The following is a 56536-nucleotide window of genomic DNA, read 5'->3' as shown; positions in this document are numbered from 1 at the left end:
GCTCGCGGTCCTGGAGCAGCGCGGCCGGATCAGCGCCCTCGGCAAGCGGGACATCTACTCGGCGACGGTCGGCGGCGTGAAGCTCTCGGAGCCCGCCGCGGACCTCGCGATCGCCCTCGCCCTGGCCTCCGCGGCGACCGACACCCCCCTGCCCAAGAACCTGGTGGCGATCGGCGAAGTGGGCCTCGCGGGCGAGGTCAGACGGGTCACCGGCGTCCAGCGCCGCCTCTCCGAAGCGCACCGTCTCGGCTTCACGCACGCCCTCGTTCCGTCCGATCCGGGCAAGGTGCCGCCCGGCATGAAGGTGCTGGAAGTGGCCGACATGGGAGACGCGCTCCGGGTACTGCCCCGGTCGCGTCGGCGAGAGGCCCCACGGGACGACGAGGACCGCCGGTAGACTTTGCCCAGGTCTCGCCCGTCCGTACGAACCATGGGTGCGAAACGGGAGCGTCCCAGAACCTGCGACCGGAGGAGTGCAGTGGCAGCCAACGACCGGGCAGCAGCTCCCGGAAAGTCCGGTGGGAGCTCCGGTGCCGATGGCCTGATGCGCGCCTCACTGAGCGCCGTGGCCCCAGGCACGGCCCTGCGCGACGGGCTTGAACGGATTCTCCGCGGCAACACCGGCGGACTCATCGTGCTGGGCTCCGACAAGACCGTCGAAGCCATGTGCACGGGCGGTTTCGTCCTGGATGTCGAGTTCACGGACACGCGCCTGCGTGAACTGTGCAAGCTGGACGGCGGCATCGTGCTGTCCTCGGACCTGTCCAAGATCCTCCGGGCGGGCGTCCAGCTGGTCCCCGACCCGACGATCCCCACCGAGGAGACGGGCACCCGGCACCGTACGGCCGACCGCGTCAGTAAACAGGTCGGCTTCCCGGTCGTCTCCGTCTCCCAGTCGATGCGCCTGATCGCGCTGTACGTCGACGGACAGCGCCGTGTCCTGGAGGACTCGGCGGCGATCCTGTCCCGCGCGAACCAGGCCCTGGCGACCCTGGAGCGGTACAAGCTCCGTCTGGACGAGGTGGCGGGCACGCTCTCCGCGCTGGAGATCGAGGACCTGGTGACGGTCCGCGATGTCTCGGCGGTCGCCCAGCGCCTCGAAATGGTCCGCCGTATCGCCACCGAAATCGCCGAATACGTGGTCGAACTGGGCACGGACGGCCGTCTGCTGGCCCTCCAGCTCGACGAGCTGATCGCGGGCGTCGAACCGGAACGCGAACTGGTCGTGCGGGACTACGTCCCCGAACCGACCGCCAAGCGCTCCCGCACGGTCGACGAGGCCCTGCACGAACTCGACGCCCTCACCCACGCCGAGCTCCTCGAACTCCCCACGGTCGCCCGCGCCCTCGGCTACACCGGCTCCCCCGAGGGCATGGACTCCGCGGTCTCCCCCCGAGGCTTCCGCCTCCTCGCCAAGGTCCCCCGCCTCCCGGGCGCCATCATCGACCGCCTCGTCGAACACTTCGGCGGCCTCCAGAAACTCCTCGCCGCCAGCGTCGACGACCTCCAGACAGTCGACGGAGTAGGCGAGGCCCGAGCCCGCAGCGTCCGAGAGGGCCTGTCCCGACTGGCGGAGTCGTCAATCCTGGAGAGGTACGTCTAGCCGGGAAGCGACCCCGCAGCCCCGAGGAAAGGGCCGCAGGCCTCTTTCAGGGGCGCGGGGAACTGCGCGAGAACCCCCACGAACCCGCACCCGACAACGAACCCCCCGCGCGAAGCGCGAAAGGGGGGTCGAAGGGGCGCAGCCCCTGGAGGATGGGACGGGTAGGGGCGGCGGGGGCGAGAAACACCCCGCCGCGCCCCCACCCCGTCAGTCCTTCTCCAGCACGAACGACGTCCGAGCCGTAGCCAGCCCCGGCGCCTCCGCCTCCACCAGATACGTCCCGGCGACAGCCGAACCCGCCGCCGGAGTAGCACAGTTGGGCGCACTCGGATCCCGGTTCCACTCCACGGTGTACGTGACCCGATCCCCGGCAGGCACCCGGAACAACAGACTCCCCGCCGTCTCATGGCAGTCGTCCGACGCCCAGAACGCATCGTCCCCATCCGCCGCCGTGATCGTCACCACCGTGTTGTCCGGCCCGAGATCAAGCTTGCAGTCCCCACCGGAGGAGTTGCGCGCGATGAGCTCGAACGTGGGGTTCACCCCGGGCTCATAGGCGTTACGCACACTGCGCACGGTCAACTTCACGGCCCCGGCGGTGCAGTTGGGCAGACTGGACCCGGCCGGCACCTGCTCCCCGGAACTGCTCCCGTTCTTGCCACCGTCGTCCGACGTACCACCCGCGGCACCGGCCCCACCATCGGCACCCTCGGAGCCGGAACCCGCCCCCGAACCGGAACCAGACGTGGACCCGGAGGACCCGGAGGACCCGGACCCGTCGCCCCCCGCACCCGCACTCGACTCGTCGCCCGACTCGTCCCGCCCGCCCGGCGCTTCACTGATCGCGGGCCCGGACCCGGACGGCCCGGGAGTGATCGAGGGCGCGGGATTCTTGCCGTCGGACCCGCCCGCGTTGTCGTCCCCGTTCCCACCACCGCCGGCGACGACCCACACGACCAGGATCGCGAGCAGACCGAGAACGGTCAGCAGAACGGCCCTCCGTCGCCAGTAGATGGTGGAGGGAAGCGGCCCGATCGGATTGCGCAGAGATCCCACGGCGCAAACTGTACGAGAGATCCGGCACTTCGCTGGCCCCACCCGCCGCCCGAAAGCGCAACTTTTCCGGATCATCATTCCGGTCGCTCCGGCCACCGTCCCGACCGGGCGCCCCATGATCGCCGTACGTGATCACAGAGGCCACAAGAGCACGTTCCGTGACCGAATCAAGGCAACACGGCCACCACCAACTCCCCACCCTCACGCATCCCTTCAGAGAACACGTGCACGAAACCCCCACCCCGGCCGACCACACTCGCCGTCGCACCGACCCCACCTGCCACAATCGACCTCGATCAACCTCGACCGACCTCGATCGACCTCACCACCGCGGTGCGCCGGAGGACTTGGAGAACACGATGGACGGATCCGTGGAGCCCGGCACCACCACACCCGTGTCGAGGCCCTTGCGGAGGCTGGGGTTTCTGACCATCGGACTGTTCGACGAGGCCGACCCGCGCCGGGGCCATGAGTCGACGCTGGAGATCATCGAACTCGGCGAGCGCCTCGGCTTCGACAGCGCCTGGCTGCGCCACCGTCATCTGCAGTACGGCATCTCCTCCCCCGTCGCGGTCCTGGCGGCGGCCTCGCAGCGCACGAGCCGTATCGAACTGGGCACCGCCGTCATCCCGTTGGGCTGGGAGAACCCGCTGCGGCTCGCCGAGGACCTGGCCACGGTCGACCTCCTCTCTGGCGGCCGGCTCAACCCGGGGGTCAGCGTCGGACCGCCGATGCACTACGACACCGTCAAGGGGGCGCTCTACCCGGACACCGCCGACGCGGAGGACTTCAGCTTCGAACGGGTCCGGCGGCTCCTCGGCTTCGTCCGGGGCGAGGCGGCGACCGACTTCAGCGGCACGGAGGGGTTCGAGGTGTTCTCCGACCGGGTGCAGCCGTACTCACCCGGGCTGGGCGGCCGTATGTGGTACGGCGGCGGCAGTCTGCGTTCGGCGCGCTGGGCCGGCGAGAACGGTATGAACTTCCTGACCAGCAGCGTGGTGAAGGCGGAGGGGCCCGCCGCCGCGGTGGACTTCGCCGGGGTGCAGCTCTCCCACGTCCGGGAGTTCCGGGCGCACCACCCCGACGGGGAGCGGGCCCGGGTCTCCCAGGGGCTGGTCGTCATCCCGACCGACTCGGCGACGGCGGAGCAGCGGGCCAAGTACGAGGCGTACGTGGCTCAGCGGTTGCCGCGGACGGCTGCGCCGCAGGGGCCGGGGCGGTTGCTCTTCGCGCCCGATCTGGTGGGTACGGCCGCGGAGATCGCCGAACAGTTGCACGCGCACGTCGCGTTCCGCGAGATCGACGAGGTCGCGTTCGCGTTGCCCTTCACCTTCGACCACGAGGACTACGTCCAGATCCTGACGGACATCGCGACGAGGCTGGGACCGGCACTGGGCTGGCGCCCGGCCGACTGAGCAGCGCCGCCTAATAGCTCGGGGGTGCGGGTCGCTTGCGCGGCTGCGGGTGAGTGGGGCTTCTCGCGCAGTTCCCCGCGCCCCCAAAAGAAACAGGCCCCCACAGCCCTGAAAGGCAACCGGCGGCGGCCCTGAAAGGCAACCAGGCTGCGGGCCTGAAAGACGACCGCGCCGCGGGCCTGAAAGGCGACCGGGCCGCGGGCCTGAAAGGCGACCGGGCCGCGGGCCTGAAAGGCGACCGGGCCGCGGGCCTGAAAGGCGACCGGGCCGCGGGCCTGAAAAGCCCGGGGCGGAGCCCCGGCTTTTCAGGGGCGCGGGGAACTGCGCGAGAAGCCCCACGCACCCGCACCCGGCAACGCACCCCAGACACCCCCCACCAGAAGCCGCCCCCACCAGAACCCGCATGGCAGGATCGACCGTGCCATGACTGCACCCACGAAGCCCCAGAGCAGCCCAGCCACCGCAACCCCCACCGCGACACCCGCACCCACACCCACCCCCGCCCCCACCACACTGCACACCCCGGTGATCGCCTGGTTCGAGACGCACGCCCGTGATCTGCCCTGGCGCCGCCCGGAGGCCGGACCATGGGGGGTGATGGTCAGCGAGTTCATGCTGCAGCAGACCCCGGTCAACCGCGTACTGCCCGTCTACGAACAGTGGTTGTCCCGCTGGCCCCGCCCCGCGGACCTCGCGAAGGAACCGCCGGGCGAGGCGGTCCGCGCCTGGGGCCGCCTCGGCTACCCAAGGCGCGCCCTACGGCTGCACGGCGCCGCGGTGGCCATAACGGAACGGCACGGCGGAGACGTACCCCGGGAGCACGCGCAGCTGCTCGCGCTGCCGGGGATCGGCGAGTACACGGCCGCGGCGGTGGCGTCGTTCGCGTACGGGCAGCGGCACGCCGTGCTCGACACCAACGTGCGGCGGGTCTTCGCCCGCGCGGTCAGCGGCACCCAGTACCCACCGAACGCGACCACGGCCGCCGAGCGCAAGCTCGCCCGCGCCCTGCTGCCCGAGGACGACGGGACGGCGTCCCGCTGGGCCGCCGCGTCCATGGAGCTGGGCGCCCTGGTGTGCACGGCGAAGAACGAGACGTGCGGGCGCTGCCCGATCGCCGGGCAGTGCGCGTGGCGGCTGGCCGGGAAGCCCGCGCACGAGGGCCCGGCGCGGCGCGGTCAGACGTACGCCGGTACCGACCGCCAGGTCCGCGGCAAGCTGCTCGCCGTCCTGCGGGAGGCGACCGTGCCCGTACCGCAGGCGGTGCTCGACCGGGTGTGGGACGAGCCGGTGCAGCGCGCCCGCGCCCTCGACGGCCTGGTCTCCGACGGCCTGGTGGAGCCCCTTCCGGGTGACCTCTACCGCCTCCCTCTCACCTGACCGCGCACAGCCCACGCATCGCCGAGCCCGCACCGCGACACAGACCCGACCCCCGCCCGGCGGGTTGAATCCCCCCATCTCCACCCCAAAGGGCGGCCCGCTTTACCCCGTTCCTCCTTCCGTTACACAACCGACGGACAGCCGAGCGTTCTCCGCAGGCTGCTTCGGACGTCCCCGTGACAACCCCTCCGTAGCTTCATTGGCGTACCGCAGGAACCCGCGAAACGAACCAGCGGATCCGGCGGGACGAGTGACACGAAGCGATACGAGACGGCGGACAACCGGCGGAGCGCGCGGGGAGCGCGGGCGTCGGACACGGGGAACGGAGGCGGTTGATCATGGCGCACGGCGAGGTGCTCGAATTCGAGGAGTACGTCCGTACCCGGCAGGACGCGCTGCTGCGCAGCGCCCGCCGGCTCGTGCCGGACCCGGTGGACGCCCAGGACCTGCTGCAGACGGCGCTGGCCCGGACGTACGGCCGCTGGGACGGCATCGCGGACAAGCGCCTGGCCGACGCCTATCTGCGCCGGGTCATGATCAACACGCGGACGGAGTGGTGGCGGGCCCGGAAGCTGGAGGAGGTCCCGACCGAGCAGCTGCCGGACGCCTGCATCGACGACTCCACCGAGCAGCACGCGGACCGCGCCCTCCTCATGGACATCATGAAGGTGCTCGCTCCCAAGCAGCGCAGTGTCGTGGTGCTGCGACACTGGGAGCAGATGTCCACGGAGGAGACGGCCGCCGCCCTCGGCATGTCGGCCGGCACGGTCAAGAGCACGCTGCACCGCGCGCTGGCCCGGCTCCGCGAGGAGCTGGAGTCGCGGGACATCGATGAGCGCGCCGCCCGTGCGCTCGAAGCGAGCGAGGAGCAGGAGCGTTGCGCGGCCTGAGCACAGCGGCCGGCCCGGGCCCGGAGGGCGGGCGAGCCACGAAGGCGGTGATCACGGCGGTGGCCGTGCTCGCCGCCCTCGGCCTTTCCGTCTCCGCCTGCGGTACGGGCGGCACCGGCGCCCGCGACGAGGGACCGGCCGACAGCGACTCCCTCGCGGCGGGCGCGGCATCACCCTCCGCCTCCGCGTCGGCCGACGCGGAGGGCGACGGCGACCACCCGAGCGTCGACGACATCGTCCGGATGGTCCGCGCGGACCCGGAGGTCAGCAAGGCCGTCAAGAGCGACCTGAAGCCGTGCGTGGCCGACGAGTACCCGGTGGACGTCACGTACGGGGATCTGACCGGGGGTACGTCCGACGACCTCGTGGTCAATGTGATGACCTGCGCGGACGCCGTCGGTGTGGCCTCGTACGTGTACCGCGCGGAGAAGGGCGGGTACCGGAGCGTGTTCCTCTCCGAACAGCCGCCCGTCTACGCGGAGATCGACCGGGGCGACCTGCTGGTCACCCGGCAGCTGTACGAGAATGGCGACCCGTCGTCGTATCCGTCCAGCGAGGAAGTGGCCACCTATCGCTGGATCAAGGACGACTTCGTCCAGCGGTCCAGTACGCGTACCGAGTACAGCACGGCGGTGGGCGGCGCGGAGTCGGCGACGCCCGAGCCGAGCTGACGACGCCCACCCGCGGCACCCCCGTACCGTCCCCGTACACGCCCCCGCACCAGCCCCGTACCGGCCCACCCCGATCGAGAGCGAGCGAGATCACCGGATGGCAGAGCAGACCCATGTCCTGTTCGTCGAGGACGACGACGTCATCCGCGAGGCCACCCAACTCGCCCTGGAGCGGGACGGTTTCGCGGTCACGGCCATGCCCGACGGACTGTCGGGGCTGGAGGCGTTCCGCGCGGACCGGCCCGACATCGCGCTCCTCGACGTCATGGTCCCCGGCCTGGACGGGGTGTCGCTGTGCCGTCGTATCCGTGACGAGTCGACCGTCCCGGTGATCATGCTCTCGGCGCGCGCCGACTCCATCGACGTGGTGCTGGGCCTGGAGGCGGGCGCCGACGACTACGTGACCAAGCCGTTCGACGGTGCCGTCCTGGTCGCCCGGATCCGCGCGGTGCTGCGCCGCTTCGGGCACGCGAGCGGCGGCGACACCAGGGCCGAGGACGACGGGGCCGCGAGCACCGGCGGAGTGCTCACCTTCGGTGAGTTCGGTGAACTGGTGATCGACACCGTGGGCATGGAGGTACGCAGGTCCGGGGAGCCGGTGGCCCTGACGCCGACCGAGATGCGGCTGCTGCTGGAGTTCTCCTCCGCCCCCGGCACGGTCCTCTCCCGCGACAAGCTGCTCGAACGCGTGTGGGACTACGGCTGGGGCGGCGACACCCGGGTCGTGGACGTCCATGTCCAGCGGCTGCGCGCGAAGATCGGCCAGGACCGGATCGAGACGGTCCGCGGCTTCGGCTACAAGCTCAAGGCCTGAGCGGGCGGAGCGACGACATGAACATGCGCATGCGGGGGATACGCGGGCGGCGGGAGCCGGAGCGGCCGGGCACCGCGGGCCTCGGTACGGCCGCAGCGGGGCCCGCCGCCGGCCTCGGCAGGGCGGGCACGGGAACCGCCGTCGGCCTCGGTACGGCCGGCCGGGGAACCGCGGCCGGCGGCCGGTCCGGCGCGGGGGTCGCCTCGGGCATCCGTACCGGTCTGCGCTGGCAGCTGAGCGCGGCGATCGCCCTGGTCGGCGCGCTGGTCGCGGTCGCGCTGAGCCTGGTCGTGCACAACGCGGCCCGGGTCTCCATGCTCGACAACTCGCGGGACCTCGCCGACGAGCGCATCCAGGTCGCCCAGCGCATGTACGAGTCGGGCCGCCCGCTGAAGTCCGGCGCCTTCGGGGTGACGCTCGACGACCCCGACATCCCCAAGGACCTTTTGGCCAAGGTCAAGGAGGGCCGCCGGGCCACGTACGTCTCGGAGGGTGAGAACGGGGTGCCCGACATCTGGGCGGCGGTCCCCCTGAAGGACAAGCGTGTCCTGTCCCTGCACACCGACTTCACCGACCACAGCTCGGCGGTGATGCGCGACCTCGACCAGGCCCTGCTGATCGGCTCGATCGCGGTCGTCTTCGGCGGCTCGGCCCTCGGGGTGCTCATCGGCGGCCAGATGTCCCGCCGGCTGCGCAAGGCGGCGGCCGCCGCGCACCAGGTGGCCAAGGGCGAGTCCGACGTACGGGTGCAGGACGCGATCGGCGGTGTCGTCCGCGACGAGACGGCCGAACTGGCCCGGGCCGTGGACGCCATGGCCGACACCCTGCGGCAGCGCATCGAGGCGGAGCGCCGGGTGACGGCGGACATCGCGCACGAGCTGCGTACCCCGGTGACGGGCCTGCTGACGGCGGCGGAGCTGCTGCCGCCGGGCCGCCCCTCCGAGCTGGTCCGCGACCGGGCCCAGGCGATGCGGACGCTCGTCGAGGACGTCCTGGAGGTGGCCCGGCTCGACGGGGCGTCCGAGCGGGCGGAGTTGCAGGACATCATGCTGGGCGAGTTCGTGGCCCGGCGGGTGGCGGCGAAGGACGCGGACGCGCGCGTCCGGATCGTGCACGAGTCGGCGGTCACCACGGACCCCCGGCGCCTCGAACGGGTCCTGCTGAACCTGCTGGCCAACGCGGCGAAGCACGGCCGGCCGCCGATCGAGGTGTCCGTCGAGGGCCGGGTCATCCGGGTCCGCGATCACGGCCCCGGCTTCCCCGAGGACCTGCTCGCGGACGGGCCCCGCCGGTTCCGCACCGGTGCGTCCGACCGGGCCGGTCAGGGCCACGGCCTCGGCCTCACCATCGCCGCCGGCCAGGCCCGCGTGCTCGGCGCCCGCCTCACCTTCCGCAACATCCGCCCGCCCGGCTCCCCCGACGCCGTCCCCGCCGAGGGCGCCGTAGCCGTCCTCTGGCTCCCGGAACACGCCCCCACGAACACGGGCAGCTACCCGATGCTCCCGATGACCGAGGCGGGGGCGTGAGGGGGGCCGGTCCTTCGCTGTCGGGTGCGTGGTCGGGTGCGTGGTCGGGTGCGTGGTCGGGTGCGTGGTCGGGTGCGTGGTCGGGTGCGTGGTCGGGTGCGTGGTCGGGTGCGTGGTCGGGTGCGGGTGAGTGGGGCTTCTCGCGCAGTTCCCCGCGCCCCTGAAAAGCCGGGGCTGCGCCCCAGGCTTTTCAGACCCGCCGCCGGTCACTTTTCACACCGCACAGGGCTGGTCTTCCAGGCCCGCAGGGGCCTGGGCTTTTAGGGGCGCGGGGAACTGCGCGAGAAGCCCCACGCACCCGCACCCGACCACGCACCCCAAACGCCCCGCCCCCTCAGGCCCGCACCACTTCCCCGGCCTCCACCTCAACCCCCTCCTTCGCCGCCCCACCGCCAGCCGCACCGCGCAACGGCACCTCCTTCACAAACACCGCCGCCACCAGGGCCACCACAGACACCACCGCCCCCAGCAGAAACGCCGAGTGCGTCCCGGAAGCCACCGCGTACTGATACGCCTCCCGCGCCGCCTCCGGCAACTTCGCCAGACTCGCCGCGTCCAGCTGCGCCGACTGCTCGGTCACCTTCGACCCCAGCGCCCCGGCCCGCTCGGCCATCACATCCTGCACCCGGCTGTTGAAGAGCGCCCCCATGATCGCGACCCCGAAGGACGACCCGAGCGTCCGGGCCAGCGTGGTGGTCGAGGAGGCGACCCCCATGTCCTTCATCGCGACACTGTTCTGCGCGACCAGCATGGTGATCTGCATCAGACACCCCATACCGGCACCCAGCACGGCCATGTACAGCCCGGACGTCACCCGGCTCGTCCCGGTGTCCATCTGCGACAGCAGGAACAGCCCCGCGATCATCAGGACGCTCCCGACGACCGGGAAGACCTTGTAACGGCCGCTCCCCGTGGTCACCCGCCCGGCCACCATCGACACCGCGAGCATCGCCCCCAGCATCGGCAGCAGCAACAGCCCGGAGTTGGTCGCGGACGCGCCCTGCACGGACTGCTGGAACAGCGGCAGGAACAGCACCGCGCCGAACATCACGAACCCGGTGAAGAACCCGATCACGGACATCAGCGTGAAGTTCCGGCTGCGGAAGATATGCAGCGGAATCACCGGCTCCGCCACCCGCCGCTGCACGAACAGGAACCCGACCAGAGAGGCCACCCCGAGCGCGATCAGCTCCATGATGACGGCCGAACCCCAGGCGTACTCGGTCCCGCCCCACGTCGTGACCAGCACGATCGCCGTGATACCGACGGTCAGCAGCGCCGCGCCGAGGTAGTCGATGTCCCGCGCCGACCGCCCGTCCCGCGCCGGCTTCGGCAGATGCAGTACGGCGCTGACGGCGATCAGCGCCACGACCCCGAGCGGCAGGTTGATGTAGAAGGACCAGCGCCAGCCCCAGTGGTCGGTGATGGACCCGCCCACCAGCGGCCCGGCGATCATCGCGAGGGCCATGACCCCGGCCATCATCCCCTGGTACTTGCCACGCTCCCGCGGCGGTATGAGGTCACCGATGATCGCCATGACGCCGACCATCAGCCCACCCGCGCCGAGGCCCTGCACCGCGCGGAACCCGATGAGCTGCCCCATGTCCTGGGCCATCCCGCTCAGCGCCGACCCGATCAGGAAGATCACGATCGAGGTCATGAAGACCCGCTTGCGGCCGTAGAGGTCGCCGAGCTTGCCCCAGATCGGGGTGGAGGCGGCGGTCGCGAGGGTGTACGCGGTGACGACCCACGACAGGTGTTCGAGCCCGCCCAGCTCACCCACGATCGTCGGCATCGCCGTACCGATGATCATGTTGTCGAGCATCGCCAGCAGCATGGCGATCATGAGCGCGAGCAGCACCACCCGCACACTGCGCGGCTGCGGCCCGTCCGTCCCGGCCCCACCGCTCACTTCGTTCTTCTTCTCCGCATCCATCGCGGTCCTCCACTCCCCCCGGAGCTTCCGAGTACTTACTTGCCGACCGGCTAGTTGTCTACACTTAGGGAAGCTAGGTCTCTAACTAGCCGGGCGTCAAGTAAGTTCAGCGGGCTTGGCCGAGCCTTGACCGATCCAGGCCATCCGTGACGGCGAGGAGTAAGAGGATGAGCGGCACGACAGAGGACGCGACGCACACGACGGGAGCGACGGACACGACGGGCGCGTCGGGCGCGGCTCCGAAGCGGCAGCGTCGCGGCGACACCCGTCAGCGCATCCAGGACGTCGCCCTCGAACTCTTCGCCGAACAGGGATACGAGAAGACCTCGCTGCGGGAGATCGCCGAACGCCTCGACGTGACGAAGGCCGCGCTCTACTACCACTTCAAGACCAAGGAAGACATCCTCATCGGCCTCTTCCAGGACCTGCGGCGCCCGATCGACGAGTTGATCGAATGGGCCGGCACCCAGCCGCGCACCCTCGACACCAAGCGGGAGATCCTGCGCCGCTACAGCGTGGCCCTGGCCGACGTGGCCCCCCTCTTCCGCTTCATGCAGGAGAACCAGGCGACGGTACGTGAGCTGAGCATCGGGGAGACGTTCAAGCAGCGCATGATCCGGCTGATCGACACGATCAAGGAACCGGACGCCGCCCTGACCGACCAGGTCCGCTGTATGAGCGCCCTGTTCACCATGCACGCCGGGATGTTCGTCCTCCAGGACGTCGAAGGCGACCCCGAGGAGAAGCGTGAGGCCGTCCTGGAGGTCGCGATCGATCTGGTGACACAGGCACACGGAGGCACCCAGAGCTCTTGAAAGCCGTCGTATCCGGGTAAAACCTCAGAGCCTTCGGGGACCTCCCGAGCATGCGCACGAGGAGGCCCGGACCGGATGAACGCCGACGACTACGCCCGGATGACCGACGAGGAACGCGCCGAGTTCCTCCGCAGACGCCACGTGGTCGCCCTCGCCGGAACCGCGGCGGTGGGGGTTTTGATGATCATCTTGATGATCGTCCTCAACGACTACTACGCCGACACCCCGATGTGCGGCACGGGCCAGGACTACGGCCCGTGCTGACCTCGAAGGACCCGGCTCAGATGGTGATGCCCTTGGTCCGCAGGAAGGCGACCGGGTCGATGGCGGAGCCGTAGTTGGCGCTCGTACGGATCTCGAAGTGCAGGTGCGGCCCGCTGGAGTTACCGGTGTTGCCGGAGAGGGCTATGCGCTGCCCGGTCTTCACGACCTGCCCGGCCTTCACGTTCACCTTGGACAGGTGGGCGTACTGCGAGAACGTGCCGTTGCCGTGCTTGATGACGACGGCGTTGCCGTACGCGGGACCGTCACCGGCGCCGTTGCCGCCGGCCTTCACGACGGTGCCGCCGTGCGCGGCGACGACGGCCGTACCGCTCTTGACGGCGAAGTCCTGCCCGCTGTGCTTGGCGGACCACATGTTGCCGGCCTGCGCGAAGCTGGCGCTCAGCTTGTAGCCCTTGACCGGGCTGATCCAGGAGGTCGCCTTCTTGGCCTTCTTGGCGGCGACGGTCTGAGCGGTGGCGGTGGCGGCACTCGAGGCCTGAGGACCACCGGCGGCGGCCGCGACCCCGGCACCCAGCACACCCGAGACCCCCACCCCGGCGGCCACCAGGGCGGCCCGGACGCGGAGCTGGGACGTACGGGTACGGGGAGTGCGAACACGCTGCGACATGGAGAACCTCACGGGGTACGGAGACAAGGACTGTGCCTCGACGGACACGAATCCCACCCGGCGCACATCAGCGGCCGCCGAATGGGACAACCCTTGGTACCCCCCGGCCCCGAATCCCCTCAAATGTGTGACCTACGAAGAAACCCCGTACTCCACCCGAAACGCACCCCCTCTTTGACACCCACCCCCAAACCCTCCCCCACCTGCACAGCACCCCCTGAATCCCCCACCCACAGACCTAAAAGTCCGTTTTGCCCAACCCCTGTCCTCCGCTATTCCTCCTAGTACCGGACAAATGACCTGTGCGGCACGTCACCGGCACCCCAGAGAGAACCCCTCCGAATGTGACGCCGACTACGAGGCCCGCATCACTCGAAACCCGGTGGAAACGCTCCCCTCTCGGCCGTCCCGGCGAGGGGCATGCGCCCGGCATCAAGAAACTCTCCGTGAGGGCCGTTTTTCACCGCCTCATCTCACGGACCTGTCGCCACTCACCGAACTCCCCCTCACCTGACCGGCATTGGACTCCCTGCCCGGTCTGGAAAAACCGGTCTCCCTGCATTCGCTGACGGAATCACCTGGAATTACGCGTCAACCGGAACGCCACCGGCTGAGAGGCGGCGCCGGTCCCTGCCGGGCATCACAAGCCTCCGGCCGACACCGTTCTCCGAACCCCGGAAAGGCAAAAGGGGCTGCCCCGGGACCGAAGTCCCGGGGCAGCCCCTTCGCGCGCTCGGGCCGAGCGCAGCGGTTACGCGTCCTTGCTCAGGTTCGGACCCGCACCGCCGGCCGCCTGCTCGATCGGCGGGACGTCCGGCAGCGCCGACTTCTCCTCACCCCGGAAGGTGAAGGTGGCCGCGTCGCCCTCGCCCTCGGTGTCCACGACCACGATGTGGCCGGGGCGCAGCTCGCCGAAGAGGATCTTCTCGGAGAGGGTGTCCTCGACCTCGCGCTGGATGGTCCGGCGCAGCGGCCGGGCGCCCAGCACGGGGTCGTATCCCTTCTTGGACAGCAGCTCCTTCGCGGCCTGGGAGAGCTCGATGCCCATGTCCCGGTCCTTGAGGCGCTCGTCGACCTTGCCGATCATCAGGTCGACGATCTTGAGGATGTCCTCCTGCGTCAGCTGCGGGAAGACGACCACGTCGTCGACGCGGTTGAGGAACTCGGGCCGGAAGTGCTGCTTGAGCTCGTCCGAGACCTTGTTCTTCATGCGCTCGTAGTTGGTCTTCTTGTCACCAGAGGCCGCGAAGCCCAGGTTGAAGCCCTTGGAGATGTCCCGGGTGCCGAGGTTGGTCGTCATGATGATGACCGTGTTCTTGAAGTCCACGACCCGGCCCTGGGAGTCGGTCAGACGACCGTCCTCCAGGATCTGCAGCAGCGAGTTGAAGATGTCCGGGTGGGCCTTCTCTACCTCGTCGAAGAGGACGACGGAGAACGGCTTGCGGCGGACCTTCTCGGTCAGCTGGCCGCCCTCTTCGTAGCCCACGTAGCCGGGAGGCGAACCGAAGAGCCGCGAGACCGTGTGCTTCTCGCTGAACTCCGACATGTCGAGGGAGATCAGCGCGTCCTCGTCACCGAAGAGGAACTCCGCCAGGGCCTTCGACAGCTCCGTCTTACCGACACCGGACGGGCCCGCGAAGATGAACGAACCACCGGGACGCTTCGGGTCCTTCAGACCGGCGCGCGTACGACGGATCGCCTTCGACAGCGCCTTGACGGCGTCGACCTGGCCGATGACCCGCTTGTGGAGCTCGTCCTCCATGCGCAGCAGACGCGAGGACTCCTCCTCGGTCAGCTTGAAGACCGGGATGCCGGTGGCGGTCGCGAGGACTTCGGCGATCAGCTCGCCGTCGACCTCGGCGACGACGTCCATGTCGCCGGCCTTCCACTCCTTCTCCCGCTTGGCCTTCGCCGCCAGCAGCTGCTTCTCCTTGTCGCGGAGAGAGGCCGCCTTCTCGAAGTCCTGGGAGTCGATCGCCGACTCCTTGTCGCGGCGCACGCCCGCGATCTTCTCGTCGAACTCGCGGAGGTCCGGCGGCGCGGTCATCCGGCGGATGCGCATCCGGGAACCGGCCTCGTCGATCAGGTCGATCGCCTTGTCCGGCAGGAACCGGTCCGAGATGTACCGGTCGGCGAGCGTCGCCGCCTGCACCAGGGCCTCGTCCGTGATGGAGACGCGGTGGTGCGCCTCGTACCGGTCACGGAGGCCCTTGAGGATCTCGATGGTGTGCGGGAGCGAGGGCTCGGCGACCTGGATGGGCTGGAAGCGGCGCTCCAGGGCCGCGTCCTTCTCCAGGTGCTTGCGGTACTCGTCCAGCGTGGTGGCACCGATGGTCTGCAGCTCACCGCGGGCCAGCATCGGCTTCAGGATCGAAGCGGCGTCGATGGCGCCCTCGGCGGCACCCGCACCGACCAGCGTGTGCAGCTCGTCGATGAACAGGATGATGTCGCCGCGGGTGCGGATCTCCTTGAGGACCTTCTTCAGGCGCTCCTCGAAGTCACCGCGGTAGCGGGAGCCGGCGACCAGCGCGCCGAGGTCGAGGGTGTAGAGGTGCTTGTCCTTGAGGGTCTCGGGCACCTCGCCCTTGACGATGGCCTGGGCGAGGCCTTCGACGACGGCGGTCTTGCCGACGCCGGGCTCACCGATCAGCACCGGGTTGTTCTTGGTACGGCGGGACAGCACCTGCATGACCCGCTCGATCTCCTTCTCGCGCCCGATGACCGGGTCGAGCTTGGACTCACGAGCGGCCTGGGTGAGGTTCCGGCCGAACTGGTCGAGGACCAGGGACGTCGAGGGGGTGCCCTCGGCGGGCCCGCCGGCGGTGGCGGTCTCCTTGCCCTGGTAACCGGAGAGCAGCTGGATGACCTGCTGCCGCACCCGGTTGAGATCTGCGCCCAGCTTGACCAGGACCTGGGCGGCGACGCCCTCGCCCTCACGGATCAGGCCGAGCAGGATGTGCTCCGTGCCGATGTAGTTGTGGCCCAGCTGAAGGGCCTCGCGGAGCGACAGCTCCAGGACCTTCTTGGCACGGGGGGTGAAGGGGATGTGCCCGGACGGGGCCTGCTGCCCCTGCCCGATGATCTCCTCCACCTGCTGGCGGACCGCCTCGAGCGAAATCCCGAGGCTCTCCAGGGCCTTAGCGGCGACACCCTCACCCTCGTGGATCAGGCCCAGGAGGATGTGCTCGGTGCCGATGTAGTTGTGGTTGAGCATCCGGGCTTCTTCCTGAGCCAGGACGACAACCCGCCGCGCGCGGTCGGTGAACCTCTCGAACATCGTTAATCGCTCCTCAGAGCGGTCAGGCAGTGAGGGGACGCTCCCCTCGCTGTCCTTCCGCAGCTTAGTCCCGCAAGCGGGGACCGCTCATTCCAACTGCCGACACCGTCCTTGGCCTCCTGACCCCGAACGCCGACATCTGCTCCAACCCGATGGTGCGAGACGATGTTCCCGCAGGCCAGGCAGTTACCCCCACCATCAGTACGCCGATGGCGAACGTGAGACGGCCTTTTCTGCGTGTCGCCCCCTCCCACTAGGGATGTCTTACCCGTAGGCACTGACACTCCATGCCGGATGCACCGGTTCCCTCCGCTAAGGGCGAACATCCTTGCGTCCTCACGCACCACGGAACACCCCCTTTCCCGGCACTCCTCGCATCCGAGCCGATACCCAGCGTAACTCCGGGCTCCTTCGCACGGTTGCTCCTGACATGGCCATCGTCCCCCTTCCCCGCCGACCGTTCGACCCGAGCGACGTCCAGGACGGCTCGTGCGACGCGGTGCGGCAGTGGTACGAGAACGATCTCGGCTGGGCGACCGTGCCCGGGACGCCCGTACATCTCCTTACGGGTCTGCGCTTCGATGTGCTCGACGTACCGGCGGAAGCGGGGGTCGCGGCGCTCCGGCATCTGGGCCCGGTGCCCGGTCCGGGCTCGCCGGTGGCGCTGCGCGACGGGCGGATGCTGCTGCTGGTCGCGGCGGGGAGCGCGGAGGAGCTGCCGGGACTGCTGGAGTGGCTGGACTGGGGCGGCCTCGACCTGGACCTCACTGCCGTCGGAACGGGCGGTCACCTGGTGGCGCCGACGCCTCCGGGCGGGGCCGGAAGGCTCGGGGTCGGGCGCGGGGAGGCCGGTTCACAGGGGGCCGCCGAGTGGCTGCGGCCCCCCGAGCCGGGGTGCGAGATGGAACCCTCGCTGCCGAGCATGTCGGCGTTGGGGGGCGGTGGGGGCGCCCCCGACCTCGTGCGAGTGGTGGACACGGTGGCGACGCACTGCCACCGCGTCCGGCTGCGGCGCGTGAGCACCGGGCCGTCGGAATCTCAGCCGTTGGCCTTCTCGTAGGCCTCGCGGATGGAGGCGGGGACGCGACCGCGGTCGTTGACCTCGTAGCCGTTCTCCTTCGCCCAGGCGCGGATGGCCGCGGTGTCCTGGCTGCCGCCGGAAGCGGCACGGGCCTTGCCGCGCCCACCGGCGGCACGGCCTCCGGTACGGCGGCCGCCCTTGACGTAAGGGTCGAGAAGGCCGCGAAGCTTGTCCGCGTTGGCGGTCGTGAGGTCGATCTCGTACGTCTTGCCGTCCAGCGCGAACGTCACGGTCTCGTCCGCCTCGCCGCCGTCGAGGTCGTCGACAAGAAGGACCTGAACCTTCTGTGCCACCGGATTTCCTTTCATCGATAACTTCAGGGCCGAGGGCCTGCGGCGAGCGCCGCTGTTTCACGTCCCCTGTTATATGCAGTACTGCAGTACGTCGGAAAGCAAACCGCTTTTCCAGGAAAAACACAAACCCCTGGGAGAGACCGGGGAGAGGCCATGGAGAGGGCGAGGAGCCCGGGGAAGACCGGAAACATCGCGTTTCGGACAAAGGGTCTCCGTCGGCGATCACAGATGCAGAAGCATCCGGCTGTTGCCCAAGGTGTTCGGTTTCACTCGTTCGAGACCGAGGAACTCCGCGACGCCCTCGTCATAGGAACGCAGCAGCTCCGCGTAGACATCGGTGTCGACCGGAGTCTCACCGATCTCCACGAAGCCGTGCTTCGCGAAGAACTCGACTTCGAAGGTCAGACAGAAAACGCGGCGAACACCCAGCCAGCGAGCGGTGTCGAGCAACTTCTCGAGCAACTGGTGGCCGACGCCGAGACCCTTGGCGTCCGGGTTCACCGCGAGAGTGCGGACTTCCGCGAGGTCTTCCCACATGACGTGCAGGGCACCGCAGCCCACGACCTGGGTGTCCGGACCGGTGCCCCGTTCCGCGACCCAGAACTCCTGGATGTCCTCGTAAAGCGTGACCGTCGCTTTGTCGAGCAGGATGCGACGCTGCACGTAAGAGTCGAGGAGGTCGCGCACGTGCGGGACATCGCTGGTCCGAGCCCGCCGGACGGTGATGGCTTTTGCGGTGACTTCGGGACTCGATGCTGGCATGAGCGGACGCTATCGCCCGGGAAGATCCGGTGATTCGCCGGGGGTCCCCTGTGTTTCGCCGGACGATTCGGCGGATTCGCCGGCGGTTTCGGCAGGGGTTTCACCGCGGGGGGCGGCGGGCGGTGCCGGTTCGGGTTTGACGGGGTCAGGGCCCTGCACGATGCGTACGGCGTCGGTGAGCGCCTGTCGCTGTTCCTCGCTCATCATCCCGAAGAAGGCGACGAGTGCGGCGGCGGGGTTGTCGCTCTGCGACCAGGCCTCGTTCATCAGTGCGGCCGAGTAGGCGGCGCGGGTGGAGACCGCCTCATATCGATAGGCCCGCCCTTCCGCCTCCCGGCGGACCCAGCCCTTCTGATGGAGATTGTCCAGAACGGTCATCACCGTGGTGTAGGCGATGGACCGTTCCCGCTGAAGGTCTTCCAGGACTTCCCGAACGGTCACCGGGCGGTTCCACTTCCACACCCGCGTCATGACCGCGTCTTCGAGTTCTCCCAAGGGGCGAGGCACAGTTCCGCACGATATCCGAAGAAACCCAAAGAAACAGAACAAAAAGGGCGCACGACTCGAAGAACATACGAGTCGTACGCCGATGGGGCGGGGTGACGCGGGGCGGGGCGCGTCAGGCGCGGGTGCCCCGGGAGTCGGTGCCGTCGGCCTGGCGGGCGCTCTCCGCGCGGGCGAGGGCCGCGTCGACGACCGCGTCCTCCTTGGCCTTGTTGGGGCCGCCCTGGGTCTTCACGATCACCCTGATGACGCCGATGAACAGCACGGCCATCACGAAGGGGGGCAGCAGCGCGGAGACGTAGTCCATGCGTCCAGGGTAGCCAGGGCTAGACGGCGGCCAGCTGCTGGGGCGGCTTCGCGGGCGGGGCGGCCGGTTTCCGCTTGGGCGGGAAGACCTCGCCGGGCGTGGGGATGGGGCGGCGGACCGGGCTCGGGGCGTCGGGGCGGGGCACCGGGCCGGGTTTCTCGGCGGGCTGCGCGGGGCGGGCCGGCCGGGCCGGCTTCGGCTGGTCGGCGGCACCGCGCGCGTGGACGTCCCGCTCCGCGAGGCCGCCGGGGAGGGCGGTGAGGCGGAGCCGGGAGCGGCCGGAGCCGGAGCGAGAGGCGGGCACGACCACGGCCGAGACGGCCGCGCGCCCCGCGAAGCGGGCGCGCACGTCCTCTTCGACGACGGGGCGGCAGCGCTCCAGGAGGGCCGCGGCGGTGGGGTTGCCGCGCAGCGCGCGCAGGGCGGCGAGGTCGTCCGGGTGGGGGTGGTACCCGGCGTCCAGGGCCTGGGTGAGGAGCGCCGCGTAGCCCGTGACCGTGCCGGGGAGCGCGGCGCGGTAGCGGGCGAGGTCGGCCAGCAGGAAGGCCCTCAGACGGGCGTCCTCGCGGGTCGCCTCGTCGACGGACTCGGCGAGCCGGAGGCAGTCCTGCACCTCCTCCGCCGAGGCGGGGCTGGGGTTGAGGGCAAGGGCGAGGGCACGACGGAGCACACGCAGCTCCTCCGCACCGAACGCCATGCCACCGCGGGTTCCGTGGGGCGTGGGCATGCCGCGACGATACGCGCTAATCAGACAAAAGAGGGTCGATGGGGGGCGTGTGGCGCCGGGGACCACTCGCCTGGGTGGACGGGGGCGCGGGAGGGGGTTGGGGGCGTCGGGTGCGTGGGCGAGTGCGGGCCCGGTGGGGCTTCTCGCGCAGTTCCCCGCGCCCCTGAAAAGCAGGGGCTGCGCCCCATGCTTTTCAGGCCCGCAGCCGGTCGCCTTTCAGGGCCGCGGGGGCCTGTGTCTTTTAGGGGCGCGGGGAACTGCGCGACCAGCCCCCACCAGCCCCCACCGGCCCGCACCCGCCCACGCACCGAACCCCCCACCCCCTCCCGCGCCCTCAGAGCCGCGAGACGTTCCGCTCGTACACCAGCCGCAGCCCGATCAGTGTCAGCCACGGCTCGTGTTCGTCGATCACCGAGGACTCGCCCAGGACCATCGGCGCGAGCCCACCCGTCGCGATCACCGTCACCTCCTCGGGGTCGTCGGCCAGTTCGCGGACCATGCGGCTCACGACCCCGTCGACCTGCCCGGCGAACCCGTACACGATCCCGGACTGCATCGCCTCGACCGTGTTCTTGCCGATCACACTGCGCGGCCGGGCGACCTCGATCTTGCGGAGCTGGGCGCCCTTGACGCCGAGCGCCTCGACGGAGATCTCGATGCCGGGGGCGATGACACCACCGACGTACTCCCCGCGCGCGCTGACCGCGTCGAACGTGGTCGCCGTCCCGAAGTCCACGACGACCGCCGGCCCGCCGTACAGCTCGACGGCCGCGACCGCGTTGATGATGCGGTCGGCGCCGACCTCCTTGGGGTTGTCGGTGAGGATCGGGACGCCCGTCTTCACCCCCGGCTCGACGAGGACCGCGGGGACGTCGCCGTAGTAGCGGCGGGTCACCTCGCGCAGTTCGTGCAGGACGGACGGGACGGTCGCGCAGATCGCGATGCCGTCGATGCCGTCGCCCAGTTCCTCGCCGAGCAGCGGGTGCATGCCCATGAGGCCCTGGAGGAGGACCGCCAGTTCGTCGGCGGTGCGGCGCGCGTCCGTGGAGATGCGCCAGTGTTCGACGATGTCCTCGCCGTCGAACAGACCGAGGACGGTGTGGGTGTTGCCCACGTCGATGGTCAGCAGCATGGCCCGTCCCCGTCCCTACTCGGCCGCGCGCAGGTCGAGGCCGATGTCCAGGATGGGAGACGAGTGGGTCAGGGCTCCCACCGCCAGGAAGTCGACGCCCGTGTCCGCGTACGACTTGGCGTTGTCGAGGGTCAGCCGGCCCGAGGCCTCCAGGAGGGCCCGGCCGTCGACGATGGCCACGGCCTCCTCGCACTCGATCGGGGTGAAGTTGTCCAGCAGGATCAGGTCGGCGCCCGCGTCGATGACCTCGCGGAGCTGGTGGAGGGTGTCGACCTCGACCTCGATGGGCACCTCGGGGAACATCTCGCGCACGGCCTTGAAGGCCTGGGCGACGCCGCCCGCGGCGACCACGTGGTTGTCCTTGACGAGGGCCGCGTCGGACAGCGACATCCGGTGGTTCATGCCGCCGCCGCAGCGGACCGCGAACTTCTCCAGGGAGCGCAGCCCCGGCGTCGTCTTGCGGGTGTCGCGGACCTTCGCCTTCGTGCCCTCCAGGGCGTCCGCCCACGCGCGCGTGGCGGTCGCGATGCCGGAGAGGCGGCACAGCAGGTTCAGGGCGCTGCGCTCGGCGGTGAGCAGGTCGCGGGTGGCGCCGGTGACGCTGAGAAGCTTCTGCCCCTCCACCACCCGGTCGCCGTCGTCGACGTGCCGCTCGACCTCGAACTCGTCGGAGCAGGCCACCGAGAGGACGGCCTCGGCGATTCTCAGGCCCGCCACGACACCGGCCTCACGGGCGGTGAAGTCGGCGGTGGCACGGGCGTCCTCGGGGATCGTGGCGACCGTGGTGACGTCCACGCCGTGGTCCAGGTCCTCCTGGATGGCGACGTTGGCGATGTCCTCGACCTCCACGGGGTCGAGCCCGGCGTCGGCCAGGAGCTGGGCGAGCGCGGGGTCGAGCCCGCACTCCAGGTACTCCTCGGTCAGCCCGTCGTCGGCGCCGCAGGCGCAGCCGTCGCCGCAGCCGCCGGCGGAGGCGAGGGGAAGTTCGGGGGTGCTCACGTCTGTCACTGCTCCTGGTGATGCGGCCGGGTCGGGGGGAAGTCTGCGGTATCCGTGGTGTGTACGGCGAGCGTCCGGTCCGGATTCAGCCGTACGACGATGTGGCGGCGCCAGGCGGCGTCGTCGCGGTCGGCGCGGTCCTCGCGCCAGTGGCAGCCGCGGGTCTCCTCGCGCAGCCGGGCGGCGGCGACCAGGACGCGGGCCACGCACAGGAGGTTGGTGGTCTCCCAGGTGTCGACGCCGGGCTCGGCCGTCTTGCCGTTCTCGGCGAGCGCGTCGCGGGCCGCCGCGTGCAGCCGGTCCAGGGACGCGGCGGCGGTCGCCAGGGAGTCCGCGGAGCGCAGGACGCCGGCGCCCTCGGTCATGGTCCGCTGGATCGCGAACCGTATCTCCGGGGCGAGCAGCGGGTGCGCGGGCTTCCCGTCGTACGGGACGGGCTGGGGCACGCGCGCGTGGAGGCCGTTGCCGGCGTGCGTCGCGGCGATGTCGGCGGCGATGCGCTCGGCGTAGACCAGGCCCTCCAGGAGGGAGTTGGAGGCGAGCCGGTTGGCGCCGTGCACGCCGGTGCAGGCGACCTCGCCGCACGCGTAGAGGCCGGGGACGGTGGTCCGGCCGTGGGAGTCGGTGCGGACGCCGCCGGAGGCGTAGTGGGCGGCCGGGGCGACCGGGATGGGCTCGGTGACCGGGTCGAGGCCATGGGCGCGGCAGGCGGCGAGGATGGTCGGGAAGCGGTGCTCCCACATGGTCGCGCCGAAGTGCCGGGCGTCCAGGTACATGTGTTCGGTGCCCTGTTCCAGCATGCGGCGCGTGATGCCCTTGGCGACGATGTCGCGGGGCGCCAGCTCGGCCAGTTCGTGCTGTCCGAGCATGAAGCGGGTGCCGTCGGCGTCGACCAGGTGGGCGCCCTCGCCGCGTACGGCCTCGGAGACCAGGGGCTGCTGGCCCTCCGCGTCGGCGCCGAGGAACAGCACGGTCGGGTGGAACTGCACGAACTCCAGGTCGGAGACCTCGGCGCCCGCGCGCAGGGCGAGGGCCACGCCGTCGCCGGTGGACACCGACGGGTTGGTGGTCGCCGAGAACACCTGGCCCATGCCGCCCGTCGCGAGGACGACCGCGGGCGCGTGCACGGCCCCCACGCCGTCGTGCTGGCCCTCGCCCATGACGTGCAGGGTGACACCGGCGGTACGGCCGTCGGCGTCCGTCAGGAGGTCCAGGACGAGCGCGTTCTCGACCGTGCGCAGTCCCCGCGCGCGTACGGCCTCGACGAGGGCCCGGGAGATCTCGGCGCCGGTGGCGTCGCCGCCCGCGTGGGCGATGCGGCGGCGGTGGTGGCCGCCCTCGCGGGTCAGCTCCAGGACGCCCCCCTCCGACTCGTCGAAGTGGGCGCCGGTCTCGATCAGCCGGCGTACGGCGTCGGGCCCTTCGGTGACGAGGAGCCGTACGGCGTCCTCGTCGCACAGGCCCGCGCCGGCCACCAGGGTGTCGTCCTGGTGCTGTTCGGGGGTGTCGCCCTCGCCGAGGGCGGCGGCGATGCCGCCCTGGGCCCAGCGGGTGGAGCCGTCGTCGAGGCGGGCCTTGGTGACGACGACCGTGCGCAGGCCGGCGGCCTCGCAGCGCAGCGCGGCGGTGAGGCCGGCGACGCCCGAGCCGACGACCACGACATCGGCGTCGACGGACCAGCCGGGTGCGGGCGCGTGCAGTCGTATGCCTGTGGTGGTCACGAGGCGGCTCCGAAGGTTCCGAAGGTGAGGGGGATGTTGTCGATCAGCCGGGTCGTCCCCACCCGGGCGGCGACGGCGAGGACGGCTTCGCCGGTGAAGTCGTCGGGGATGTCGGTGAAGTCGGACGGGTCGACCAGGGCCAGGTAGTCCAGGGCGATCGGCGGCTTCATGCGCAGGGCCTCGTCGAGGACCAGCCGGGCGGCGGCGCGGACGGCGGCGGGGCCGCCGGGGGCCGCCTTGGCCATGGCGTGCGCGTCGGCGGCGGCACGGGACTCGCCGATCGCGCTGAGCGCCTCGGCACGCGCGCGGGTGGCGGGCACCTCGCGGGCCCGCGCGCGCAGCGCCTCCTGCGCGGCGTGCCGGTCGCGGCCCGCGAACAGCGCCTGGGAGAGCGCGAGGGCGGTGCGGCGCTCCTGGGCGGACAGATAGCGGTTGCGGCTGGACAGGGCCAGGCCGTCGTCCTCGCGGACGGTGGGGACGCCCACGATCTCCATGCCGAAGTTCAGGTCGCGGACCATGCGGCGGATCAGGGCGAGCTGCTGGGCGTCCTTCTGGCCGTAGAGGGCCACGTCGGGGCGGGTGAGGTGGAGCAGCTTGGCGACGACGGTGAGCATGCCGTCGAAGTGCCCGGGGCGGGCGGCGCCCTCCAGGCGCTCCCCCATGGGGCCCGCGGTGATCCGGACCTGGGGTTCGCCGCCCGGGTAGACCTCGTCCACGGACGGGGCGAACACCACGTCGGCGCCGGAGACCTCGGCGAGCTTGACGTCGGCGTCGAGGGTGCGCGGATAGCGGTCGAGGTCCTCGCCGGCGCCGAACTGGAGCGGGTTCACGAAGACGGTGACGACGACCTCGCCCGCGGGGCCGGCGATCTCTCGGGCGGCGCGGACCAGGGTGGCGTGGCCCTCGTGCAGGGCGCCCATGGTCATCACGACGGCCCGGCGTCCCGTACGCGCGCGTGCGTGCAGTTCGTCGGCGGTGCGCAGCACGGTGATCGTCATCGCGCGGTCCCTTCGGTGCCGTCGGTGCCGCCCGCTCCGGTGGTTCCGTTCGTCCCGCCCGCGAGTACCCCGAGGAGGTCCTCGGCCAGCTCCGGCTTGAGCAGACCGTGGGCGAGGGCGCGGTCGGCGGTCGCGCGGGCCATCGCCAGATACCCGGCGACGGTGGCCGGGGCGTGCGCGCGCAGCTCGGCCACGTGCGCGGCGACCGTGCCCGCGTCCCCGCGCGCGACGGGGCCGGTGAGGGCCGCGTCGCCCGACCTGAGGGCGTTGTCCAGGGCGGCGCCGAGCAGCGGGCCCAGCATGCGGTCGGGGGCGGTGACCCCGGCCGTGCGCAGCAGTTCCATGGACTGGGCGACCAGGGTCACCAGGTGGTTGGCGCCCAGGGCGAGGGCCGCGTGGTAGAGCGGGCGGCTCTCCTCGGCGATCCACTCGGGCTCGCCGCCCATCTCGATCACCAGCGCCTCGGCGGCCATCCGCAGCTCGTCCGGGGCGGTGACGCCGAAGGAGCAGCCGGCGAGCCGCTGCACGTCCACCGGGGTCCCGGTGAACGTCATCGCGGGGTGCAGCGCCAGCGGCAGCGCCCCGGCCCGGAGCGCGGGGTCCAGCACGCGTGCGCCGTACCGCCCGGAGGTGTGCACGAGGAGCTGGCCGGGGCGGACGGAGCCGGTCTCGGCGAGGCCCTCGACCAGGCCCGGCAGGGCGTCGTCCGGGACGGTCAGCAGGACCAGGTCCGCGTGGCGCAGCACGTCGGCGGGGGGCATCAGCGGTACGTCGGGCAGCAGTTCGGCGGCCCGCCGCCGAGAGGCGTCGGAGACGCCGGAGACGGCGACCGGGCGGTGACCCGCCAGCTGGAGCGACGCCGCCAGCGCGGGGCCGACCCGGCCGGCGCCGACGACACCGACGGTGAGCCGCGCGGGGCGGTCCTTCGGCTCTGGTTGCTGGAATGTACTCACTCGGTGGTGGCCTTCCCGTTCCAGTCCGCTCTGGGTACCGGACGATTTCTCGTCATGTTAACGCGATTGGTTCGAGGGGCGTTCGGTTGTCCACAGGCTGTGGGCGGCCGGTGGCCGTTTCCGCAGGTCGCGTCCGAGAGTCCGGAGGTGGCCGGGGTCCGGTGCGAAATCGGGGTGCCGGGCGGGACGGGCCGGGGGATGATCCCCGGATGAGCGAAACGACGGGGACGACCATGGACGAGAAGACGGCCGGGGAAGGGAAGCCGGCCGAGGAGGGACAGGTGGCCGAGGAGGGGAACACGGCCGGGGAGGAGAAGGCGGCCGAGGAGTCCCCGGTGGCTCTGCGGTACAAGCGGCGGCGGGCGGCCCATCGGGCGGCCGGGCGGGTGCTGGCGCGGACGAGCGCGCTGGCGACGGTCCGCGAGCGGCTGGCGCTGCTGGACACGGCCGGGGATGTCTACGACCTGGACCGGACGGCCGACATGTACGGCAACGGGGTCGTCGAGACCCTGGAGGAACGGACCGCCGCGCTGCTCGGCACGGAGGCCGCGGCGTTCTTCCCGACCGGGACCATGGCCCAGCAGGTGGCGCTGCGCTGCTGGGCGGCCCGTACCGGGAACCCGGCCGTCGCCCTGCACCCGCTCGCCCATCCCGAGATGTACGAGCGGCATGCGTTCAGCCAGGTCAGCGGGTTGCGGCCGATCCATCTGACGAGCGAGCCGCGGCTGCCGACCGCCGACGAGATACGCGGCCTGGACGAGCCCTTCGGGGCGCTGATGCTCGAACTGCCGCTCAGGGAGGCCGGTTTCGTGCTGCCCTCCTGGGAGGAGCTGACCGAGGTCACCGAGGCAGCCCGCGAGCGGGACGCGGTGGTCCACTTCGACGGGGCCCGCCTGTGGGAGTCCGCCACGCACTTCGGCCGTCCCGTGGACGAGATCGCGGCCCTCGCCGACAGCGTCTACGTGTCGTTCTACAAGTCCCTCGGCGCGTACGGCGGTGCCGCGCTCGCCGGTCCCCGGACGCTGATCGAGGAGGCGAAGGCCTGGCGGCACCGGTACGGCGGTCAGCTCTTCCAGCAGTTCCCCACCGTGCTGTCGGCCCTCGTCGGCCTGGAGCGCGAGCTGCCCCGGCTGCCGGAGTACGTCCGCCACGCGCGCGTGGTCGCCGCCGGGCTGCGCGAGGGGTTCGCGGCGGCGGGGCTGCCGTGGGCGCGCGTACACCCCGAGGAGCCCCACACCAACGAGTTCCAGGTCTGGCTGCCGTACGAGGTCGACGTCGCCGCCGAGGCCGCGGTCCGCCAGGGCGAACGGACGGGCACACTCCTCTTCGCCCGCCCCTGGGACCGCGGCGGACCGGGCCTGGCCGTCACGGAGATCGAGGTCCGCGCCGCCGCGCTGGAGTGGACGCCGGCGGACGTCCAGAAGGCGGCGGCGGACTTCGTGGCGCTGGTGGGGGAGGTCGCGAGCGAGTAGCCGCCGGGCGGAAGGGCGGACCGCCCGCCGCCACCACCGCGGCGCCCGGGGGGTTTGTTGTCGGGTGCGGCTGAGTGGGGCTTCTCGCGCAGTTCCCCGCGCCCCTGAAAAAGCAGGGCTGCGCCCTTAGCTTTTTCGGCGGGGAACTGCGCGACCAGCCCCCACCCACCCCCTCGGCCGTACCCCCGCGGAAGCCTCAGCCCCGTTGCTCGGGCGGGGTGTTGTCAGTGGGGCCGGGCACCATGGGGGCATGAGTGTGCGGATCGGGGTCGGTGGGCTGCGGCGGGAGAGGGTGGGTGTTGTGCCCTCGCCGTTGGCGGAGTTGGGCATGGCGTTGCATGTGCTGTCCGAGCCCGGCCATCATCCGGGGCTGCAGGGCTGGGTGGCCGGGGTGACCGCGCGGCTCGACCCGTATCTCGCCGACCGTATGTGCGAGGCGGACTTCCTGTGGCGTTCGACGTTCTCGGACCTGTTCATGCCGTACGCCGGGATCCCGGGCCGGGACACCCTGCCGGGCGCGACGCTCGCCGACGACCTGGACCTGCTGGACAAGCTGACCGACGAACAGTTCGCCGACGCCGGGCTGGAGTTCGTCTGTACTCCGGGGTACGACGCCCGCGAGCGCAACGCGCTGTCCGACCCGGAGACCCGACGCCTGGCCCTGGAGCTGGCCGCCGCGCGCGGGCCCCTGCAGGTGCGGTTCGCCCGGCGGCTGCTGGAGGACCCGCCCGCGGTGCGGGCCTGGCTGCGGCAGTTCCTGGAGGACTGCGGCGAGGCCTTCTTCGCCGAGACCTGGTCCCGGCTCAGCCACCCCCTCGCGGCGGACGCCCGCCACAAGACCGAGCTGCTGCGGCACAAGGGCCTGGCCGGGGCGCTGACCGCCATGTCCCCCTCGATGGCCCTGGACGAGCACACCGGGCACATCACCGTGGACAAGCTCATCGAGAGCCGCACCGACACCGGCGACGGCGGCCTGCTGTTCGTGCCGACCAGTCTCGGCCGGCCCCACCTCACGGTCCTGCACCGCTTCGGCTGGCAGCCGGTGATCCAGTACCCGGTGAGCGCGGCCGAGCCCGCCGCCCCGCCCTCCGTCGAGCAGCTCGCCCTGCGTATGACCGCCCTCTCCCACCCCGCCCGCATGCGCCTGTGCCGCAACCTCGCCCGCAGCGCGTACACCACGGGAGAGCTGGCCCAGATGCACGGGGTGACACCGCCGGAGATATCCCGCCACCTGGCCGTCCTCAAGAAGGCGGGCCTCCTGACGACACGCCGACGCGGGCGGTACGTACTGCACCAGCTGGACGTGACAGCGGTGACCCGCCTGGGCAGCGACTTCCTGGAGGGGCTGCTCAGATAGAACGGCGGAGCGGGCGACTCGACGGCGGGGCGGGCGACCCGTCCCCAGCCCGGCTCAGGGGCGGGCGGCCCGGACCTCGCTCAGCCTTGGCCGCCGGCCCGTACCAACCCCGTCTCGTACGCCAGGACGACGACCTGCACGCGGTCGCGGAGGCCCAGCTTGGTGAGGATGCGGCCGACGTGCGTCTTGACCGTGGCCTCGGAGAGGACGAGGCGGGCGGCGATCTCGCCGTTGGACAGCCCCTGGGCGACGAGGATCATGACCTCGCGCTCGCGCTCGGTGAGCCGCTCCAGCTCCTTGTGCCTGGGCTCCGTACCGGTGCTCGGCAGCATCGGCGCGAACCGGTCGAGCAGGCGCCGGGTGGTGGAGGGCGCGACGACGGCGTCGCCGCTGTGCACGGCACGGATCGCGGCCAGCAGTTCGCCGGGCGGCACGTCCTTGAGCATGAACCCGGAGGCACCCGCCTTCAGCCCGGAGAAGGCGTACTCGTCGAGGTCGAAGGTGGTCAGGATGAGCACCTTCGGCGGGTTCGGGTCCGCGCAGATGCGGCGGGTGGCCTCGACGCCGTCCAGCTTCGGCATCCGGACGTCCATGAGGACCACGTCCACCTCGGTGGCCCGGACGACCTGAAGGGCCTCGACGCCGTCGCCCGCCTCCGCCACGACCTCCATGTCCGGCTGGGCCGCCAGCACCATCCGGAACCCGGTGCGCAGCAGCACCTGGTCGTCGACGAGCATTACGCGGATCGCCATCGGGTCCTCTTCCGTCTTCCGTTCACAGCCACGGATGTCGCGTTCGTCAGATGTCGGCCGCCGACTGCCGGCGTCTACAGGAGTCAACGGGCGGCAGGGGTGGCATGACCTTGTCAGTGTGCGGGCTTCAGGGGAAGCAGGGCGCTGATCCGGAAGCCGCCGCCGGGGCGGGGGCCCGCGTCCAGCGTGCCGCCGACCATACCGACGCGCTCGCGCATCCCGATGAGCCCGTGCCCCTGACCGTCGACGCCGCCCTCCTCGTACAGCTCGTGGGGGGCGCCCTTGCCGTCGTCCTCGACGAGCAGACCGAGGCCGTCGTCGAAGTAGACCAGCCGCACGCTCGCCCCCGTGTTCGGACCGCCGTGCTTGCGGGTGTTGGTGAGGGCCTCCTGCACGATGCGGTACGCCGTCAGCTCCACACCGCTGGGCAGCGGACGCGGGGTCCCCTCGATCTTGAAGTCCACGGGCAGCCCGGCGACCCGGCACTGCTCGACGAGGTCGTCGATCTGTTCGACATCGGGCTGCGGGACGTACTCGCCGACCTCCTTGTGCTCACCGGTGCGCAGCACGCCGAGCAGCCGGCGCATCTCGGCGAGGGCCTGACGGCCGGTGGAGGAGATCGTCTCCAGGGCCTTCTTCGCCTGGTCGGGGGCGGCGTCGAGGACGTACGCGGCGCCGTCGGCCTGGACGACCATCACGGAGACGTTGTGGGCGACGACGTCGTGCAGTTCACGGGCGATCCGGGCGCGCTCGGCGGCGACCGCGACCTTGGCCTGCGCCTCGCGCTCCTTCTCCAGCCGGGCGGCGCGCTCCTCCAGCTGCGCGAAGTACGCGCGGCGGGTGCGCAGCGAGTCGCCGAGCACCCAGGCCAGCGCGAACGGCACGGTCAGGAACAGTGCGAGCACCGCGTTGCCCATCGTGCTCGTGTCCTCCTCGGTCCAGCGCAGCTGTCCCAGCGTCGCCGCGCAGAGGCCGCCGCCGAGGGCGAACCAGGAGGCCCAGCGTGCGCCGTTCGCCGCGACCGTGTAGATGACCACGAGCATCGCGAAGTCGGCCGGGATTCTCGGTACGTCGAGGATCAGCTGCGAGATGCCCGCCGCGGCGGCCAGCATCAGCATCTTCTCGGGCATGCGGCGCCGGAGGGCGATCGACAGGCAGAGGGCGAGCGTGATCACCACGAACGCGGACTCGTTCATGTCGGTCGCGTAGTCGGGGTCGATCGCTCCGCCGGCCAGGGTCACCACGAGCAGGACGACGGCCCAGAAGCTGTCGACCCATGTCGGATGCCGGCGGAGGAAGTCATAGAGGCGCTGCACGTAACCCAGCGTAGGGAAGGGGGCGGTGTGCCGGGGTCAACCGGAGGGTCGATCCGTGACGGGGGCATGTACTCCCCAAGGTGGAGGCGTTGTTGTTCGTTCCGCTTAGCCTGGCGCTGTGACGGATCGCCTACGACCTCGGGAGGACGCGTTGGTTTGCGGCTGCGGGTCGTGTGGGGTTGATCGCGCCCACGCGGCGGAGACGCATATGTCAGGGCCCCGCGCCCCTGGCGAGGCGCGGCCTTGGCGAGCGGCGGCCGAGGAGGCGCTGTACGGGCCCGCGGGGTTCTACCGGCGGCCGGAAGGGCCCGCCGGCCATTTCCGGACCTCCGTGCACGCCTCCCCGCTGTTCGCCGCCGCCGTGGCGCGGCTGCTCTGCCGGGTCGACGAGGCGTTGGGGCGGCCCGACAGGCTGGACTTCGTGGACATGGGTGCCGGGCACGGCGAGCTGGTGAGCGGGGTCGTGGCCGCGCTCCCCGCCGAGGTGTCGTCCCGCACGCGCGCGTACGCCGTCGAACTCGCCGAGCGGCCCCCCGGTCTCGATCACCGCATCGAGTGGCTCGCCGAACCGCCTAAAGGGATCACCGGGCTGCTGTTCGCCAACGAGTGGCTGGACAACGTGCCCGTGGACGTCGTCGAGGTGGACCCGGCGGGGGTGGCCCGGCTGGTGCTCGTACGGGAGGACGGGAGCGAGACGCTCGGGGGGCCCGTTGGCGGGGAGGAGGCCGCGTGGCTGGGCCGGTGGTGGCCGCTCGCCCCGGAGGAAGGGTCGCGGGCCGAGGTGGGACTGCCCAGGGACCGGGCGTGGGCCGCCGTCGTGGCGGGTGTGGAGCGGGGGCTCGCCGTGGCGGTCGACTACGCGCACCTCGCGGGCTCCCGGCCGCCCTTCGGGACGCTCACGGGGTTCCGGGAGGGGCGGGAGACCGCGCCGGTCCCGGACGGGTCGTGCGACATCACGGCCCATGTGGCACTGGACGCGTGCGCGCTGCCCGGGGCCCGGCTGCTCACCCAGCGGGAGGCCCTGCGCGCCCTGGGGGTCACCGCGGGCCGACCACCGCTCACCCTGGCGACCACCGACCCGGCGGCGTACGTACGGGCCCTCGCGGGCGCGGGCGAGGCCGCCGAGCTGACCGCGCCGGGCGGCCTGGGCGAGTTCGGCTGGCTGCTGCAGCCGGTGGGGATCCCGGACCCGCTCGGCCATGACGCGGTTTGAGTTCCGGACTCGCTCCCCCGCGACGCCCGGCCGGATCGCCTACTTGTCGATGTCGCCCACCACGAAGAACAGCGAGCCCAGGATGGCCACCATGTCGGCCACCAGGGTCCCTGGCAGCAGTTCGGTGATGGCCTGGATGTTGTTGTACGAGGCCGAGCGGAGCTTGAGGCGGTACGGGGTCTTCTCGCCCTTGCTGACCAGGTAGTAGCCGTTGATGCCGAGGGGGTTCTCGGTCCAGGCGTAGGTGTGGCCCTCGGGGGCCTTGAGGACCTTCGGCAGGCGCTGGTTGATCGGGCCGGGCGGCAGCTCGGCGAGCCGGTCGAGGCAGGCGTCGGCGAGGGCGAGGGCGTTGTGGGTCTGCTCCAGGAGGCACTCGAAACGGGCGAGGCAGTCGCCCTCCGCGCGCGTGACGACCTTCAGGACGTCCTGGAGTTCGCCGTAGGCCAGGTACGGCTCGTCGCGCCGCAGATCGAAGTCGACACCGGAGGCGCGGGCGATGGGGCCGCTGACGCCGTACGCGTGCACGGCCTGCGGGGAGAGGACGCCGACGTCCCGGGTGCGGCCCCGGAAGATCTCGTTGCCGAGGACCAGGTCGTCGAAGACGCCCATGCGGGAGCGGACGTCCGCGACGGCGCCGCGCGCGCGTGCGGTCCAGCCCGCCGGGAGGTCCTCCTTGAGGCCGCCGACCCGGTTGAACATGTAGTGCATCCGCCCGCCGGAGATCTCCTCCATGACGTTCTGGAGCTCCTCGCGCTCCCGGAAGGCGTAGAAGACCGGGGTGATGCCGCCCAGCTCCAGCGGGTACGAGCCGAGGAACATCAGATGGTTCAGGACGCGGTTCAGCTCGGCGAGGAGCGTACGCATCCAGACCGCGCGCTCCGGCACCTCCATGCCGAGCATGCGTTCGACGCCGAGGACGACGCCGAGTTCGTTGGAGAAGGCGGAGAGCCAGTCGTGACGGTTGGCGAGCATGATGATCTGGCGGTAGTCGCGCGCCTCGAAGAGCTTCTCCGCGCCCCGGTGCATATAGCCGATGACCGGTTCGGCGTGCTGGATCCGCTCGCCGTCGAGGACGAGCCGCAGCCGCAGCACACCGTGCGTGGACGGGTGCTGCGGGCCGATGTTGAGCACCATGTCCGTGCTCTCGGCGGCACCGCCGATACCGACCGTCGTCTCTCGGGTCTCCGTGGTCTGCGGGGTCTCCGTCGGGGGAGTCATGAACACAGTCTGTCGTACGTACGCTGGCGGAATGGAGACGGGGAGCTTGGGGCGCCGGGAAGGCTGGGGAGCCGTGGACGACGACGGTGGCGGACGGACGGAGGGCGAGCCGGTCTGGACCGGACTGCCGCCCGGGTTGTTGCGGATGAGGCGGCTGTTGCTGGTGGTGTGGCTGGGGCCGATCACCGTCGGTACGGCCGTCCTGCTCGGCTGGCTGGCGGGGCCGCCCTGGGCGGCGTTCGCCCTGCTGCCGCTGGCCCTGCTGCTGTGGGGCTGGCCGATGCTGGGCCGCAACTGGCGGTCGTGGCGGTACGCCGAACGGGCCGACGACCTGCTGATCAGCCGGGGGGTGCTCTGGCGTGAGGAGACCGTGGTGCCGTACGGGCGCATGCAGCTGGTCGAGGTGACCTCCGGGCCCGTCGAGCGGCACTTCGAGCTGGCGAGCGTGCAGCTCCACACGGCCGCGGCGGCCACGGACGCCTGTATCCCGGGCCTCGACCCGGCCGAGGCCGAACGTCTGCGCGACCGCCTCACCCAGCTGGGCGAGGCCCGATCGGCGGGGCTGTGACGGTGCCGGCACGGGACGCGGACGCGGACGCGGAAGCCGGCGACGGGGTACGGGCGGAGACGCCGGGCGGCGGGGCCGAGGAGTCGGGGGGCGGCGGGGCCGTGGAGTCGGGGGCCGTCGGGGCCGAGGAGCCAGGGGCCGTCGGGGCCGAGGAGTCGGGGGCGGAGGACGTCGGCGGGGCGGGGGCGAAGCCGGTCGTCGAGCATCGGCTGCATCCGGTGACGCCGCTGCGGCGGGCCTGGGCGCCGGTGGCGGTGCTGATCGGGTGGGGTGTGCACGATCCGGACGGGGCGCAGCGGCAGCTGCTGCGGCTCGACACCTCGACCCTGCTGATCGCGCTCGCGGTGTTCGTCCCGGCCGCCGCCCTGTACGGGTTCCTGACCTGGTGGTTCACCCATTTCGCGGTGACCGACAGCGAACTGCGCATCCGTACCGGCCTGTTGTTCCGCCGTACCGCGCACATCCGGCTGGAGCGCATTCAGGCCATCGACGTCACCCGCCCGCTGCTGGCCCGGATCGCGGGCGTCGCCAAGCTCAAACTCGACGTCGTCGGCACCGACAAGAAGGACGAGCTGGCCTACCTCGGCGAGGCGCACGCCGGCGCACTACGGGCCGAACTCCTCGCCCGTGCGGCCGGTTTCGCGCCGGACACCGCGCACGAGGTCGGTGAGGCGCCCGTACGGCAGCTGCTGAAGGTCCCGGCGGGCGTGCTGGCCATGTCCCTGGTCCTGACCGGCGCCACCTGGGGGACGCTGGTGGCCGCGGTCGTCGTGCCGTCCGTGCTGTGGTTCGCCACGGAGAGCGTGTGGACCGTCCTCGCGACCGCGCTGCCGCTGCTGGGCGCGGCGGGGGCGAGCAGTGTGGGGCGGTTCGTCGGCGAGTACGACTGGACGGTCGGCGACTCCCCCGACGGGCTGCGCATCGATCACGGGCTCCTCGACCGGGCCCACGAGACGGTCCCGCCCGGCCGGGTGCAGACCGTACGCATCGTCGAACCGCTGCTCTGGCGGCGCCGCGGGTGGGTCCGGGTCGAGCTGGACGTGGCCGGCTCCTCGAACTCCGTCCTCGTGCCGGTCGCTCCGCGTGAGGTGGCCGAGTCGGTGATCGCCCGGGTGCTGCCGGGGGTGTCCGTCCCGGGCGCGGGGGCGCTCGTACGGCCGCCGGGGCGTGCGCGGTGGTGCGTGCCGGTGTGGTGGCGGGGGTACGGGTTCGCCGTCGACGACGCGGTGTTCGCGGCGCGGCACGGGCTGCTGCGGCGCCGGCTGGACCTCGTGCCGCACGCGAAGGTGCAGAGCGTACGGCTGTCCCAGGGGCCCTGGCAGCGCTACAAGGGGCTCGCCGACGTACGCGTCGACACCGGCGCCAACAAGACGGTGACCGCGCGGCTGCGGGATGCCGGGGAGGCGGCCGGGCTGCTGCGCGCGCAGGCGGAACGGTCGCGGACGGGGCGGCGGGAGGCGTTGCCTGATCGGTGGATGGTGTAGCGCGGCGCGGCTTGGCGGGTGGGTGCCGGGGCCCTTGGCGGTGCGTGGCCTGGGTCCCTGTGGCGGTGGGTGGGCGCCCGGCGGCTTGGGAGGGGCGGCACCCCTCGCCTGTGCCCGGCACCCGGCGGCTTCGGCTGAACCGGGGTGGGTCCCGCTGCTCGGCGGTTACGAGGCGCCGCCTGCGCCCACCCGTGCCGCCCCAGCGGCACGATTGCCCGCAGGGGGCGGGGGGCAGGGGGCGGGCCCGGCGGCGCGGCCGCACTCGTGCCTGGCGGCTCCGCCCGGGGCGGTCACACCGACGGCCCGGCGGCATCAGCCGGGGCGGCATCGGCCGGGGCGGTCTCGCCGGGGGGCCCGGCCGGGCTTGCCGGCGGGCCGTTAAGAGCGTTCGGTGGCTAGGACGCCGCCGTGCGCAGGCCCTGTACGTCGATCTGTTCTGTCTCGTCGTGGGCGGTGAGGTCGATGACCTGGCCGATGCCCCGGGAGGCTTCGTCGGCGGGCTTGAACCGGGACTCGGACTCGGCCTTGTGGAGCGCGAGGGCCTCCTGGCCGACCACGTCGGCGAGGTCCTCGTTCTGCACGGCCTCCAGGGCGTCCGCCCCCTTCTGCGTACCGAAGAAGTCGAACCCGCCCTCGACGGCCGCCCGCCGCTGCGGCGCGGCCGGCACGACGGCCACGGCGGTCGGCACCGTGAAGTGCCCGGCCGACGGCAGCGCGGGCAACACCGGCAGCGCCGCCGGAGCGTCCTGCTCGGCCTGCCGCACCTGCCCCACCCGCCCGGACGGCTCCACGCGCGTCAGCTCACCCACCCCGGTCGACCGTGCCGGAGCGGCGACCGCGGGTGCGGACTCGGCGGTCGCGCGCTCATGCCCGCGGACCGCCACGGACTTCCCCGTCGCGTCGTCCTCCTCGGCGGTGAGCACCGGAGCCGGCTCCTCCGCCGCCTCGGCGGAACGTCCCTGCCGAGTCCCCCCATCGGTCGGCCCGTCCGGATCACCCTTGGGAGAGGGACCGCCGCCCCCCTTGGGCGAACCCGAACCCGAACCCGAACCCCCCTTCGGCGCCTGCTCCTTGACGTCCGTACCGTCAGCGCCGTCCGATGCGGTCGGCTCGTCATCCGGTACGTCAACGGCGTCGGCGGCGGGCTCTTCGGACTCGTCCTCGTCAGCCCCGCCGACGTTGTCCCCCTCGACAACCGCCTCCTCGGCAACCGCCTCTCCGGCAACCGTCTCTTCGGATTCGGCGGCGGCCTCAACCAGCTCCTCGGACTCTGACTCGAACTCGGGCTCACCCTCACCCTCGCCCTCGTCCTGCACCACCCCCCGCTGCGTGATGATCCGGTCCAACGCCGAGTTCGCGCGCAGGAACAGCGAGGAACCGGCCGGCGAGAACACGGAGATCGGCTCCGCCGCGTCGGCCGGGGCAGCCACAGCCCCGGTCTTCGCGGACTCCGCGGCCTTGGCCGCCGCCTTGGAAGCCGTCTCCCAAGAAGCCCAGGGCGCCCCCGCCGCGGGAACCCCCTGCGGCGGCACCGGCGAGGCCTTGGCCTTGGCCCCGTCGCCGTCCGAAGCCGCGTCCGCGTCCACGTCCGCCGCCGGAAGCGCCCGCGCGTCCTCCGGGGCCGTCGCCTCGATCTCCAGCAGCCGGCGCCCCTCAAGGGCGCTGGCCCGCTCGGTCTCGGCGGTGGCATAGCGGCGCAGCAGCGCGGCGTGCTCGTTGCGGAGGTTCGCCAGTTCGGTGCGCTTGGCGCGGAGCTTGTGCTCCAGCTTGGTGCGCAGCTCGCGCGACTCGTCGAGGTCGGTCTCCAGTTCGGCGACCCGCTCCTCGTGACGCCATTCGTCGCTCGCCCGCGCGCGCGTGAGGTCGGCGACCCGTTTGCCCGCCTCGACGTCCCAGCGGCGCATGACCGCCGCGCCCACGGCCGCGGTCGCCGCCGCGACGGCGGCGGTGACCCGCAGCACCGACGGTTCGGAGAACACCCAGGGCCCGAGGGCGCAGACGAGCGAGACGCCTGCGATCGCCGTGGGGGGCAGCAGCCTGTGCAGAGGAGGTGAATGGCGGTGACGTCCACGTGGCATGGCCAGAAACTTACCGCGCGTAGGCGAATGATGGTGCCCCGGGCCGTAAAAACTCAGCCGCCCCGCAAGCTCTCACAAGCCCTCACTAGCTCCCTCACCGCCGGTGCACCGACACGCCCACCGGCGACTCCTCTACTGGATCAACGCCAGTGAATCCAGATAGACCTTGGCCACATCTGCCGCCTCCCCCACCCGGGATTCCGACGCGTCACCGATTCACCGATTGACCGATTCACCGATGCACCGGTTCACCGATCGCTCAACCGCCCGCTGATCCACTGCAGCGTCGCCGGGATCTCCCGCCGCCACGTGTTGAAGTTGTGCCCACCGCTGTCCAGGATGATCGACGAGATCCGGGTCGGCCGCTTCTCCTTCACCTGCTCGATGAACGCGAGCGTGGCCTTGTAATTGGTCTCCCCCTGTCTGCTGCTGGTGACCAGCAGAGAAGTGTCGGGCGCCGGACGGTGTTTCAGATACCAGAACAGGTCCGCCTCGTTCCGCAGCGTCTTGTTCCCCTGGAAGAGATCACCGGTCGTCGCGTCGATCGGCGCCTTGTAGTACGGCGAGAGGCCCGCGCCGGCGGCGTACACCCCGGGGTGGTGCATGGCGAGTTTCAGCGCGCAGTAACCGCCGGTCGAGTCGCCGATGATCCCCCAACTCCCGGGCTTCTTCCCGACCCTGTAGTGGTGGCCCACGGCGTCCGGCAGGTCCCTGGCGAAGAACGTCTCGGTCCGCGGCCCGCCCGGGACGTCCACGCACTCGGTGTCGCGCGGCGGCGCCACGGTCGGCCGCAGCATGACCAGGATCATCGGCTGCGCCTTGCCGTCGCGGGCCAGCTTGTGGGCCGTCTGCGGAAAATGGAGGCCCTTGACGAGCGCCTCGGCGGTCCCCGGGTAGCCGGTGAGGACGACGGCGGCCGGGAAGGTGCGGGTGCGGTACCGGGGCTGGAAGTACTCCGGCGGCAGATACACGTACGCCGGGCTCGCGATCCGGCTCGTACGGCCGACGATCTCGACCTTCTGGATCTGGCCGCCGACCGTGGGGCGGGCGCCACCGGCCACGTTCACCGGTTCGGTGTCGACGACCCGCAACGGCCCGCCGGTGTCGGCCCCGTCATGGTCGACCACCACCCCCTGTCCGGTCTCCCGGCCCAGGAGGTCGGCCCAGCTGGCGTAGAAGCCGAAGGCCTGGTTGGCGGCGAGGCCCACCGACGCGAAGACGGCGACCTGGGTGGCCAGCAGGACGACGATCCGGCCGCCGACCGACCGCCAGCCGCGCCGGGCCAGCCGCGGCCACAGCCACACCGTCCCGATGAACAGGAGCACGGCGGACAGCACCGCCAGCACCAGCACCTTGTTGCTCGTGAGACCCATCGGGTTGTCCCCCGCCGCCCTTCCATTCCTTGTCTTTCCTTGCCCTTTGGTTCAGCTTTCCGGTGGAGAGTGAACCTCCCTCGCCAAGGCACCGTCCTAGAGGGCGCAATGTCGCCGGATGCCGGAAAAGGCACCGGATCCAAGCTCACTCGCGGAACTACGGGATGCGATGTCTGTCAGGACAGATGGGGAAATGTCGGGTGGGGTTCCGGACCGATCAGACCGATCGGACCGATCGAGCCGCCTCCCGTCGAGCGCCGTCCGGCGCGGCTACGGCGCCGTGCGCGGCGCGCTGAACGGCCCGCGCCCCGAGGCCGTGCCCGCCCTGGTCGCCAGGGCCTGCACGCTCGTCGGGCTCGTGGACATCGCCGCGGGTGTGTTCCCCCGCTTCAGGAACAGCCGTATGCACACGCTGGCCGAGGTGCTCCCGGGCGCGCTCGGCCCGTTCGCGGCGGCCCTCTCGCTGAGCGTCGGTGTGCTGCTGCTCCTGCTGGCGCACGGTCTGCGCCGGCGCAAGCGGCGGGCCTGGCGCGCGGCGGTGTTCCTGCTGCCGGCCGGGGCGATCGCCCAGTTCACCTACCGGCACTCGCTCGTCGGGGTCCTCGTCTCGCTGGCGCTGCTGATCCCGCTGGTGCGCCACCGCGACGAGTTCCGCGCCCTGCCCGACCCGACCAGCCGCTGGCGGGCGCTGGCCAACTTCGTGCTGATGGGCGCCGGTTCGATCGTCCTCGGTCTGCTCGTCGTCAGCGCCCACCCCGGCCGTATGGTCGGCGACCCGAGCCTCGCGGACCGGCTCGAACACGTCATCTACGGCCTGTTCGGCTTCGAGGGCCCGGTCGACTACGCGGGCACCACGTCCTGGACGGTGGCCTTCTCCCTCGGCGCCCTCGGACTGCTGACCGCCATCACCACCGTCTACCTGGCCTTCCGCCCCGAGCACCCGGCGGCCCGGCTCACCGACGACGACGAGGCCCGGCTGCGCGCCCTGCTGGAGCGGCACGGCGGCCGCGACTCGCTCGGCCACTTCGCGCTCCGCCGCGACAAGGCGGTCGTCTTCTCCCCCAGCGGCAAGGCGGCGGTGACCTACCGCGTCGTCTCCGGGGTGATGCTCGCCAGCGGCGACCCGATCGGCGACGTCGAGGCCTGGCCCGGCGCGATCGAACGCTTCATGGACGAGGCGAAGGCCCACTCCTGGACCCCGGCCGTGATGGGCTGTTCGGAGACCGGCGCGGAGGTCTGGACCCGGGAGACCGGCCTGGACGCCCTCGAACTGGGGGACGAGGCGGTGGTGGACGTCGCGGATTTCTCCCTCGCCGGACGCGCGATGCGCAACGTGCGTCAAATGGTGAAGCGCATCGAGCGGCTCGGTTACGAAACCCGGGTACGGCGCGTCCGTGACCTCGGCGAGGCGGAGCTGGACCGGATCCGCCGCGCCGCCGAGGACTGGCGCGGCACCGACACCGAACGCGGTTTCTCCATGGCGCTCGGCCGCGTCGGCGACCCGGCCGACGGTGACTGCCTCATCGCCACCGCGCACAAGACCGACGAGGTCCCGGGGGCGTACGGCGACCTCAAGGCCGTACTGCACTTCGTGCCCTGGGGCCCGGACGGCGCCTCCCTGGACCTGATGCGCCGCGACCGCTCCGCCGACCCCGGGATGAACGAACTCCTCATCGTCGCGGCCCTCCAGGCGGCCCCCCGCCTGGGTGTGAAGCAGGTCTCCCTGAACTTCGCCATGTTCCGCTCGGCCCTGGCCCGCGGCGAGAAGATCGGCGCCGGACCGGTCCTGCGCGCCTGGCGCGGCCTGCTGGTCTTCCTGTCCCGCTGGTTCCAGATCGAGTCGCTGTACAAGTTCAACGCGAAGTTCCGCCCGCGGTGGGAGCCCCGCTTCGTCGTCTACGCCACCTCACGCGACCTCCCGCGCATCGGCCTCGCCGCGATGCAGGCGGAGGGCTTCGTCAACCTCGCCCTGCCCCGGTTCCTGCGGCGCCGCGCCAAGGCCCCGGCTCCGTGTACGCATGCCGTGCGCTCCGCGAGCAACGCCGTCTGAGTGAGGAAGCCGCAGGGACAGCGGGCGCCCGGCGTCAGGTCGCCCGCGCCGCGCCGCCGCCCGTGTCGTCGTCCTCCGGGAGCTTGCAGACCCGCTCCAGGAAGAAGGCGGCCACTATGACGCCGATGCCCGCGAGGACGGAGAACCCGGCGTAGATGGCCTGGTCACGGCGGGCCGGGACGTCCAGGGACTCCAGGAGGAAGACACCGACACCGCCGTACATCCCGGCGACGAGCGAGGCGACCAGAGCGCTGGCCTGGCCGAAGACGACCGCGCGGGCGGCCATCAGGGGCTCCACGCCCTTGGCGTCGGGCCGGCGCTCCCGCTGGGCCTTGAGCCGGCTGCGCAGGGACAGCGCGGTGGCCGTCAGCACGACGGCGATCAGGGCGAGCACGATCGGGGCGGCCAGCGGGACGCTCGGCAGCGTGCCCACCGAGTTCCACAGCCGGGCCCCGGCCCAGGACAGCACCCCCGCCACCACGAACACCGCGGCCAGCGTCCTGATGCGCAGCTCTTTCACGATGCCCCTTCGACGAGCCCGATGGTCCACGGAAGCCGGGTCCCACGGGCGCCGGGTGGTCGGCCCGGCCGGTGGTCCCGACGGCGTCGGGGATGATCCCGACCCGGTAGACCTTAACGACTACTCGGGCAGGTGGAGTTCCAGGTCGGCGCGGGGCGACACGCCTTCGCCGGTGACCTCGTCCAGCAGCAGCGCGACCGGGCCCCGGCCGGCGAGCCGGGCCTCCGGCTCCACGTCGTACCAGGGGGCGAGGACGAAGGCCCGCTCGTGCGCGCGCGGATGCGGCAGCGTCAGCGCCGGGTCGTCGGAGACGACGTCCGCGTACGCCACGATGTCGACGTCCAGCGTGCGCGGCCCCCAGCGCTCGTCCCGCACCCGGTGGAAGGCCTCCTCGACGGCCTGGACCCGCTCCAGCAGCGAGGACGGCGGCAGGGTGGTCTTCAGCACGACCACCGCGTTGAAGTACGAGGGCTGGCTGCCCGGCGCCACCCCCCACGGCTCGGTCTCGTACACCGGGGAAACGGCCTTGATCCGGACGCCGGGCGTGTCCTCCAGCGCGTCGATGGCGCCCTGGAGGTTCTCCAGCCGGTTGCCCAGGTTCGAGCCGAGGGAGAGCACGGCCCGGCGGGGGTTGTGCAGCGTGGTGTCGGCCTCGTCCACCTTCTGCACGACGGAGGCGGGCACCGGCTGGACGGTCGGGTCGCTCTGACCCTCGGTGAAGAACGCGGTCATACTCGGCTCCGGGTGATGGTGACGGTCACGTCGTCGAAGGGGACCGTGATCGGCGCGTTCGGTTTGTGCACGGCGACCTCGACCTCCTGGACCCCCTCGTGCTTCAGGCACACCTGGGCGACGCGCTCGGCGAGCGTCTCGATGAGGTTCACCGGCTCGCCCTCGACGACGGCGACGACCTCCTCCGCCACGACCCCGTAGTGCACGGTCTTCGCCAGGTCGTCGTCGGCCGCGGCCGGCCGGGTGTCCAGGCCTAGCGTGAGGTCCACGACGAAGATCTGGCCCTCCTCCCGCTCGTGCGGGAACACCCCGTGGTACCCACGGGCCCTGAGGCCGCGCAGCGCGACACGATCCACGCGAATCACTCCTGCAATCGTCGACGACGGCCGATGTCCACCGGTCTCTTCCGTATGCGCGGATGTGCGGTCGGCACACCGGCCCCTTCGAATCTACCTGCGAGCACCGACAGCGCTCACCCACGGCGACCCGCGTCCTCCCCTGTACGGGCAGGGTTCACCGGGCGTTTCCCCCGCCTACCCACTCAGGAGGGTGACTCGTCCCCCTCGTCGTCATCGGATTCGGTCAGTACCGGGGAGCCGTGGTGCGACCAGAGCTTCCAGCCGTCGGATGTGCGGCGGAACACGTTCGTGGCGACCACCAGCTGCCCCACGAGCGGCCCCAGCTCGTCACTGCCGTCCGGCGCGGGCCCCCCGCTGAGGATGTTCTCGGTGCAGGTGACGAGCGCGGTGTCCCCGGTCACCGACACATGCACATCGGTGAGGAAGAACTGGATGTACTCCGTGTTCGCCATGATCAGCGCGTACGACCGCAGCACCTCGCCGCGCCCGGTGAGGACCGGCCAGCCGGGGTGGACGCAGGAGATCACCCCGGTATCGGCGGGGTCGTGGTACTCCTCGTCGACGCCCACGTCGGCCGGGGTCAGCCAGAGCGAGGAGAGCGTCTCGAAGTCGCCCTGCTCCATCGCTTCGTAGAAGGCGCGGTTGGCGAGTTCGACGTGTTCGACGTCGGTGTGGGGAGCGCTCACCTCTCCCGGGCCCCTTCGAGGGCACGGGCCACCCGGACCGCGTCGGCGGTGGCGCGGACCTCGTGCACCCGGACCGCCCAGGCGCCCTGCTGGGCGGCCAGCGCCGACACGGCGGCCGTGGCGGCGTCCCGTTCACGGGCGGGCGGCGGGGCGCCCTCCGGGCCCGCCAGCACCCGGCCGAGGAACCGCTTCCGGGAGGCGGCGACCAGCAGGGGCCGGCCGAGGCCGTGCAGCCGGTCGAGATGGGCGAGGAGGGCGAGGTCGTGCTCGGCGTTCTTGGAGAAGCCCAGACCGGGGTCGACGACGATACGGTCCGCCGCGACACCGCCCTCCAGAACGGCCTCCACGCGCGCGTGCAGCTCCTCCAGCACCTCGGCGACGACGTCCTCGTAGACGCCCTTGACGTTGGCGCCGCCCTGCATGAAGCCCCGCCAGTGCATCACCACGAAGGGGGCGCCCGCGTCGGCGACCACCGGGATCATCGCGGGGTCGGCGAGGCCGCCGCTGACGTCGTTGACGAGCGCGGCACCGGCCGCGAGGGCCTGCTCGGCGACGGCGGCGCGCACGGTGTCCACGGAGACGACGACACCCTCGGAGGCCAGTCCCCGCACGACGGGCACGACCCGCCTGAGCTCCTCGGCCTCGTCGACACGGGTGGCACCGGGACGGGTCGACTCACCGCCCACGTCCACCAGGTCCGCGCCCTCCGCGACCATGTCCAGGCCGTGCTTGACCGCGGCCGTGGTGTCGAACCAGCGGCCGCCGTCGGAGAACGAGTCCGGGGTGACATTGACGACACCCATGACCGCACAACGGTCCCACCCGGGCATTCCGGCCACCTGACCACGCCGGTTCTGCTTGCTCATGCGCCAAGCCTAGGCCCCCGGCGGCGGGTGAGGTCAGTGGGCCATGATCAGGCTCATCGCCTCGTTGCGGGTCGCCGCGTCCCTGAGCTGGCCGCGCACCGCCGACGTTATGGTCTTGGCGCCGGGCTTGCGGATGCCCCGCATCGACATGCACATGTGCTCGCACTCCACGACCACGATCACGCCGCGCGGCTCCAGGATCTCCATCAGCGAGTCGGCGATCTGCGTCGTCATCCGCTCCTGCACCTGCGGGCGCCGGGCGTAGACGTCCACGAGCCGCGCCAGCTTCGACAGACCGGTGATCTTCCCGCTGGTGGACGGGATGTACCCGACATGGGCGACGCCCCGGAACGGCACCAGATGGTGTTCGCAGGTGCTGTACACCTCGATGTCCTTCACGAGCACCATCTCGTCGTGTCCGAGGTCGAACGTCGTGGTCAGCACATCCTCCGGCTGCTGCCACAGTCCCGCGAAGATCTCCTTGTACGCCCGCGCCACCCGCGCCGGCGTCTCCCTGAGCCCCTCCCGGTCGGGGTCCTCACCGACCGCGATCAGCAGCTCCCGCACGGCGTTCTCGGCTCGCTTCTCGTCGAACTCGCCGATGGTGCCGTCGCCGTCCAGCGTCACGGGATCGGTCATGTCGTGCCTCGCTCCTGAGCCTGCGACGCGTACGGACCACGCGTCTCATCTTTCGGCCATGCCACGGCCATGTCGTGGCCATACGAAAATGCCGCGCCCCCCAGGCTAATTCCAGGGGGGCGCGGCATCCATTCCGGGTTTGGTGAGACGGCCGGGGCCGGGAGCCGAGGCTCCCGGTGGCCGGTTCTCACCGGTCGGGCGTCAGCTCTCCGGGCTTTCCTCCGGGGTCACGGTCGCGTCGACGGGCGCCTTGGTGGTGATGGCCGGCGTCGCGCCGTTGGCGCCGTTCGTCAGTGCCAGCTCCCGGGGGGAGAGCACCGGCGGACGGGTGGAGGGGGTGCGGCGGGAGGAGCCGGTCCAGGCGGGCCGGGGCGGGCGCTTGACGATGGGGGCGAAGATCTCGGCGATCTGCTCCTTGCCCAGCGTCTCCTTCTCCAGCAGCTGCAGCACCAGGTTGTCGAGGACGTCGCGGTTCTCGACCAGGATCTCCCAGGCCTCGTTGTGCGCGTTCTCGATGAGCTTCTTGACTTCCTCGTCCACGAGCGCGGCGACCTCTTCCGAGTAGTCGCGCTGGTGAGCCATCTCACGTCCGAGGAACGGCTCGGTGTTGTCGCCGCCGAACTTGATGGCGCCGAGACGCTCGGTCATGCCGTACTGCGTGACCATCGCGCGGGCCAGTCCGGTGGCCTTCTCGATGTCGTTCGCGGCACCCGTGGTCGGGTCGTGGAAGACCAGTTCCTCGGCGGCGCGGCCACCCATCATGTAGCCGAGCTGGTCGAGCATCTCGTTCCGGGTGGTCGAGTACTTGTCCTCGTCCGGCAGGACCATCGTGTACCCGAGGGCGCGCCCTCTCGACAGGATGGTGATCTTGTGGACCGGGTCGGAGTTCGGCGAGGCCGCCGCGACCAGGGCGTGACCGCCCTCGTGGTACGCGGTGATCTTCTTCTCCTTGTCCGACATGATCCGGGTCCGCTTCTGCGGGCCCGCGATCACGCGGTCGATCGCCTCGTCCAGCATGTGGTTGTCGATCAGCTTCTTGTCGCTGCGGGCCGTCAGGAGCGCGGCCTCGTTCAGGACGTTGGAGAGATCGGCACCCGTCATACCGGGGGTGCGGCGGGCGACGGCGCCGAGGTCGACGTCGGGCGCGACCGGCTTGCCCTTCTGGTGGACCTTGAGGATCTCCAGACGGCCCTGCATGTCCGGGCGGTCGACGGCGATCTGCCGGTCGAAGCGGCCCGGGCGCAGCAGCGCCGGGTCGAGGATGTCCGGGCGGTTCGTCGCGGCGATGAGGATCACACCGCCCTTGACGTCGAAGCCGTCCATCTCGACGAGCAGCTGGTTCAGCGTCTGCTCGCGCTCGTCGTGACCACCGCCGAGGCCGGCGCCGCGGTGGCGGCCGACCGCGTCGATCTCGTCGACGAAGACGATCGCCGGGGCGTTCGCCTTGGCCTGCTCGAACAGGTCACGGACCCGGGAGGCACCGACACCGACGAACATCTCGACGAAGTCGGAACCGGAGATCGAGTAGAAGGGGACGCCCGCCTCGCCGGCGACGGCGCGCGCCAGCAGCGTCTTGCCCGTACCGGGCGGGCCGTAGAGCAGCACACCCTTGGGGATCTTGGCGCCGACGGCCTGGAACTTGGCGGGCTCCTGGAGGAACTCCTTGATCTCGTGGAGTTCCTCGACGGCCTCGTCCGCGCCCGCGACGTCGGAGAACGTCGTCTTCGGGGTGTCCTTGGTGATGAGCTTGGCCTTGGACTTCCCGAAGTTCATGACCCGGGAGCCGCCGCCCTGCATCTGGTTCATCAGGAACAGGAAGACGACCACGATGAGGACGAAGGGGAGCAGAGACAGCAGGATGCCGACGAAAGCGTTCTGCTTGGTCGGGGAGACCGTGTAGCCGTCGGGGATCTGCTTGTTCTGGAACTTGTCCTGCAGGGTGTTGGCGAGGGTGACGCCCTGGTCGCCGATGTAGCTCGCCTGGATCTTCGAGCTGCCCTCGATCTTCTGGCCGTCCTTGAGCTGAACCTTGATGGTCGACTCTTCGCCGGTGGTCAGCTTGGCTTCTTTGACCTTGTTGTCATTGATCGCCTGGACCACCTGGCCGGTGTCCACCGTCTTGTAGCCGCCGGACGAGCCGACGACCTGCATCAACACGACCACGGCAAGGACGGCCAGCACGATCCACATGACTGGCCCACGGAAGTATCGCTTCACGTCCATCCATACGGAGCGGTGCCGCCCCGTCCCTCCTGCCATAGTGAGTTTGATAAAGACTTTTACAGATTGCTCTTCGGACGGTACCCCAGCATTGTCACCCGAAGCCGCAGGGGACTGTCGGCGATCCCGTCCTCGCATGCTCCAACGGCGCGAAACCCGCTGGGGTTCCCGAGCGTCTTACGGCGAAGGGCCGCAGCCGGTTCAACCGCCGTAGACGTGGGGCGCGAGCGTACCGACGAACGGGAGGTTGCGGTACTTCTCGGCGAAGTCGAGGCCGTAGCCGACGACGAACTCGTTGGGGATGTCGAAGCCGACCCACTCCACGTCGATGGCGACCTTGGCGGCGTCGGGCTTGCGCAGCAGGGTGCAGATCTTCAGGGACTCGGGCTCGCGGGAGCCGAGGTTGGAGATCAGCCAGGACAGGGTCAGACCCGAGTCGATGATGTCCTCGACGATCAGGACGTGCTTGCCCTTGATGTCGGTGTCGAGGTCCTTGAGGATCCGCACCACACCCGAGGACTGGGTGCCCGCCCCGTAGGAGGACACGGCCATCCAGTCCATGGTGACCGGGGTGGACAGCGCCCGGGCGAGGTCCGCCATGACCATCACCGCGCCCTTGAGGACTCCGACGATCAGCAGGTCCTTGCCCGCGTACTCCGCGTCGATCTTCGCGGCCAGCTCCACGAGCTTCGCGTCGATCTCTTCCTTGGTGATGAGCACCTCTTTGAGGTCGGTGCCCATGTCTTTCGCGTCCACCCGCATCACTTTCGGTCGTCCCAGGGCCGCTGCCGGACGCCCGCGTCCCGTGCGGGGGGCTCGGGGCCCGTCGCGCGGGCCCCTTCGGCGTCCGGATTCAGCCTTGCCGAATCACCAGTCTGCCACCCTGCCGCTGGGCGACGACCCGGCCGGGGAGATTGATGGCCCCCTGACCGCGCCAGCCGGTGATGAGACGGTCGACCTCTTCGATGTGCCGGGCGAAGAGCGAACCGGCCGGAGCACCGGCCTCGATGGCGGCCCGGCGCAGGATCCGGCGGCGTACGGCGGGCGGCAGGGCGTAGAGCTTCGCGCACTCCAGCTGGCCCGCGGCGTCCCGGACCGAGGCCTCGGCCTGGCGGGCCCAGGTGTCGAGGGCGTCGGCGTCGTCCCGGGAGAGCTGGGCCGTACGGGCGAGGGCCTCGACGACGCCCTTGCCGAGCGCCTTCTCCAGGGCGGGCAGGCCCTCGTGCCTCAGCCGGGACCGCGTGTAGGCGGGGTCGGCGTTGTGCGGGTCGTCCCACACGGGCAGCGACTGGACCATGCAGGCCTTGCGGGCGGTCTGCCGGTCGAGCCCGAGGAAGGGGCGGCGGTAGCGGCCGTCGGCCCCCGAGACCGCGGCCATACCGGACAGGGAGCGGATACCGGAGCCGCGGGCGAGACCGAGCAGGACGGTTTCGGCCTGGTCGTCGCGGGTGTGGCCGAGCAGGACGGCGGTGCCGCCGTGCCGTTCCAGTGCGGCGTCGAGGGCGCCGTAGCGGGCGTCCCGGGCGGCGGCCTCGGGGCCGCCGTCGCGGCCGACGGTCACGGCCACCGACTCGACCGGGTCCAGGCCGAGTTCCCGCAGGCGCAGGGCGACTTCCTCGGCGCGCAGGTCGGAGCCGGGCTGCAGACCGTGGTCGACGGTGATGCCGCCGGCGCGGACGCCGAGCTTGGGCGCCTCGAAGGCGAGGGCGGAGGCGAGCGCCATGGAGTCGGCGCCGCCGGAGCACGCCACGAGCACGAGCGGCCGCTCGTCCGCGGTGGTGCCGGGCCGGCCGGGGCCCGGGCGCGCGGAGCCGCCGCGCCTGACCTCGACGGGTACGGCGGCGGGGGGTACGGCCGTGGGGGGCGCGGGCACCGGTGGTGCGCCCGCGGCCGAGGGCGCGCCGGACGGCGCGCCGGGGGTCGCGTGGGCGGGCGCGTGCAGGGTGGTGTTCGTGTGGTGTTCGGTGAGGAGGTCGTGGAGTACGCGGCGGACCGCCAGGCGTATCGCCGCGACCGCGGGGTGGGGACCCATGTCCGGTTCCCTTCATGAAGTTGTCGGGGGGTGAGCCCGGGTTCGGTCACTCAGAGTGTGTAGATGGTGACAGAACCGGGCCGTTCCCCGAGCATTGCACGCCTACCCCTGGCTCACGGTCCCTCGGACGGGTGATTGGAGGAGCGTTCGCCTGCCGTCGGCCGGATTCGTTCACCCCGCTCGCGCGCGGCTCACGACTCCGCCTTGCGATGCACCCGCGCGACCCAGTCCGCCGGTTTGGCGATCTCCGCCTTGGTCGGCAGGGTGTTCGGAGAGGTCCACACCCGGTTGAAACCGTCCATGCCGACCTGTTCGACGACCGCCCGTACGAACCGTTCGCCGTCCCTGTACTGCCTGAGCTTGGCGTCCAAGCCCAGCAGTTTGCGCAGCGCCTGGTCCAGTCGGGAGGCGCCCTTCGCGCGGCGCTGCTGGAACTTCTCGCGGATCTCGGCGACCGAGGGCACGACGGCCGGGCCGACGCCGTCCATCACGAAGTCGGCGTGGCCCTCCAGGAGGGACATGACGGCGGTCAGCCGGCCGAGGATCTCGCGCTGGGCGGGGGTCTGCACCAACTCCACGATCGAGTGACCGTCGTCGCCCACCTCGCCCTCGGGCCGGCCACCCGCCAGTGACTGGGCGGCCTCGCGGATGCGTTCCAGGAAGGTCGTGGGGTCGACCTCGGTCTCCGCCAGGAACGACTGGATCTCGCCCTCCAGGTGGTCCCGCAGCCAGGGGACCGCCGTGAACTGGGTGCGGTGCGTCTCCTCGTGCAGACAGACCCAGAGGCGGAAGTCGTGCGGCTGTACGTCGAGTTCGCGCTCCACGTGCACGATGTTCGGGGCGACGAGGAGCAGCCGACCGCCGCCGTTCTCGCCCGCCGGGAGTTCACGGGTCGCCGGGGCGAACGTCTCGTACTGGCCGAGCACCCGGGAGGCCAGGAACGACAGGAGCATCCCCAGCTCCACGCCGGTGACCTTGCCGCCGACCGCGCCGAGGACGGCGCCGCCCGGGGTGTTGCCGCGACGTTCCTGCATCTTGTCGAGGAGGGGCTTCAGCAGCTCCCGGAAGCCGGCGACGTTGGCCCGGACCCAGCCGGGGCGGTCCACGACGAGGACCGGGGTGTCGTCACCAATGTCGGGCAGCATCCGGGTGAAGGCGCGGACGTGTTCCTCCGACGCCTTCGCGTGCCGGCGGAGCTCGGCGACGATGGCCCTGGCCTCGTCGCGGCTCACCTCGGGGCCCGGCCGCACGAGCCGGGTCGCGGTCGCCACCGCGAGATTCCAGTCGACCATCTCGGCACCACCGATACGAGTCATGTTGTCAACCGTACGTGAGCGTTGCCGCTTGGGGCAGGCCGTGGGGTGGGGGTGCCTGGGGGTTCGTGGGTACGTGCGGGTGGGTGGGGGTTCTCGCGCAGTTCCCCGCGCCCCTGAAAGGCATGGGCTGCGCCCCATGCCTTTCCCGGCCGTCTCAGCGGCAGCCGCAGGTCGCCAGGGTCGAGGTGGCGTCGGTCAGGGCCTTCTTGGCCGGGATCGTGTCGGGCAGGTCGGTTTCCGTGGCGAGGAAGGCGAAGGCGAGCAGGCGGCCGTCGGCGTCGACGACGGTGCCGGCGAGGGTGTTGACGTTGCTGAGGGTGCCGGTCTTGGCGCGGACGACGCCGGTGCCGGTGGAGTCGTCGGCGTAGCGGGTGCGGAGGGTGCCGGTGAAGCCGGCCACGGGGAGGCCGGTGAGGACGGGGCGGAGTTCGGGGTGGGAGGGGGCGGCGGACTTGGCGAGGAGGGCGGTGAGGAGGGCGGGGGTCAGTTCGTTGCCCCGGCTCAGGCCGCTGCCGTCGGCGAACTCGACCCCGGTCAGGGGCACTTCGAGCTTCTTGAGTTCCTTCTTGATCGCCGCCGCGCCGCCCTCGAAGCTCGGCCGCTCGCCCGTCGCGAGCGCGATGTGCCGGGCGAGGGCCTCGGCGATGTCGTTGTCGCTCTCGGTGAGCATGCGCTCGACCAGGGTGGAGAGGGGCGGCGAGGAGACCTCGGCGAGCTGCTTCGCGTCCTTCGCGGCTTCGGCGGAGCCCTCGGTCTTCACCTTGACGCCCCGCTCCTCCAGGAGGTCCGCGAACTTCGCGGTCGCCGCGGCCGCCGGGTCGGGGTCACGGTCCGCGCTGCCGCTGGACGAGTCGTCGAGACGGGCCTCGTCGGCCATGAGGGGGACGACCAGGGCGAGGTTGGGGTTCACGCCGATGGTGTGCTGCTCGGGGCCCTCGTAGAGGGAGGCGTCGTAGGTGAGGGTGATCTCGTTCAGGTGACGCTTGTCGAGGGCGGTGGCCGTCCGGTCGGCGAGGGTGCGCAGGCTCGCGTAGCCGGCGGTGTCCTTGTGGGCGGTGAGGGTGGGGTCGCCGCCGCCGACGAGGACGACCTCGGCGGAGTCCGGGTCCAGGACCGTACGGGTCTCCACGCGGTGGTCGGGACCGAGCGCCGAGAGGGCCGCGGCGGCCGTGGCGATCTTGGTGGTGGAGGCGGGGGTCAGGGCCTCGTCCGCGTGCTGGGAGTACAGCTGCTCGCCGGTCTCGACGTCGACGACGGCTGCGGCGACGCGGGGGCCCAGGACGGGTGCCTTCAGGAACGGGTCGAGGGCGGCCGCCAGGGCGGCGGACTCGGGCGCGGTGTCCGCGCCGGAGGCGCCGCCGAGGCCGGCGAGCACCGAGGGGGCGCTCGGCGCGGGCCGGGGCGCCCCCGCCGCCGTACCGGAGGACGTACCGGAACTACGTCCGTGATCTGCGCCACCCTGGCTGTCGCGCGATGCCGCCCAGTCGCGCTCGGCCGTACGCTGACCGGAGGAGTCCCAGGGTCCGGCGGCGGCCACCGCCCCGGCCGAGAACACCAGCCCCAGGGTGGCCGCGCCGGCGGTGAACTGGAGGGTCGTGAGCTTCTTCGTGCTCCCCGCGAGCTGCGAAGAGCGTGCCGTGACGGCGCTCGTGACGCGTACGACGCCGGGTTTCACCACCTGCGCGACGCGCGCGGCACCGGGCTTCACGGCGCGCGTGACGCGCGCGATCCCCGGTTTCACGCCGTGCACCACCCTCAGCACGCGCGGTCTCGCGGCCCGCCAGACCTTCGGCTCCCGCACGACCACCAGCCCCTTTCGCGATCACACACCTGCGTGAGGGACACTTAACCACCAGAACTATGTGTTGATCATGGAGGAGTCACCGGTGGAGTTCGACGTCACGATCGAGATTCCGAAGGGTTCGCGGAACAAGTACGAGGTGGACCACGAGACCGGTCGGATCCGCCTGGACCGTCGCCTCTTCACCTCGACCGCCTACCCGACCGACTACGGCTTCGTCGAGAACACCCTCGGCGAGGACGGCGACCCGTTGGACGCGCTGGTCATCCTGGACGAGCCGACGTTCCCGGGCTGCCTCATCAAGTGCCGTGCCATCGGCATGTTCCGGATGACGGACGAGGCCGGCGGTGACGACAAGCTGCTCTGCGTGCCGGCGACGGACCCGCGCCAGGAGCACCTGCGTGACATCCACCACGTCTCGGAGTTCGACCGCCTGGAGATCCAGCACTTCTTCGAGGTCTACAAGGACCTGGAGCCCGGCAAGTCCGTCGAGGGCGCCGACTGGGTCGGGCGCGCCGACGCCGAGGCCGAGGTGGAGAAGTCGTACAAGCGCTTCAAGGAGTCCGGCGGTCACTGACCCCCGCGGGTCTTCCGCCGGCTGTTGACGCGAACGGGCCGTGTGTCCCCTTGAGGGGTGCGCGGCCCGTTCGCGTACCAGTGCGTGTCGGTGCGCATACTGAGGCGTATCGAGATGTCGTACAGGGAGCGCGGCGGAGTGGCAGTGACGGAGCCCGGGAGCGACGGGCCGGAGGAGGACCGTAAGCCGGTGTCGGACGAGGCGGGCGGCGTGTTCGTGCCGGTGGGATTCGCCCTGGGGATCGACGGCGACGCGTCGGTGACCTCGGAGTTCGCGATCCCGGCCGGGCTGGACATGCCGGCCGCGGCGGCGGAGTCCGAGGCGCAGACGACCTCGGAGTTCGCCCTGCCGGAGGGGCTGGCGCCGCCCGAGCCGGTGGTGGCGGAGCAGGAGGGGTCCGCGTTCAGCGTGCCGCGGACCTACAGCGCGCGGCACGCGCCGGCCGCGTTCACGCCCGCCAGCGGGATTCCGGCCGTCAGTCTGACCAAGGACGTGCCCTGGCAGGACCGGATGCGCACGATGCTGCGGATGCCGGTGGCGGAGCGGCCCGCGCCGGAGCCGCCGGCGCGCGCGGAGGGCGACACGGGGCCCGCGGTGCCCCGTGTGCTCGACCTCACGCTGCGGATCGGGGAACTGCTGCTCGCGGGCGGCGAGGGCGCGGAGGACGTGGAGGCGGCGATGTTCGCCGTGTGCCGGTCCTACGGCCTCGACCGCTGCGAGCCGACGGTGACCTTCACCCAGTTGTCGGTCACCTATCAGCCGTCGCTGGTGGACGACCCGGTCACGGCGTCCCGGATCGTCCGGCGCCGGGCCACCGACTACACCCGGCTCGCGGCCGTCTTCCATCTGGTGGACGACCTCAGCGACCCGGAGAGCGCGATCTCGCTGGAGGAGGCCTACCGGCGGCTCGCGGAGATGCGGCGCAACCGGCACCCGTACCCCGGCTGGGCGCTGACCGTGGCCAGCGGGCTGCTGGCGGGCGCGGCGTCCGTGCTGGTCGGTGGTGGGGTCGTCGTCTTCGTCGCCGCCGCGCTGGGCGCGATGCTCGGTGACCGGCTGGCCTGGCTGTGCTCGGGGCGGGGGCTGCCGGAGTTCTACCAGTTCCTGGTGGCGGCGATGCCCCCGGCGGCGATCGGGGTGGCGCTGACCGTGACGCACGTGGACGTGGAGGCGTCCGCCGTGATCACCGGTGGGCTCTTCGCGCTGCTGCCCGGACGGGCGCTGGTGGCCGGGGTGCAGGACGGGCTGACCGGCTTCTACATCACCGCCTCCGCGCGGCTCCTGGAGGTCATGTACCTCTTCGTGGGCATCGTGGTGGGGGTGCTGCTGGTCCTGTACTTCGGCGTGAAGCTGGGGGCCGAGCTGAACCCGGACGCGGCGCTCGGCAGCGCGGACCGGCCGCTGTTGCAGCTCGGGGCGTCGATGCTGTTGTCGCTGACCTTCGCGGTGCTGCTCCAGCAGGAACGATCCACCGTGCTCGCGGTGACCCTCAACGGGGGTGTGGCGTGGGCCGTCTACGGGGCGATGCACGACGCGGGCCGGATCTCGCCGGTCGCCTCCACGGCGGTGGCGGCCGGTCTGGTGGGGCTGTTCGGGCAGCTGCTGTCGCGGTACCGGTTCGCCTCCGCGCTGCCGTACACCACCGCGGCGATCGGGCCGCTGCTGCCCGGGTCGGCCACGTATTTCGGGCTGTTGGGGTTCGCGCAGAACGATGTGGACGCGGGGTTGGTGTCGCTGACGAAGGCGGCGGCGTTGGCGATGGCCATCGCGATCGGGGTGAACCTGGGGTCGGAGTTGTTCCGGTTGTTCCTGCCGGGGGCCGCGCGGGTCGGGCGTAAGGCCGCGAAGAGGACGCGGGGGTTCTGAGCGCCTGACAGCTCGGGGACCACTGAGTGTTGGCGACTGCGGGCTCGGTGGGGCTTCTCGCGCAGTTCCCCGCGCCCCTTAAAAGCAAAAGACCACCCGCGCCCCCAGGTGACAGGAGCGCGGGTGGGTGAGCAGCCCGGTCAGTACTGCGGGTAGTCCTGGCCCTGGTAGCCCTGTTGGTTGGTGTTGTGGGGGTACTGGTTGCCCTGGTTCTGGGGGTACTGCTGGGCGTACGGCTGCTGTTGGGGCTGCTGCTGGTAGCCGTAGTCGTCCTGGTAGCCCTGCTGGCCCTGCTGGGGATAGCCCTGCTGGTTGCCGTAGCCCTGGTTGTCGTAACCCTGGTTGCCATAGCCCTGGTTGGGGTCGTACGGCTGCTGCTGGGGGTCGGTGGGGGGGATGCGGCGGAGCTGGGTCGTGGCGTCGTCCATGACCGGCGGGGCGGCGGCCGGGGTCTGCTGCTGGGGCTCGGGCTGGTTCTTCTTCGCCTTCCTCGCCTTGAGGAGTTCGATGATGATCGGCAGCACCGAGATGAAGACGATGAGCAGGAGCATCGCCTCGATGTTGGTCCTGACGAACTCGATCTTGCCGAGCCAGGAGCCGAGGAGGGTGACGCCCGCGCCCCAGAGGACGGCACCGACGACGTTGAAGACGAGGAACGTGCGGTACCGCATGCCGCTGACGCCCGCGATGATCGGCGTGAACGTCCGCACGATGGGCACGAAGCGGGCCAGGACCAGCGACTTGGGGCCGTGCTTCTCGAAGAACTCGTGGGCCTTGGTGACGTTCTCCTGCTTGAAGAAGCGGGAGTCGGGCCGGCTGAAGAGCGACGGGCCGACCTTCTTGCCGAACATGTAGCCCACCTGGTCGCCCAGGATCGCGGAGACGCAGATCAGGACGATGGCCGCCCAGAGCGGGAAGTCCAGCACATCGGTGGCGATCAGCATGCCCGCCGTGAACAGCAGCGAGTCACCGGGCAGGAAGAACCCGAAGAACAGGCCGGACTCGGCGAACACGATCAGGAGCAGGCCCCAGATGCCGAACGAGTTGAGCAGATAGTCCGGATCCAGCCAACTCGGTCCGAGGGCGATCGTCTGCACGGTTCCGGGCTCCTGGGGGGTGAGGGAGAGTGTGGGCGACCCATAGGGGTGACCAAAGCTATCAACGCACGGTCACCCCACTAGGTTCCACCGGTTCCTCCAGGGTGCCCTGTGGCCGCACTGAGACCAAGCTGTGTGGTCAGGGGCGCCGCCGGGCCGCGTTCGCGTTGATCGCGTCCCGGAGGTGTTCGGCGAGACCGGGGCGCATGGCGTCGTAGAAGGCCTTGAAGCGCTCGTCGGAGACGTACATCTCGCCGAGGCCCTGGTGCATCTCGTACGGGCAGTCGTAGAACCAGGTGCCGATGTGCCGCCGGTGCTCCTCGGCCATGTCCATGGCCGCCTCGCCGGTCGGCTCCTCGCCGGCGGCCATCAGGGCGTCGTAGCGCGCGCCCCAGTCGGCCACCTCGTCCTGCATCCGCTTCCAGTCCTCCTTGGTGTACGTGGCGGTGCGACGCTGCGACTCGGCGTACGCGTCGGTGCCGCCCCAGCGCTGTTCCGCCTCCTCGGCGTACCGCTCGGGGTCCTTGTCGCCGAAGACCTCGAACCGTTCCTCGGGGGTGAGGTTGATGCCCATCTTGCGTGCCTCCATGGCGTGCTCCACGGCCGCGGCCATCTTCTGCAGCTTCTCGATCCGGGCGGTCAGCAGGTCGTGCTGGCGGCGCAGATGCGCCCGCGGGTCCGCGTCCGGGTCGTCGAGCAGGGTCGCGACCTCGTCGAGGGGGAAGCCGAGTTCCCGGTAGAACAGGATCTGCTGGAGCCGGTCGAGGTCGTCGTCGCCGTAGCGGCGGTGACCCGCGTGGGTGCGCTCGCTCGGTACGAGCAGGCCGATCTCGTCGTAGTGGTGCAGCGTGCGCACCGTGATGCCGGCGAAGCCCGCCACCTGTCCCACGGTGTGGCCCATGCCTCCGCTCCCTTCCCTTTTCCGGTACGTGGTCCAGGCTGGGGCCTCACGTGGCGTGAGGTGCAAGGCCTTTGTGGTGCGGCCCTCCCCGGTCGCACGCGTCCCACTGTGCACAACGCGAAGCCGGGGCGCGTGGACTGTGCACTTGTGCGATGGCCGGTCGGTGGAGATCTCCCTACGGTGGGGCCGTGGACGAGACGCTCGGCCCGGCACGGGGGTGCGGGTCAGGCGTTTCGCTCAGCCCGTGCGGGGGCGGGGCGGCTGGGTCAGGGCCGGGCGGCCCAGCAGGACGTG

52 protein-coding genes (2 of these 52 cut by a window edge) are annotated in these 56536 nt (G+C 71.4%); 19 read left to right on the top strand and 33 right to left on the bottom strand.

The window, feature by feature from the left end; translation table 11 throughout:
- Both radA and disA read left to right on the top strand, forming a co-directional pair.
- Positions 1–397, top strand: the end of a protein-coding gene (gene radA / locus ACZ7MG_RS14545; protein ID WP_471390597.1) for a DNA repair protein RadA. 1013 nt of this gene lie to the left of the window's left edge; the window shows 397 of its 1410 coding nt (coding positions 1014–1410); its start codon lies off the left edge, out of view; its stop codon occupies positions 395–397.
- 81 nt (positions 398–478) lie between these two features.
- Complete coding sequence (gene disA, locus ACZ7MG_RS14540; protein ID WP_471390594.1) at positions 479–1603, top strand: DNA integrity scanning diadenylate cyclase DisA; 1125 nt, start codon at positions 479–481, stop codon at positions 1601–1603.
- Between the two features lie 207 nt (positions 1604–1810).
- On the opposite strand, the gene ACZ7MG_RS14535 is transcribed toward disA, so the two are convergent.
- On the bottom strand, positions 1811–2659 hold the full coding sequence (locus tag ACZ7MG_RS14535; protein WP_471390591.1) for a hypothetical protein: 849 nt from the start codon (positions 2657–2659) through the stop codon (positions 1811–1813).
- Between the two features lie 359 nt (positions 2660–3018).
- Between ACZ7MG_RS14535 and ACZ7MG_RS14530 the strand changes: the two genes are divergently transcribed.
- From ACZ7MG_RS14530 to cseC, 6 genes are all read left to right on the top strand, one after another.
- Positions 3019–4074 carry an LLM class flavin-dependent oxidoreductase gene (locus tag ACZ7MG_RS14530; protein ID WP_471390589.1) on the top strand — a complete coding sequence of 352 codons (1056 nt, stop codon included), beginning with the start codon at positions 3019–3021 and terminating at the stop codon, positions 4072–4074.
- Between the two features lie 423 nt (positions 4075–4497).
- The gene (locus ACZ7MG_RS14525; RefSeq protein WP_471390586.1) at positions 4498–5451 is read left to right on the top strand and encodes an HhH-GPD family protein; all 954 of its coding nucleotides are present in this window, start codon (positions 4498–4500) and stop codon (positions 5449–5451) included.
- 338 nt (positions 5452–5789) lie between these two features.
- Positions 5790–6341, top strand: a complete 552-nt coding sequence (locus tag ACZ7MG_RS14520; protein WP_471390584.1) for a SigE family RNA polymerase sigma factor — start codon at positions 5790–5792, stop codon at positions 6339–6341.
- Entirely contained in the window at positions 6329–7012 is a 684-nt protein-coding gene (locus tag ACZ7MG_RS14515) for a hypothetical protein (protein WP_471390582.1), read from the top strand. The genes ACZ7MG_RS14520 and ACZ7MG_RS14515 overlap by 13 nt, the downstream gene beginning before the upstream one ends.
- Positions 7013–7109: 97 nt before the next feature.
- A complete protein-coding gene (cseB, locus tag ACZ7MG_RS14510; protein WP_471390579.1) occupies positions 7110–7826 on the top strand; it encodes a two-component system response regulator CseB in 717 nt (238 codons plus the stop codon).
- A gap of 29 nt (positions 7827–7855) precedes the next feature.
- Entirely contained in the window at positions 7856–9352 is a 1497-nt protein-coding gene (gene cseC / locus ACZ7MG_RS14505) for a two-component system sensor histidine kinase CseC (protein ID WP_471390672.1), read from the top strand.
- 334 nt (positions 9353–9686) lie between these two features.
- On the opposite strand, the gene ACZ7MG_RS14500 is transcribed toward cseC, so the two are convergent.
- Positions 9687–11288, bottom strand: coding sequence for an MDR family MFS transporter (locus ACZ7MG_RS14500; protein WP_471390577.1), 1602 nt, complete (start codon positions 11286–11288; stop codon positions 9687–9689).
- A 167-nt stretch (positions 11289–11455) separates the two neighbouring features.
- Here ACZ7MG_RS14500 and ACZ7MG_RS14495 point away from each other — a divergent pair, with 167 nt between their 5' ends.
- Positions 11456–12103 (top strand): TetR/AcrR family transcriptional regulator, encoded by a 648-nt coding sequence (locus ACZ7MG_RS14495; RefSeq protein ID WP_471390575.1) that lies wholly within the window; start codon positions 11456–11458, stop codon positions 12101–12103.
- A gap of 75 nt (positions 12104–12178) precedes the next feature.
- On the top strand, positions 12179–12367 hold the full coding sequence (locus ACZ7MG_RS14490; protein ID WP_471390573.1) for a hypothetical protein: 189 nt from the start codon (positions 12179–12181) through the stop codon (positions 12365–12367).
- 16 nt (positions 12368–12383) lie between these two features.
- Here the strand turns inward: ACZ7MG_RS14490 and ACZ7MG_RS14485 are convergent, their stop codons facing one another.
- Positions 12384–12995 (bottom strand): M23 family metallopeptidase, encoded by a 612-nt coding sequence (locus tag ACZ7MG_RS14485; protein WP_471390571.1) that lies wholly within the window; start codon positions 12993–12995, stop codon positions 12384–12386.
- A 751-nt stretch (positions 12996–13746) separates the two neighbouring features.
- On the bottom strand, positions 13747–16272 hold the full coding sequence (locus ACZ7MG_RS14480) for an ATP-dependent Clp protease ATP-binding subunit (protein WP_013001652.1): 2526 nt from the start codon (positions 16270–16272) through the stop codon (positions 13747–13749).
- Between the two features lie 430 nt (positions 16273–16702).
- Here ACZ7MG_RS14480 and ACZ7MG_RS14475 point away from each other — a divergent pair, with 430 nt between their 5' ends.
- On the top strand, positions 16703–17332 hold the full coding sequence (locus ACZ7MG_RS14475; RefSeq protein ID WP_471390567.1) for an SCO3374 family protein: 630 nt from the start codon (positions 16703–16705) through the stop codon (positions 17330–17332).
- Here ACZ7MG_RS14475 and ACZ7MG_RS14470 read toward each other — a convergent pair.
- The 10 genes from ACZ7MG_RS14470 to ACZ7MG_RS14425 all read right to left on the bottom strand — a co-directional run bounded on the left by ACZ7MG_RS14470 (position 17311) and on the right by ACZ7MG_RS14425 (position 25749).
- Complete coding sequence (locus ACZ7MG_RS14470) at positions 17311–17646, bottom strand: histone-like nucleoid-structuring protein Lsr2 (protein ID WP_033524724.1); 336 nt, start codon at positions 17644–17646, stop codon at positions 17311–17313. The two genes, ACZ7MG_RS14475 and ACZ7MG_RS14470, sit on opposite strands and share 22 nt — an antisense overlap.
- 222 nt (positions 17647–17868) lie before the next feature.
- Positions 17869–18408, bottom strand: coding sequence for an amino-acid N-acetyltransferase (locus ACZ7MG_RS14465; RefSeq protein ID WP_471390564.1), 540 nt, complete (start codon positions 18406–18408; stop codon positions 17869–17871).
- 9 nt (positions 18409–18417) lie between these two features.
- The gene (locus ACZ7MG_RS14460) at positions 18418–18879 is read right to left on the bottom strand and encodes a BlaI/MecI/CopY family transcriptional regulator (RefSeq protein WP_471390670.1); all 462 of its coding nucleotides are present in this window, start codon (positions 18877–18879) and stop codon (positions 18418–18420) included.
- 148 nt (positions 18880–19027) lie between these two features.
- Positions 19028–19219, bottom strand: coding sequence for a hypothetical protein (locus ACZ7MG_RS14455; protein ID WP_471390561.1), 192 nt, complete (start codon positions 19217–19219; stop codon positions 19028–19030).
- 19 nt (positions 19220–19238) lie between these two features.
- Complete coding sequence (locus tag ACZ7MG_RS14450) at positions 19239–19946, bottom strand: hypothetical protein (protein ID WP_471390559.1); 708 nt, start codon at positions 19944–19946, stop codon at positions 19239–19241.
- Between the two features lie 334 nt (positions 19947–20280).
- The gene (locus tag ACZ7MG_RS14445) at positions 20281–21078 is read right to left on the bottom strand and encodes a type III pantothenate kinase (protein ID WP_319761452.1); all 798 of its coding nucleotides are present in this window, start codon (positions 21076–21078) and stop codon (positions 20281–20283) included.
- A 15-nt stretch (positions 21079–21093) separates the two neighbouring features.
- Positions 21094–22077, bottom strand: coding sequence for a carboxylating nicotinate-nucleotide diphosphorylase (gene nadC / locus ACZ7MG_RS14440; protein ID WP_471390556.1), 984 nt, complete (start codon positions 22075–22077; stop codon positions 21094–21096).
- A 5-nt stretch (positions 22078–22082) separates the two neighbouring features.
- Positions 22083–23798, bottom strand: coding sequence for an L-aspartate oxidase (locus ACZ7MG_RS14435; protein WP_471390554.1), 1716 nt, complete (start codon positions 23796–23798; stop codon positions 22083–22085).
- Positions 23795–24796, bottom strand: a complete 1002-nt coding sequence (gene panC / locus ACZ7MG_RS14430; protein WP_471390551.1) for a pantoate--beta-alanine ligase — start codon at positions 24794–24796, stop codon at positions 23795–23797. Before panC ends, ACZ7MG_RS14435 begins: the two co-directional genes overlap by 4 nt.
- On the bottom strand, positions 24793–25749 hold the full coding sequence (locus ACZ7MG_RS14425) for a Rossmann-like and DUF2520 domain-containing protein (RefSeq protein WP_471390549.1): 957 nt from the start codon (positions 25747–25749) through the stop codon (positions 24793–24795). Before ACZ7MG_RS14425 ends, panC begins: the two co-directional genes overlap by 4 nt.
- Positions 25750–25958: 209 nt before the next feature.
- Here ACZ7MG_RS14425 and ACZ7MG_RS14420 point away from each other — a divergent pair, with 209 nt between their 5' ends.
- Together ACZ7MG_RS14420 and ACZ7MG_RS14415 are read left to right on the top strand one after the other, a co-directional pair.
- Entirely contained in the window at positions 25959–27221 is a 1263-nt protein-coding gene (locus tag ACZ7MG_RS14420) for a threonine aldolase family protein (RefSeq protein WP_471390546.1), read from the top strand.
- A gap of 250 nt (positions 27222–27471) precedes the next feature.
- Positions 27472–28578: a DUF5937 family protein gene (locus tag ACZ7MG_RS14415; RefSeq protein WP_471390544.1), complete on the top strand. Its 1107-nt coding sequence runs from the start codon at positions 27472–27474 to the stop codon at positions 28576–28578.
- Between the two features lie 80 nt (positions 28579–28658).
- Here the strand turns inward: ACZ7MG_RS14415 and ACZ7MG_RS14410 are convergent, their stop codons facing one another.
- Together ACZ7MG_RS14410 and ACZ7MG_RS14405 are read right to left on the bottom strand one after the other, a co-directional pair.
- Complete coding sequence (locus tag ACZ7MG_RS14410) at positions 28659–29330, bottom strand: response regulator transcription factor (protein WP_471390541.1); 672 nt, start codon at positions 29328–29330, stop codon at positions 28659–28661.
- Positions 29331–29443: 113 nt separating this feature from the next.
- On the bottom strand, positions 29444–30646 hold the full coding sequence (locus tag ACZ7MG_RS14405) for a sensor histidine kinase (protein ID WP_471390539.1): 1203 nt from the start codon (positions 30644–30646) through the stop codon (positions 29444–29446).
- 208 nt (positions 30647–30854) lie between these two features.
- Here ACZ7MG_RS14405 and ACZ7MG_RS14400 point away from each other — a divergent pair, with 208 nt between their 5' ends.
- Positions 30855–31859 carry an SAM-dependent methyltransferase gene (locus tag ACZ7MG_RS14400; RefSeq protein WP_471390536.1) on the top strand — a complete coding sequence of 335 codons (1005 nt, stop codon included), beginning with the start codon at positions 30855–30857 and terminating at the stop codon, positions 31857–31859.
- A 39-nt stretch (positions 31860–31898) separates the two neighbouring features.
- Here ACZ7MG_RS14400 and ACZ7MG_RS14395 read toward each other — a convergent pair whose 3' ends face one another.
- Entirely contained in the window at positions 31899–33077 is a 1179-nt protein-coding gene (locus ACZ7MG_RS14395) for an NADH-quinone oxidoreductase subunit D (protein WP_471390534.1), read from the bottom strand.
- A 31-nt stretch (positions 33078–33108) separates the two neighbouring features.
- On the opposite strand from ACZ7MG_RS14395, the gene ACZ7MG_RS14390 reads away from it, so the two are divergent.
- On the top strand, positions 33109–33645 hold the full coding sequence (locus ACZ7MG_RS14390) for a PH domain-containing protein (protein ID WP_471390531.1): 537 nt from the start codon (positions 33109–33111) through the stop codon (positions 33643–33645).
- A gap of 209 nt (positions 33646–33854) precedes the next feature.
- On the top strand, positions 33855–35129 hold the full coding sequence (locus tag ACZ7MG_RS14385; RefSeq protein ID WP_471390667.1) for a PH domain-containing protein: 1275 nt from the start codon (positions 33855–33857) through the stop codon (positions 35127–35129).
- Between the two features lie 395 nt (positions 35130–35524).
- Here ACZ7MG_RS14385 and ACZ7MG_RS14380 read toward each other — a convergent pair whose 3' ends face one another.
- On the bottom strand, positions 35525–37207 hold the full coding sequence (locus ACZ7MG_RS14380) for a hypothetical protein (RefSeq protein ID WP_471390529.1): 1683 nt from the start codon (positions 37205–37207) through the stop codon (positions 35525–35527).
- 248 nt (positions 37208–37455) lie between these two features.
- Positions 37456–38580, bottom strand: coding sequence for an alpha/beta hydrolase (locus ACZ7MG_RS14375; protein ID WP_471390526.1), 1125 nt, complete (start codon positions 38578–38580; stop codon positions 37456–37458).
- 193 nt (positions 38581–38773) lie between these two features.
- On the opposite strand from ACZ7MG_RS14375, the gene ACZ7MG_RS14370 reads away from it, so the two are divergent.
- Positions 38774–40630, top strand: coding sequence for a phosphatidylglycerol lysyltransferase domain-containing protein (locus tag ACZ7MG_RS14370; protein WP_471390523.1), 1857 nt, complete (start codon positions 38774–38776; stop codon positions 40628–40630).
- A gap of 34 nt (positions 40631–40664) precedes the next feature.
- On the opposite strand, the gene ACZ7MG_RS14365 is transcribed toward ACZ7MG_RS14370, so the two are convergent.
- From ACZ7MG_RS14365 to dacB, 11 genes are all read right to left on the bottom strand, one after another.
- Positions 40665–41150 (bottom strand): DUF3180 domain-containing protein, encoded by a 486-nt coding sequence (locus ACZ7MG_RS14365; RefSeq protein ID WP_471390520.1) that lies wholly within the window; start codon positions 41148–41150, stop codon positions 40665–40667.
- 120 nt (positions 41151–41270) lie between these two features.
- A complete protein-coding gene (gene folK / locus ACZ7MG_RS14360) occupies positions 41271–41882 on the bottom strand; it encodes a 2-amino-4-hydroxy-6-hydroxymethyldihydropteridine diphosphokinase (RefSeq protein ID WP_471390518.1) in 612 nt (203 codons plus the stop codon).
- The gene (folB, locus tag ACZ7MG_RS14355) at positions 41879–42238 is read right to left on the bottom strand and encodes a dihydroneopterin aldolase (protein WP_471390516.1); all 360 of its coding nucleotides are present in this window, start codon (positions 42236–42238) and stop codon (positions 41879–41881) included. Before folB ends, folK begins: the two co-directional genes overlap by 4 nt.
- A gap of 185 nt (positions 42239–42423) precedes the next feature.
- Positions 42424–42927 (bottom strand): nuclear transport factor 2 family protein, encoded by a 504-nt coding sequence (locus ACZ7MG_RS14350; RefSeq protein ID WP_471390513.1) that lies wholly within the window; start codon positions 42925–42927, stop codon positions 42424–42426.
- Positions 42924–43793: a dihydropteroate synthase gene (gene folP, locus ACZ7MG_RS14345; RefSeq protein ID WP_471390510.1), complete on the bottom strand. Its 870-nt coding sequence runs from the start codon at positions 43791–43793 to the stop codon at positions 42924–42926. The genes ACZ7MG_RS14350 and folP overlap by 4 nt, the downstream gene beginning before the upstream one ends.
- Positions 43794–43826: 33 nt before the next feature.
- Positions 43827–44432 carry a GTP cyclohydrolase I FolE gene (gene folE / locus ACZ7MG_RS14340; RefSeq protein ID WP_471390508.1) on the bottom strand — a complete coding sequence of 202 codons (606 nt, stop codon included), beginning with the start codon at positions 44430–44432 and terminating at the stop codon, positions 43827–43829.
- A gap of 201 nt (positions 44433–44633) precedes the next feature.
- On the bottom strand, positions 44634–46655 hold the full coding sequence (gene ftsH / locus ACZ7MG_RS14335) for an ATP-dependent zinc metalloprotease FtsH (protein WP_471390664.1): 2022 nt from the start codon (positions 46653–46655) through the stop codon (positions 44634–44636).
- Between the two features lie 198 nt (positions 46656–46853).
- On the bottom strand, positions 46854–47414 hold the full coding sequence (gene hpt, locus ACZ7MG_RS14330; RefSeq protein ID WP_086753289.1) for a hypoxanthine phosphoribosyltransferase: 561 nt from the start codon (positions 47412–47414) through the stop codon (positions 46854–46856).
- A 91-nt stretch (positions 47415–47505) separates the two neighbouring features.
- Positions 47506–48684 carry a tRNA lysidine(34) synthetase TilS gene (gene tilS / locus ACZ7MG_RS14325; protein ID WP_471390505.1) on the bottom strand — a complete coding sequence of 393 codons (1179 nt, stop codon included), beginning with the start codon at positions 48682–48684 and terminating at the stop codon, positions 47506–47508.
- Between the two features lie 191 nt (positions 48685–48875).
- Positions 48876–50000, bottom strand: coding sequence for a zinc-dependent metalloprotease (locus ACZ7MG_RS14320; protein WP_471390502.1), 1125 nt, complete (start codon positions 49998–50000; stop codon positions 48876–48878).
- A 154-nt stretch (positions 50001–50154) separates the two neighbouring features.
- The gene (gene dacB / locus ACZ7MG_RS14315) at positions 50155–51807 is read right to left on the bottom strand and encodes a D-alanyl-D-alanine carboxypeptidase/D-alanyl-D-alanine endopeptidase (RefSeq protein WP_471390500.1); all 1653 of its coding nucleotides are present in this window, start codon (positions 51805–51807) and stop codon (positions 50155–50157) included.
- A gap of 79 nt (positions 51808–51886) precedes the next feature.
- Between dacB and ACZ7MG_RS14310 the strand changes: the two genes are divergently transcribed.
- Positions 51887–52378 (top strand): inorganic diphosphatase, encoded by a 492-nt coding sequence (locus ACZ7MG_RS14310; protein WP_471390497.1) that lies wholly within the window; start codon positions 51887–51889, stop codon positions 52376–52378.
- Between the two features lie 114 nt (positions 52379–52492).
- On the top strand, positions 52493–54244 hold the full coding sequence (locus ACZ7MG_RS14305) for a threonine/serine exporter family protein (RefSeq protein WP_471390495.1): 1752 nt from the start codon (positions 52493–52495) through the stop codon (positions 54242–54244).
- A gap of 140 nt (positions 54245–54384) precedes the next feature.
- On the opposite strand, the gene ACZ7MG_RS14300 is transcribed toward ACZ7MG_RS14305, so the two are convergent.
- The 3 genes from ACZ7MG_RS14300 to ACZ7MG_RS14290 form a co-directional block, all read right to left on the bottom strand.
- A complete protein-coding gene (locus ACZ7MG_RS14300; RefSeq protein ID WP_471390492.1) occupies positions 54385–55341 on the bottom strand; it encodes a DedA family protein in 957 nt (318 codons plus the stop codon).
- 139 nt (positions 55342–55480) lie between these two features.
- On the bottom strand, positions 55481–56242 hold the full coding sequence (locus ACZ7MG_RS14295; RefSeq protein ID WP_471390490.1) for a MerR family transcriptional regulator: 762 nt from the start codon (positions 56240–56242) through the stop codon (positions 55481–55483).
- 237 nt (positions 56243–56479) lie between these two features.
- Positions 56480–56536, bottom strand: partial view of a helix-turn-helix domain-containing protein gene (locus ACZ7MG_RS14290; RefSeq protein WP_471390487.1) — the 3' end only. The gene runs 1929 nt beyond the window's last position; the window shows 57 of its 1986 coding nt (coding positions 1930–1986); its start codon lies off the right edge, out of view; the stop codon is at positions 56480–56482.

It is taken from the genome of Streptomyces sp. NPDC107538 (assembly GCF_055657445.1).
This window is presented reverse-complemented; position numbering and strand designations above follow the sequence as displayed.

Bases quoted from the DNA above. Each gene is read 5' to 3' on its own strand.
- ACZ7MG_RS14380 (WP_471390529.1), bottom strand. From the start codon at position 37,207: ATGCCACGTGGACGTCACCGCCATTCACCTCCTCTGCACAGGCTGCTG.
- ACZ7MG_RS14320 (WP_471390502.1), bottom strand. From the start codon at position 50,000: ATGACTCGTATCGGTGGTGCCGAGATGGTCGACTGGAATCTCGCGGTG.
- ACZ7MG_RS14475 (WP_471390567.1), top strand. From the start codon at position 16,703: ATGGCCATCGTCCCCCTTCCCCGCCGACCGTTCGACCCGAGCGACGTC.
- ACZ7MG_RS14420 (WP_471390546.1), top strand. From the start codon at position 25,959: ATGAGCGAAACGACGGGGACGACCATGGACGAGAAGACGGCCGGGGAA.
- tilS (WP_471390505.1), bottom strand. From the start codon at position 48,684: ATGGGTCCCCACCCCGCGGTCGCGGCGATACGCCTGGCGGTCCGCCGC.
- ACZ7MG_RS14460 (WP_471390670.1), bottom strand. From the start codon at position 18,879: ATGACGCGGGTGTGGAAGTGGAACCGCCCGGTGACCGTTCGGGAAGTC.
- ACZ7MG_RS14305 (WP_471390495.1), top strand. From the start codon at position 52,493: ATGTCGTACAGGGAGCGCGGCGGAGTGGCAGTGACGGAGCCCGGGAGC.
- ACZ7MG_RS14495 (WP_471390575.1), top strand. From the start codon at position 11,456: ATGAGCGGCACGACAGAGGACGCGACGCACACGACGGGAGCGACGGAC.
- panC (WP_471390551.1), bottom strand. From the start codon at position 24,796: ATGACGATCACCGTGCTGCGCACCGCCGACGAACTGCACGCACGCGCG.
- ACZ7MG_RS14395 (WP_471390534.1), bottom strand. From the start codon at position 33,077: ATGACTCCCCCGACGGAGACCCCGCAGACCACGGAGACCCGAGAGACG.
- hpt (WP_086753289.1), bottom strand. From the start codon at position 47,414: ATGCGGGTGGACGCGAAAGACATGGGCACCGACCTCAAAGAGGTGCTC.
- ACZ7MG_RS14410 (WP_471390541.1), bottom strand. From the start codon at position 29,330: ATGGCGATCCGCGTAATGCTCGTCGACGACCAGGTGCTGCTGCGCACC.
- ACZ7MG_RS14480 (WP_013001652.1), bottom strand. From the start codon at position 16,272: ATGTTCGAGAGGTTCACCGACCGCGCGCGGCGGGTTGTCGTCCTGGCT.
- folK (WP_471390518.1), bottom strand. From the start codon at position 41,882: ATGACCGCGTTCTTCACCGAGGGTCAGAGCGACCCGACCGTCCAGCCG.
- ftsH (WP_471390664.1), bottom strand. From the start codon at position 46,655: ATGGACGTGAAGCGATACTTCCGTGGGCCAGTCATGTGGATCGTGCTG.
- ACZ7MG_RS14485 (WP_471390571.1), bottom strand. From the start codon at position 12,995: ATGTCGCAGCGTGTTCGCACTCCCCGTACCCGTACGTCCCAGCTCCGC.
- ACZ7MG_RS14400 (WP_471390536.1), top strand. From the start codon at position 30,855: ATGTCAGGGCCCCGCGCCCCTGGCGAGGCGCGGCCTTGGCGAGCGGCG.
- ACZ7MG_RS14375 (WP_471390526.1), bottom strand. From the start codon at position 38,580: ATGGGTCTCACGAGCAACAAGGTGCTGGTGCTGGCGGTGCTGTCCGCC.
- ACZ7MG_RS14450 (WP_471390559.1), bottom strand. From the start codon at position 19,946: ATGCCCACGCCCCACGGAACCCGCGGTGGCATGGCGTTCGGTGCGGAG.
- folE (WP_471390508.1), bottom strand. From the start codon at position 44,432: ATGACCGATCCCGTGACGCTGGACGGCGACGGCACCATCGGCGAGTTC.
- ACZ7MG_RS14490 (WP_471390573.1), top strand. From the start codon at position 12,179: ATGAACGCCGACGACTACGCCCGGATGACCGACGAGGAACGCGCCGAG.
- cseC (WP_471390672.1), top strand. From the start codon at position 7,856: ATGCGGGGGATACGCGGGCGGCGGGAGCCGGAGCGGCCGGGCACCGCG.
- ACZ7MG_RS14455 (WP_471390561.1), bottom strand. From the start codon at position 19,219: ATGGACTACGTCTCCGCGCTGCTGCCCCCCTTCGTGATGGCCGTGCTG.
- ACZ7MG_RS14295 (WP_471390490.1), bottom strand. From the start codon at position 56,242: ATGGGCCACACCGTGGGACAGGTGGCGGGCTTCGCCGGCATCACGGTG.
- cseB (WP_471390579.1), top strand. From the start codon at position 7,110: ATGGCAGAGCAGACCCATGTCCTGTTCGTCGAGGACGACGACGTCATC.
- folP (WP_471390510.1), bottom strand. From the start codon at position 43,793: ATGAGCAAGCAGAACCGGCGTGGTCAGGTGGCCGGAATGCCCGGGTGG.
- ACZ7MG_RS14520 (WP_471390584.1), top strand. From the start codon at position 5,790: ATGGCGCACGGCGAGGTGCTCGAATTCGAGGAGTACGTCCGTACCCGG.
- ACZ7MG_RS14415 (WP_471390544.1), top strand. From the start codon at position 27,472: ATGAGTGTGCGGATCGGGGTCGGTGGGCTGCGGCGGGAGAGGGTGGGT.
- ACZ7MG_RS14445 (WP_319761452.1), bottom strand. From the start codon at position 21,078: ATGCTGCTGACCATCGACGTGGGCAACACCCACACCGTCCTCGGTCTG.
- ACZ7MG_RS14530 (WP_471390589.1), top strand. From the start codon at position 3,019: ATGGACGGATCCGTGGAGCCCGGCACCACCACACCCGTGTCGAGGCCC.
- ACZ7MG_RS14500 (WP_471390577.1), bottom strand. From the start codon at position 11,288: ATGGATGCGGAGAAGAAGAACGAAGTGAGCGGTGGGGCCGGGACGGAC.
- ACZ7MG_RS14525 (WP_471390586.1), top strand. From the start codon at position 4,498: ATGACTGCACCCACGAAGCCCCAGAGCAGCCCAGCCACCGCAACCCCC.
- ACZ7MG_RS14390 (WP_471390531.1), top strand. From the start codon at position 33,109: ATGGAGACGGGGAGCTTGGGGCGCCGGGAAGGCTGGGGAGCCGTGGAC.
- ACZ7MG_RS14465 (WP_471390564.1), bottom strand. From the start codon at position 18,408: ATGCCAGCATCGAGTCCCGAAGTCACCGCAAAAGCCATCACCGTCCGG.
- ACZ7MG_RS14370 (WP_471390523.1), top strand. From the start codon at position 38,774: ATGTCGGGTGGGGTTCCGGACCGATCAGACCGATCGGACCGATCGAGC.